The organism is Corallococcus sp. AB018 (assembly GCF_003986945.1).
GTDB lineage: Bacteria > Myxococcota > Myxococcia > Myxococcales > Myxococcaceae > Corallococcus > Corallococcus exiguus.
On record NZ_RAWR01000062.1, the window covers coordinates 1 to 44,443 of the forward strand.

Here is a 44,443-nt window from a genome sequence, read left to right on the forward strand (position 1 = left end):
TATAAGAGACAGGTCCCCCGCCACCTGACAGGAAAAAGTCCCCGTGCGATTCCTCCTGCTCTCCCTCCTGTGCCTGGTGCCCGGCCTCGCGCGCGCCCAGGCCGAGGAACTCGAGAACCCCGGCACCGTCTCCGCGGTGCAGGACCGGCTCTACCGCATGCACCACGAGCTCTCGCTCGGCGTGGGCGTGCTGCCCGCGGATGCCTTCTACAAGGGGCTCATCGGCACCGTCGGCTACACGTACCACTTCAGCGACAGCGTCGCGTGGCAGGTGGGCCGCGGCACGTACAGCTACAACGTGCAGACCAGCCTGCGCCGCCAGTTGGAGCGCGACTTCGATGCGGCCCCCACCGCCACCGCCTTCGAGGACCAGGTGCAGTGGATGGTGGGCTCCGACCTCATGTGGAGCCCGCTGTACGGCAAGACGTCCTTCCTCAACTCCAACGTCATCCACTTCGAGGTCTTCCTCCTGGCGGGTGGCACGGTGGTGAAGGTGGACCGCAGCGACGGCTTCCGTCCCGCCGTCAACCTGGGCCTGGGCGTGCGCATGTTCTCCAGCCAGAACGTGTCCTTCCGCCTGGACGTCACCAACAACACCGTCTTCGCGGGCGCGTCGCGCATCATCAACGTGCCCACCGTGCAGATTGGGACGGCCTTCAACTTCGGCGCCACGGAATGACGTCCCGCCCGCTCATCGTCGCCGCGCTCGCCAGCGCCGCGCTCCTCGTGTCCCCGACGGTCGCCCTCGCGGCACCGGACGCGGGCACGCTGCCCATGCCACCCGCGCCGGCCGCCACCGCGAAGGCCCCCGCCGCCCCCACGGACGCGGGCACCTCCGGTCCCACGGACGCGGGCACCGTTGCCGGCACGCCCGCTCCCGCCAAGGCCGCCGTCGCGGAGGCGCCTCCGCCCCCGCCGCAGAAGGTGCCGCCAGAGACCTTCGACAACGCGCTCAAGGCCTACTTCGACGGCAAGCCTCGCGACGCCGCGGGCCCGCTGTACGCGTGGCTCCAGGCAACGCCGCGCACGGACGACAACTACGCGTGGGGCCAGTACTTCCTCGCGCGGAGCCTCATCGACCTGGGCCTCACGCACGCGGGCGCGACGTACCTGGCGCGCATCGCGCGTGAGCGCTCCAACCCCAACGTGCTGCCTCGCGCGCTGGACGCGCTGAAGGGGCTGACGGACCGGCCGCACGACGAGGTGATGATCGACGAGCAGGTCTTCGGCGCGCTCGACCTGGGCTTCCTCCCGGACGAGACGGGCGCCTACGCGCACTACCAGCAGGGCCTGGTGGACCTGCGCGTGGGCAACGAGCGCTGGGCGAACACGCACTTCTCCAAGCTGCCGGAGACGAGCGCGGAGGCCAGCCGCGCGAAGTTCGCGCTGCTCGTCACCCGGCTCAAGCAGGTGAAGGATCCGCCGGAGGAGATGGTGAAGGACTTCCTCGGCCTGTCCCAGGACGAGAAGCTCACCCGCGAGGCGCGCAACGAGGCGGCGCTCGCGGTGGCCCGCCTGCGCTACGAGAAGAAGGACTTCCCCGGCGCGCTGGAAGCGTACGGCAAGGTGAAGCTGCCGGAGCTGGACCCCGGCCGCGCCAGCCTCTACCTGGAGGAGGCGTGGACCCGCTACAAGCTGGGCGAGCTGCGTGCGTCGCTGGGCATCCTCACCACGCTGGACGCGCCGTCCTTCCGCGATGAGTTCATGCCGGACAAGTACCTGCTGCGCGCGCTCATCTTCCGCGACCTGTGCCACTACCTGCCCGCCAAGCGCGCGGCGAAGGAGCTGACGCGCCGGTACGCGGACTCGCTGGAGTCCGTTCGCAACCGCGAGGACCTGAGCCAGGACGCCCGCCTGCGCCGCGCCGCCAACGCGCACGGAGGCACCCAGCGCGCCGCGAAGTTCGTGTCGCTGCTGGACCTGGAGGGCGAGCGCCTGGGCCGCTACGCCGGCAGCTTCGGCGACCGGCTCTTCGGACACCTGACGCGCGTCTACGACTTGTCCCACGCGGAGGCCGTGCGCGTGTACGACGCGCGGCTGCAGGACGCCGTGCGCCAGGAAGCGGACACGCTGCTGCGCGCCGCCGAACAGGTGCGCCTCATGGAGTACGAGGTCGGCCTCAAGCTGTACGAGCGCGTGAAGAAGGGCGCGCAGGTGGTGGCGGCGCAGGAGGAAGAGCTGCTGTCCCCCGCGCAGGTCGCCTTCAAGTTCGACAACGAATACTGGAACGACGAGCTCAAGTCCTACCGGGTCCGCATCGAGAGCCGTTGCATCGAGGAAACCCCATGACCGGCCCGTTCACCGGCCTCATCACCGCCGCGCTGCTCGCGGCCGCGGCCCCTGGCCCTGGCCGTGTTGGGCCCAACACCAACCCCATCGTGTCCAAGGCGAAGGAGCGCGAGGAGCTCGTCGCCAAGCTGAAGCGCGACATCTTCAAGGTGGACCGCGCCATCGGCGAGACCGAGAAGCTCATCTCCAAGAGCCGCAACGCCCCCTACCTGCCGGACCTGCAGTTCCGGCTGGCGGAGCTCTACGTCGAGAAGAGCCGCTACGTTTACTACCTCCAGGCGGAGACCCGGCCGGAGGGAGCCACGGGCGCCATCGTCTCCCCGGAGACGCGCCTGATGAAGCAGAAGGCGGTGCAGATGTACTACCGCCTGCTGCGCGAGTACCCGGACTTCAAGGACGGGGACCAGGTGACGTTCTACCTGGCGCACGAGCAGCGCGAACTGGGCCAGTTCGACGAGATGCTCAAGACGCTGGGGGACCTGACGCGCAAGTTCCCCAACAGCCCGCTGCGCCTGGAAGCCGAGCAGATTCTCGGTGACCACTTCTTCGACAAGGCGGAGCTCGTCGAGGCGGAGAAGCACTACCAGGCCATCCTGGAGCTGCCGCCGTCGCCGGTGCACGACCTGGCCCGCTACAAGATGGGTTGGATCCGCGTGAACCAGGCCAAGCACGCGGAGGCCGTCACGTTCTTCGAGGCGGCGGCCGCCAGCGCGCCCCTGCCCGGCGTGGACGTGAAGAAGGCGCTCAACGTCAAGCGCGAGGCGCTGCTGGACCTGGTCTACAGCTACACGGAGGCCAAGCCCCCCAAGGGCGCGCTCAACTACTTCGAGAAGCTCAGCGAAGGCCGCGCCACGTACGCGCTCGCGCTGGACAAGCTGGGCAACCGCTACTTCATCAAGCAGCAGTACGAGTGGGCCATCCCCACGCTGCGCAAGCTGATGGAAGTGCAGCCCGACCCTGAGATGGACCTGGAGCGGAGCCAGAAGCTGTACGACTCGCTCAAGGCCGCCAAGGGCAAGGTGATGCCGGAGCCGGAGGACATCCGCTTCCTCGTGCGCGCCGCGGTGCAGAGCAAGACGGACCCGGAGATGTCGGAGTCCGACCGCAAGAAGCAGCTCGCGGAGACGGAGGAGATGGCGCGCGACCTGTCCACGCAGGTGCACCTGGCCGCGCAGAAGGCGGACTCGCGGGACCTGTACCTGAAGGCCGCGGCCGCCTACCGCGAGTACCTGGGGCTGTTCCGGCCGGACCAGTACGTGCGGCCCATCATGAAGAACCGCGCGGACGCGCTCTTCGCCGCCAAGGAGTTCCCGGAGGCCGCGCGCCAGTTCGAGGAGCTGGCCCGCTACGAGGACAAGGCCAAGGACGGCAAGGCCGTGGACACCGCCATGTACGGCGCGCTCCTGGCCCACTTCTCCACGCTCAAGCCGGAGGAGGCGCAGAAGCGCAACGCCTTCGAAGTGGCGGACGCTCGGCAGGCGCTGAAGCTGTTGGGCGCGAACTACGTGTCGCGCTACCCGCAGAGCCCGCATGTGCTGGACGTGAAGTTCAACATCGCGCGCGCCTACTACGAGGACGGCGATTACCCGAAGGCGGCGGAGCTGTTCACCGCGTTCGCGCTGGCGCACCCGCAGTACAAGGACGCGCCGGTGGCGGGCAACCTGGCCCTGGACAGCCTGCGGCAGGTGAACGACTTCAAGAAGCTGGACGAGACGGGCCGCAAGTTCCTCGCGTCCTCGCTGCCGTCCAACTTCCGCGGTGAAGTGCAGAAGATCCTCACGCAGAGCAAGGCCGAAGCCCTGGACGAACTGGCCCTGCAGAGCGCGCAGGAGACGGGCGACGTCATCGAAGGCCTGATGAAGGTCGCGGACGAGAACAAGAACAGCGACATCGGTGAGAAGGCGCTCTACGGCGCGTTCACCGCCGCGCGCGAGAAGCGCGACCTGCCGCGCGAGCGCGAGCTGGGCGCGAAGCTGGTGCAGTCCTACCCCAAGAGCCAGTACCTGTCGGACGTGCTGCTGACGCTGGGCCGGCACGCGGCGGAGGCGGCGGCCTTCAACGAGGCGGCCGGCTGGTTCGAACAGGTGGGCCAGAAGCTGACGGGCGACCTGGCGTCGGTGGACGGCTGGATGGCCGGTGCCCGCCTGCGCATCGCGCTGGGTGAGTACAAGGAAGCGTCCCGCAACCTGGAGACGGCGTCGGAGGCCGCGGGCGCGCGCAAGGGCGAGGTGCTGTCGCTGCTCGCCGAGACGCGCCTGAAGCAGAAGGACTACTCGCGCGCGAAGACGGCGGCGGAGACGGCGCTCAAGCTGGACAAGAACAACGTGGCCGCCGCGGCGGTGCTCGCGGAGGTGCAGGCCACCACCGCGCCCACCGCTCCGCCGGACGCGCTCATCTCCACCCTCACCGCCGCGGTGCAGGGCCCCAACGGCCAGACGGAGGAAGCGGCAAAGGGACTCTGGTACCTGGGTGAGATTCTGTATCGCGGCTACAAGGACCTGCCCGCGGACAAGGTGGAGGAGAAGGTCGCCGCGCTCCAGGCCATGGAGGGCGTGTACACGCAGGCCGCGTCGCTCGGGTATCCGGAGTGGGCGGTGGCGTCGCTGTGGAAGATTGCCCTGGCGTACGGCCACATCGCGGATGTGGTGGACCAGACGCCGGTGCCCGGCGGGCTCTCCGCCGCGGAGACGAAGCAGTTCCAGGACGCGGTGAAGCAGCAGGTGGGACCGCTCAAGGCCCGCTCGGACGAAGCCTTCAAGGCGTGTCTGTCCCGCGCGGAGTCGCTGGAGGTCTTCAACGCGGCGGTGGTGGGTTGCCGCAGCCGCACGGACGTGGCCGCGCTGCCGGTGCCGCAGCCGGCCGCGCCCACGCAGCCCGCGGCGCTGGAGGACCTGCGCAAGAAGGCGGAGAAGGTGCTCACCGCGGAGGCGCTGGAGGCCCTGGGCATGGGCTACCTGGACGCGCACCAGTACGGCATGGCGCAGCTGACCTTCGGGCGCGTGACGGAGCTGCAGGACACGCGCGCGTCCGCGCACGCGGCGCTGGGCTGGGCCATGCTCAACCTGGGCGATGCCATGGGCGCCCGCGAGGCGTACGCCAAGGCGCTGGAGGCGGACCCCACCTACGACAAGGCCCGCCTCAACCTGGCCGCGCTGCGCTGCCGCTTCGGCGACACGGACGGCGCGCGCCGCGAGCTGGCCGTGCTCAAGGACATGGGCACGCTCAACGGTCCGGACGTGGACGCGGGATGGAAGGCATGCAAGTGAGCGCGCCCTTCCGCCGCATCGCCCCGGTGCTGTTCGCGCTCGTCGCCACCGCGTGTGGTGACGAGGGCGGCAAGCTGGAGGGCAGCGTGACGGAGCTCATCGACCTGCGCTACCAGCGCACGGAGGCGGCCCTGGCGGAGGGGACGCTGGCGGTGAGCTTCGTCAGCACGCAGGGCAGCGGGCAGGACGTGGTGTTGAAGGTGAGCGCGCGGGTGGCGGACATGCTGCCGGACAACGAGTACGCGGGCTCGCTGGACATCGACCTGGCGCAGGCGCTGGACGACGGCTCGCAGCGGGGCAGCGTGGACCGCAGCGTGCTGGACGAACCGGTGCGTCCGTTTCCGCCGCTCGTGCGCGGCAACCTCTTCGTGAAGTCCCTTCCGAAAAACACCGGGGACCGGGTGTCGGGCGAGTTCAGCGTCACGTTCACCAACGGCACCGACGTCTACTCCGGCCGGACCATCTTCAGCCGTTTCGAGGCCATCGCTCCATGAAGCGCCACCTGCTCCTCAGCCTGTCCCTCCTGACCGCCGCCTGCGGCCCGAGCTACGGCATGCGCGTGCCGGACGCGCTGGTGAAGAAGCTGCCGTACGAGACGCGCATCGAGCTGCTGGAGGCGGAGAACGACCTGGCGCTGGCCATCGACCGGGTGGACGAGGCGGACAACGAAGTCAACCGCGCGCGAGACAACATCCGCCGGGCCAAGTCCCGCCAGGAGGCCGCCGAGGACGAGGAGGACCGCGCGCAGGACGCGTCCTCCCGCGAGGTGGCGCAGCTGGCCATCGCGGAGTCGGAAGCCCGCGTGGAGTACCTGCGCGCGCACCAGCGCCTCAACGTGGGGCTGCGCGAGGTGGAGAAGCTGTCCCTGCGCTGCGCGTTCGCCCGCTTCGAGCTGGCGCGGCTGACGTCGGCGCGCAAGGCGAAGGTGCAGGGCAGTGAGCGTCTGGAGCCGAAGGACTTCGAGCAGCAGGTGTCCGAGTGCGAGGCCGCCGTGAAGGAAGAGCGCGCGAACCTCGGGGGGGACACGAAGGAAGCGCAGACGGCGAAGGAGGCGTGGGAGGCGAAGAAAGCCGCCCTGGCCAAGAAGACCTTCGACGCGCGCGCCAGCCCGTACGTGGAGAACCTGTGATGACGAAAGCCGGAGTCCTCCTCCTCCAGTTGTTGACGGCCCAGGCTCCCGCCCCGGAGGCACCTCCGCCGGAGAAGCCCGCCGCGCGCGCGGACAAGCTCCCGGACGACCCGGACGCGCTCTACAAGCTGGGCACGGCCTTCCTGTCGCAGAACCAGGCGCGCCGCGCGGTGGCGCCGCTGACGAAGCTGGTGGGGCTCACGCCGGACGGCGTGCCCGCGAAGGTCGCGCTGGCGCGGGCGCTGCGGCTGTCCGGTGACGTGCCCAAGGCCAAGGCGGTGCTGGACGCGGCGCTCGCGGCCTTCCCGGAGGAGGCCACGCTGCGCTCGGAGCGCGGCCTGCTGGCGCGCATCCAGGACGACACGGACGAGGCGATTACCCAGTACTCCGTGGCGACGGAGCTGGCGCCCAAGGACGCGGAGCTGCGCTTCAATCTGGGCGAGGTGCTCCAGCGCGCCAACCGCACGGATGACGCCATCGAGGCGTACCGCGAGGCGCTGAAGCTGGACGGCGCGCTCCAGGTGGCTCGGGTGAACCTGGGCAAGGCGCTGGCGGAGAAGGGGCTGGCCGCGGAGGCGAAGGAGACGCTGCGCGAGGCCATCCGCCAGAAGGACAGCGACGCGGAGGCCCACTACAACCTGGGCGTCGTGCTGATGCGGGAGAACGACGTCACGGGCGCGTTCTCCGAGTACCAGGCGGCGCTGAAGGCGGATCCGAAGCACGCGCGCGCGCAGAACAACCTGGGCGTGGTGCTGGACGGCCAGGGCAACGCGCGCAAGGCGGCGGAGGCGTTCCAGAAGGCCATCACGTTGGATCCGAAGTACGCGGAGGCGCACTTCAACCTGGGGCTCGCGTGCTTCCAGTTGGGGGAGAACGCCCGGGCGACGAAGGCCTTCGAGAAGGCGCTGCTGCTGGAGCCCCGCCGCGCGAGCGGCCCGTACACGCAGCTGGGCCAGCTGTACCTGGCGCAGGGCAAGAAGACGCAGGCGGTGGCCGCGTTCCAGAAGGCCATCGAGAAGAGCGCCGACGACGGCAAGAAGACGACGGAGTCCTACCAGGGCCTGGCGCGCGCGTACCTGGAGCTGGGCAAGGTGGACGACGCGGTGGCCACGCTGAAGACGGCGGTGGAGACCTTCCCGGACGAGCCCGGCGTGCGCGCGGGCTACGGCGACGCGCTCAAGGCCAAGGGCGACCTGGAGGGCGCCATCGCGCAGTACTCGGCCTGCGTGAAGCTCCAGCCCACGGTGGAGAACCGGCTGATGCTGGCGGAGGCGTACGCGAAGAAGCACGTGGGCGCCCAGGCGCGGCCCCTCTACGAGGCCGTGCTCCAGGAGGATCCGAAGCACCGCGCGGCGAAGCTGGGCCTGGCGGACCTGCTGCTCGCGATGGGCGACTACGCGGCGGCGGAGAAGCTGCTCACGCCCGCGCCAGGCGAAGAGGCGGAGACGGCGGCGCTGGCGCGGCTGGGCATCCTGCACTCGCGGCGCGGCCGGCCGGACCTGGCGGTGCCGGAGCTGGAGGCGGTGGTGGCGAAGGACCCCGCGCAGTTGGAGGCCCGCGCGGAGCTGGGCTTCCTGTACCTGCGCGGCGGCGACGAAACCAAGGCGCTCCAGGTGCTGAGCGACGTGCTGGCGGTGGAGCCGCGCAACTCGCTGGGCCTGCTGTACCTGGGGCACACGCTGTACCGGCAGGGCAAGTTGCCGGAGGCGGAGAAGGCCTTCCGGGGCGCGTCGCAGGTAGACGCGAGCGCGGGCGAGCCGCACTTCGCGCTCGCGCAGCTGCTGGAGGCCACCAACCGCAAGCCCGAGGCGAAGAAGGAGTACGAGGCCGCGGTGCAGTTGCAGCCGGACCACGCGGACGCGAAGACCGCGCTGCGGAAGCTGGCCGTGGACGTGCCGTAGTCGCGGCGGGAGCGCACCGCACGAACCTGTCCGACAGTCGGACAGGTTGGGGCCCGCGCTCTGGGAAGTGGGGCTACTCCCGGGCTCGCATGAGGCTGTCCGGTAGCGGAGGCCCCATGGGCGCGGGCCGCGGAGACTCCGTGAGCGTCCGGCCGAAGTGGTAGCGCGCCTCCGCGTGGACGCCGAAGGACTCGCCTCCGGCGCTCGCCAGCAGCACGAGGTCGTCATCGGGACGCCCATCCGCGGGCAGGCCCAGGGTCCAGGGCACTTCCCGCGTCTCCCCGTCCAGGACGATGGGCGACCTGGGGCCTTCCCGGAGAACCGTTCGCGGCGGCACGAGCAGGGAGACCTCCACGGGCGCGGTGAAGCCCGGGCTCCGGTCCAGCCGCGCGACGAGCCGCACCGTGTCCGCGCTGGCATCCACCACCCGCCAGGAGACGTGCAGCGGCGCCGGGATGCGCGCCGTGGCGGGGAGCACCGTGAGCCGTGACGCGGGGCTGTCCGTGGCCGTGGCGTCGTCCTCCGGGCCTCGCATGAGCACCGTGGACGAAGGGGTTGTCGCCGCATCCCTGACGTGTGGCTTCGCCGGGACAGGCCGCGAGCCCTGACGCACGCGCGACTTCACGTCCCACGTATCCCTTCCGTACGCGGGGAGCGCCACCGACCGCGCGGACGCGAGGAGCGTTGGAGAGGACGCGTGGACGGGCTTCTCCTGCGCCTGAGGAGGTGACTCGGAAGGCCTTGGTGGCTTCTTGCGCCGCACCCGGTCCACGCCGGACGCCATGCCCGCGGAAAGTGCTCCAACGAGCGCCAATGCCAGCACGGCCCCCGCCACGCGTTTGCGCATCAAGGGACGCAGGAGGTTCAGGGTCGTGGACCGTCGGCTTCGCGGCATCGGACGAGGGAGCTTCATGGACACAGGGGCTCGTGGCTCGGATACGGGAAGGCGGTGGCGGGTTCGGTGGCGGCGTCGACACGGGTGCTCGGGAAGCCCTGGCACATCAGCGCGTCCAGGAAGTCCGCGAGACACGGTGAGGACCTGCCCGTGTCCACGACGTCCGTGAGCGCGCCCTTCTCATCCCGCGTCCAGGTGTGTCGCGTGTAGCCGCGCGCCCAGGGCGCTCGGTTCATCGAGGGCGCGGCGAGCGCGTCGTAGAGGGGCTGACTCGACGGTGTACCGGCGGCCGTGCGGTAGAGGATGGCGGCCACCTCGTTCTCGTCCACGGGCTGGAGCAGGCCATCTTCGGCGCGGGGCCGCGTCCACGGGCTCACCGAGGAGGCTCGCGCGGACAGGTCCACCCAGAACAGCGTCCCGCCCTGCCGGTCGAAGTAGCGGGGACTGCGGCGCGCGTCCGCGCTGAACCACGTGGCCCAGCCCTCGCTCCATGCCTGTCCCGGGAAGGTGGGCACGCCCACGTAGTGCGACCCGCCCTCCTCCGGACTGGTGCCCCGGCTGGCCATCACCCAGTGCCCCAGCTCGTGCATCACCATCGCGTCCGACCACCACGCCGCATCCGAGTCCCCCGGCAGCCACACCTGCGCGTCCCAGCTTCGGCCCACCGCCGTCACCGGCCACGGCGCGAAGCACGCACCGCAGGACCAGGTCGTCCCGAAGCCCAGCCACGCCACCACGGGCAGGCCGTCGCGTCCGCCGTAGCGCTCGCGCATCTGGCGCCAGGCCGTGCCCAGCACGTCGAACACCGCCGCCGCGCCGGAGCCTTCAGACTCGGCGAGGGTGAACGCAGGTTGTTCGGACAGCTCGCGCGTCGTGCGCGACCAACTCCAGATGCGGGCCGCGTCCCCCGGCACCGCCTTCACCGACTGCGCGCCCGGCAGCCCGGGGTCCGCCACCGCGTAGGCCACCGCGCCGTCCCGTCCACGGCCAGCGGCGTACACGACCACGCGGTCGTCATCGCCCAAGGAGGACGACACCTTCAGCGTGAAGCGGCCGGCGTCATCCGTCACCTGCGAGTCGAGCACCTTCGTGCCCTGGAACGACACGATGAGGAACCCGCGAGCAGGCACCGGCTCCACGTCCAGCGTCCACGCGCGGAACTCCGCATCCGGGAAGCGGCGCGCGTAGAGCACCGTGCCGCTCAACGTGGGCCCGGGTCTGCCGCAGAAGCCCCGACCGGGCGTGGCTTCGCAGGCCACGTCACAGGCCCGCGTGGACCACCGGCCATTCGTGCACACCTGCAACGCCCGGGACTCCGTGCACCGCGAGACGCCGTCGACACATGCCGTACCTGAAACGCAGGCGACCTCCGGCGATTCGACGCAGGTCGTGTCCTCCGCGCAGTCCTCCCGGTGCACTGCGCCATCGACGCAGCGCTCCAGCACGCGAGGCCCCAGGCACCGTGACGGCGCGGGGAGCTGATCACACGCGAGCGCGGGCCGGACGGCCTCTTCAGGCAGGGACGTGACACAGGCCGCGCAGGCCGCGCCCTCGCAGTCCGCGGCACAGGGCGTCAGCTCCGCCCCCGGGTCGCAACCCGCGAGCGCCAGCGCCACGAGCGCCCAGCACCACACCCAGACCCCGCGTCCCACCAGGAGGAAACCTCGTTCGAGCCAGCGCCCCACACCGGGGCCGGATGCGAGCGTGAGGACAGCACGCACGACTCAACGTCAGGCAGAGCCAGGAGGACGACGGCCCCCCTGCCCGCTCGCCCTACCCGCCGCGCCACGCACAAAGCTGTTCGACTGTCGGACAGGTCCGGCCGACGAAACAACGAATCATACAAGGTGCATGTCCATGAATGAGGCGTCCAGCCGTCGCCGCTTCTTGTCCACGGCCGCATTGCTGGGCGTTGGAGCCACGGCAAGCCACGCTGTTGCCGCGGCCCCCAAGGCGGAGCCCAAGTCAAAGCCCGCGGAGGTGAACGCCACCGAGGACCTGATGCGCGAGCACGGCATCATCCGCCGCACGCTCCTGGTCTATGAGGAGATCGCTCGCCGCCTCGACCTTCGTGAAGAGAAGGCTCCCGTGGAGGTGCTCGCCCAGGCCACCCGCCTCATGCGTCGCTTTGGCGAGGCCTACCACGAGAAAACGGAGGAGACAGAGGTGTTCCCCCGGCTGGTGAAGGCGGGCCAGCAGAAGGAGCTCGTTCAGGTGCTCATCGAGCAACACGCCGCAGGGCGCAAGCTCACCGAGTCCATCCTCGCCGCGACCTCAGGCCGCGACGCACTCACGCAACCCCAGCCAAGAGCCGCGGCTGCGCGGCAGCTCAACCTGTTCATCCGCATGTACGGGCCGCACGCCGCGCGCGAGGACACGAACCTGTTCCCCGCCTTCCGCAACCTCTTCGACGAGAAGCAATTCAACGAACTCGGCGAGCGCTTTGAAGCGCAGGAACACCGGCTGCTGGGGAGCGATGGTTTCGAGAACGCGCTCAAGGAGGTGGCTCAGTTGGAGCGCGCGCTTGGGATCCACGACCTCGCCCGGTTCACGCCCTCGGAGAGGTAGGGGCCGTGCGCTCAAGGAACGCGGCCAACAGCGCCTTCCGCTCCTCTTCATTCAGCACCCCATCCAGCGCGGGGAACAAATACGTCTCCTCGCGCAACGAGTGGTGGTGCTCCAGATGCTTGAACGTGCTCTCCATGTCGAACACGCGCAAGACCGCGCGGCGGTAGTCCGGAGCGCTCGCGTCCAGCGCGTCCACGGCCTCCTGACACTTCGCCAGCAGCTCCCGCATGCGCTGGTGCTCGCCGGTGAAGAGTTCTGGCGCGGCGCCTCGGATCCTTCCGGCGCGCGGCAGCTCCGGCAAGAGCAGCGCCTCCTCCGCCTCCAGGTGCCGCGTCAGCTCTTCGCGGTAGCGCGCCAGCCGTTCACGCGCGGCGGGCAGGTCCATGCCCATCAGCGCTTCCTGGTGCAGGAGGAACAGCTCTTCCAGGTCGCGGTGGAGCGCTCCCAGGCTGACGAAGTCGGTGGGCGCGGCCATCAACGCCCTTCAGTGCACCTTGTCGTCGCGCACGTGGGCCTCGCGGGCCACTCGTGGACGCGGCGTCACCATGCGGGCCACTCCGGAGTAGAGCTGATCCTCCGTGTAGACCTTGCGCACGCGACGATGCGACGCGCGTGGGTGGTAGGCCGGGCCCGGGCGCTCCAGCCACTGCAGCACCCGCACCTCGCCCGAGTGCGCCAGGTCCGCGAGCAGCGCCTCCGGGCACAGCTTCAGGTAGCGGCGCACCAGCGGCCGCAGGCGGCGCCCGAACTCCGAGCCCAGCTTCGCGTGGCGGCGGCCCGCGTGCAGCGTGCCGTCGAAGCGAAGCGAGATGTGGAAGAGCTCGTGCATCAGCGTTTCCAACCGCGACTTCGCGGTGGAGCCCCGGAAGAAGAGCGGGCGCAGCGTGATGCAGTACAGGATGCGGCGGCCCCGGATGCGCACCTCCGGCTTGCGCCGCCCCGCCTTGTCGATGCTCTTGCCCCCCTTGAAGCACAGGGGCTTCACCGTGCCTCGCGACGCCCTGCGGGCCTCGCCCGCCACCACCAGGATGCGGCCCACCTTCACGTGGTTGAACTCGGGCATGCGCGCGGCGATGTCCCGGATGAGGGAGCGCAGGGTCCGGTTGAAGTTGGGACGTCGGGGAGCCACGGTTGGTGGACAGTCTAGCGGAAATCCCCTTGGGACTGGCCCCTGGCCTCCCCAGAATGTCCTTTGTGAATCGCTCGACCTGCCTGATGGCCCTTGTGTCCGCGCTGTTCGCCCTTAACTCCGGGTGTGCTTCCGCCCCCGTCCGCTCCGGGGGCCCCCCTGCCCTGACGGCCCAGGAGACCGCCGTCGTCTCCCAGGGGCTCACCGACGCCTCCGTGCGCTACACCGGACAAATCACCGGCACCGTCAACGGCGTCGTGGAGCGCGCCGACTATGAGCTCGTCGCCGACGGGCAGGTGGTGAAGACCGGCTCCACGAAGCTGGGGGTGCCGTTCGCGCCGGGAGCGCCCGCGGACTTCTCCATCGAGGAGAAATCCGCCTACGTGAAGAGCCCGGAGGACCTGGCCCGCCTGAGCGCCCAGGGCGGCACGGTGCTCATCGCGCTGCGCGGCACGCTGGTGGTGCGCTCCGGTGGCAGCGAGGACACCCTGCCCTTCGCCGCCAGCCGCGCCGTGCGCGTGCCCCGGCTGCCGGAGGTCATCGTGGAGAGCCTGGACGCGGCCCGCTACTCGCCGGAGGAGGTGCAGATCAACCTGCGGCTGGGCGTGCGCAACCCGAACCCGTTCCCACTGCGGCTGGACTCGCTGACCTACCAGGTCTCCATCGCGGACAAGCCCCTGGAGGAGGGCACCACCGCGCAGGCGGATTCGGTGGATGCGTCCGCCACGGGTGTGTACCCGGTGGAGGTGGCGGTGACGGCCCAGTCCTGGGGCCCGGGCGTCAAGGCGCTCATCGGGAAGGGCGTCCTGCCCTACAGCGTGAAGGGCGAGCTGAAGGGCCCCATGTTGCAGGTCCCCTACTTCCTCAAGGGTGACGTGAAGCTCAACGTGTCCCGCTAGACTGGCGCGCACGCGTGCCCATCTACCTGCTGAGTGACGACGAGCCGGAGCTGTTCCCCCCACCCGCCAAGGCGGACAAGAGCGGCCTGCTCGCGGTGGGCGGCGACCTGCGCCCGGAGCGGCTGGTGGCCGCGTACTCGCAGGGCATCTTCCCCTGGTACAGCGAGGGCCAGCCCATCCTGTGGCACTCGCCCGACCCGCGCTTCGTGCTGGAGCCAGAGAAGATTCACGTGGGCCGTTCGCTGCGCAAGGTGATGAACCGGGGCACGTACACGGTGCGATACGACACCGCGTTCCCGAAGGTCATCGACGCGTGTTCGCGCGTGCACCGGCCGGGGCAGGACGGCACGTGGATTACCGACGCGATGAAGCAGGCGTACATCCGACTTCACGAGTTGGGGCTGGCGCACTCGGTGGAGGCGTGGGACGGCGAGGTGCTGGTGGGCGGACTGTACGGCGTGTCGCTGGGCGCGGCGTACTTCGGGGAGAGCATGTTCGCGCTGGCGCCGGACGCGTCGAAGGTGGCGTTCGCCACGGCGGTGGAACGACTCAAGGGGTGGGGCTTCCAACTCATCGACTGTCAGGTGGAGACAGAGCACCTGGAGCGCTTCGGCGCGGAGTCGTGGCCGCGCAAGCGCTTCCTGACGGCGCTAGAGCGAGCGTTGAAGGAGCCCACGCAGCGAGGGGCGTGGACGGAGTAGACTTCACCGGATGGACGTCCACTACACCTGGATTGGCCCTCCTCCGACGGACCGCAACCGCGACATCACCGCGCCGAAGGCGCTGGCGACACGATGCGCGGGACAGAGCGTCAAAATCTATTTCTGGTGCCTGGACGCGCACGTCGCCACCTACGAGCGGGACTTCGCCGCGCACAAGAACGTCACCGTGCGAGGCATGCAGGCGTTCCTGACGAAGGCGGGCACGAGGGCGTATCGCTGGTACTACTGGTACCAGGAGTCGGACGACTGGGCCGTCGCGGCGATGACGGACATCCTCGACTGGGGCCTGGCGCTGGCGACGCCGCCCTCATACCGGGCCTTCGTGAAGGACGCGTGGTCGCTGTTCCTCATGTACACGTGGGGAGGCTACGTGCTGGACGCGGGTGTGGGGCCGCAAGGCGGAGGCACGTTCGCCCTGCCGGAGCCGCAGGCCTTCATGGCGCCGTCGCTGACGAGGGACGACGCGCTGATGATCCGCCGCTTCCAGCTGTCACGGCTCACCGGCTGGCAGGCGGAGGGCGACGTGACGTTCAACGAAAGCCGCGCGGATGAAGTCTGCGAGGCGATGAACTACGGCGCGGCGGACGACGGCGAAGGAGAGATGTGTCCCCAGTTGGAGGTCTGGATGCTGGGGAGCCCGCGCTACTCCAAGGGTGCCTGGGCCGCGCTCAAGCAGTACTGCGTGGTCTGGAAGGAGATGCAGCAGAACAACACGCTGGTGAGCACGACCGCGCCGCAGGTGTTCCGCTACCTCATCGCCGGCTCCGTCTACAACGGGCTGACGCGCACGCAGAAGGGCGGCGTCCAGGCTCCGCACGGCGCGCTCTGGTACTGCACGGACAACAAGAACGGCACGGTGGATGTGCCGGACCTGAAGCTGCGCAAGACGTACCACGGCTCCAGCGCTCAGTAGCCGGGCTGGAGTTCCAGGGGGAGCGCCGGGAAGGCCTCCATCCAGACCTTCCGGATGGCGGCCAGCAGGTTCCGGTCGGCTGCGGCAAAGCGACGATCTATTCCCAGAAGTGAAAATGAGCGAATACCGCTTTGTGATTCGCGCTCACCTTCCCATGAAGGTCTTAGCAGTTATCAGTGACGCGTAGGAGGCATGAACACCGTCGGCCACGCACACCTAAATAGCGCTCACCAGAGTCGGAAGATGCAGTCAGAAGCGGGAGTTCCTATCGCAACTGGCAATGAGGGTAAGGCACGCGCGCGACTACCTCAGGGTGAGCTTGGCCCGGGACGCTCAATGCACCAACCGTACCTCTACTTCTCTTATGCACCCCAGCCTATATTTTCGGTCAAGGTTAGGGAGGAACTCGACGTGCCGGACACCAGTTCTGATTCATCACTCGAGCAGCGCAACATCGGCCCCAACGACATCATACGGAACATGGAAGTGCCCAAGGAGCCCGGGCTTTACGTCCTCGGCTGCTTCGAGCGGAGGGTGACGCTGCTGTCCCAGCAGGTGCGCGCGCTTAACCTCGTCTACGCCCTCTGCGAGCAGAGCCTGCTGCAGCCAAAGGGAAGGGTATGCGTCATCGGCGGAGGCGCGGCAGGGATGACGGTAGCGGCAGCGGCGGCTAGGCGGGGTGGTAGCGTCGTGCTCCTGGAGAAAAAGAGTGAGTTGCTGCCCCTCTTCCGCGGCAACCACTCCCGCTTTCTCCACCCATACATTTATGACTGGCCCGAGGAACATCACGGGCGCCCCGAAGGGGTCAAGCCGGAAGAGGCCGGGCTGCCGTTGCTGTCGTGGGCGTCGCACCAAGCGGGCCAAGTCGCCCGCGAGTTAAAGCGGGCCTGGGATGCGCTGCCTGAGCGAGCGAACATTAAAGTCATCCCCAACACCCGTTCCATCCAGATTGGCATGCGCCAGGGGCGGTGGCGCTCCGTATCGTGGAATGCCCCTGGACCCAGGACGGAGGACTTTGACGTCGTGGTGCTCGCGGTGGGGTTCGGACAGGAGCGCGAAGAGAAGGGGATTGACTGGCAGTCGTACTGGCGGGACGACCATCTCCACCAGGAAGTGCTCGATGGGCGCAGGCGCCACCTCATCTCCGGCTGTGGAGATGGAGGACTGGTGGACCTCCTGCGCGTGAGGTTGAGCGACTTTCAACACGAGACAATCGTCGATGAGCTCTTGAGTAGCCCGTCGCTGGAGAAGGTGAAGCAGAGACTGGTGGAGATTGAGCAAGAGGCCCTTAATGCTCGTGAACGGGAGGGCGAGGCCAGTTCAAGCAGGTTACTGACGCAGCGGTACCTGGATCTTGATGTGCCAGACGACTTCAAGGATGCATTCCAGAAGAGACTGCGCTGGGACACGGAAGCTGTGCTCAACGGGCGGGAGGGGTGGGCACTGACGCTGCATGCCAGCATCCTCAACCGCTTTCTAGTGTCGCGCCTGCTGATCAACGACGTGGAGTACCGGCCGGGCGAGTTCGCGCACACGAGGAAGGAGGACGGTAGTTACGAGGTGCGGTTCAACTCCGGGATACCGGAGCACTTCCATCGAATCATCTGTCGTTGGGGCGCGCTTTCGGCGGCTGACTTAGGATTTCCTGAGTTCAAGGAGAAGTTCGATAGCCTGCGCAGCCGCAATGAACTGGATCAGACGCGCTGGCGCCTCTGGACAGGTGACTACTTCGGCCTAGCGCTTAGAGGTGAAGAGTCAGAGGGGAGCCGGACCAAATCGTCGGCGCGAGAATCGCCGACCTCTGGGGTACTTGCTGAGCCAGCGTCCTCAGTGCCCAAGGCATCCACCGCTCCATTTTTTGGGGCGCTGTCCTCTCGTGATTACGAAGACAACAGACAGCAAGAACAGGAGATATATGCAATCATTATCGACGAGTGGTCAAAAATGGCAGACATCGACCGATGGGAGGAACGGATGTCGGGTGTATTTCTTGAGGACCAACCAAGACTTCTTATTGATATAGCCACTTCACTGGAAACGCTGAGGATTTGGACATTCAAACGCATATGGCCCAAAAAACATCCTGATCTCGAGGAGGCCATTCTGAACTTCGGAGAGGTGTGTGGCGACTTTCTTGATAAATTTCATGAGCACTCGAGGATTCAGACGAGATATTATATAACTGAGAGATTTTACAAATTGGCGTGGCATCCAGAGGAGAAGTACCGCCGTCTGCTTGCCAGTTATCTTTTCCATGTGCATCTGATTGAAGACTTGGCCCTAGAACTGACTCGTGCCGCGAACTATGTTTGCGATAAAGCCAGGGAGATAATTGACCCTTCGTACCGGATGAAAGAAGGAGCCCTGCTTGTCTCATCTGGGCCGTATTCAGATCTTTCATTTAGAGTTCATCGACCTGAATACCGGTCGACGGAGCGCACGCTTCATCCTTATCCCGGGCTGAAAAAGTTTCTCACTGAGCGAGAGAAGCGCAACGAGCACTTTGGCAAGGGATTAGAGCCGGAAGAAGGATAAGTAAACAAAAGGGGTGGAAGGACTGAGCCACCTCCGACGGACCGCAACCGCGACATCACCGCGCCGAAGGCCCTGGCGGCACGATGCGCGGGACAGAGCGTCAAAATCTATTTCTGGTGCCTGGACGCGCACGTCGCCACCTACGAGCGGGACTTCGCCGCGCACAAGAACGTCACCGTGCGAGGCATGCAGGCGTTCCTGACGAAGGCGGGCACGAGGGCATATCGCTGGTACTACTGGTACCAGGAGTCGGACGACTGGGCCGTCGCGGCGATGACGGACATCCTCGACTGGGGCCTGGCGCTGGCGACGCCGCCCTCATACCGGGCCTTCGTGAAGGACGCGTGGTCGCTGTTCCTCATGTACACGTGGGGAGGCTACGTGCTGGACGCGGGTGTGGGGCCGCAAGGCGGAGGCACGTTCGCCCTGCCGGAACCGCAGGCCTTCATGGCGCCGTCGCTGACGAGGGACGACGCGCTGATGATCCGCCGCTTCCAGCTGTCACGGCTCACCGGCTGGCAGGCGGAGGGCGACGTGACGTTCAACGAAAGCCGCGCGGACGAGGTCTGCGAGGCGATGAACTACGGCGCGGCGGACGACGGCGAAGGAGAGATGTGTCCCCAGTTGGAGGTCTGGATGCTGGGCAGCCCGCGCTACTCCAAGGGTGCCTGGGCCGCGCTCAAGCAGTACTGCGTGGTCTGGAAGGAGATGCAGCAGAACAACACGCTGGTGAGCACGACCGCGCCGCAGGTGTTCCGCTACCTCATCGCCGGCTCCGTCTACAACGGGCTGACGCGCACGCAGAAGGGCGGCGTCCAGGCTCCGCACGGCGCGCTCTGGTACTGCACGGACAACAAGAACGGCACGGTGGATGTGCCGGACCTGAAGCTGCGCAAGACGTACCACGGCTCCAGCGCTCAGTAGCCGGGCTGCAGCTGAAGCTCGTATCGCACTTGGACACCCGACTTCGCGAGGATGACATCCATCAGCCTCGCGGCAGTCACGCGTGCTTCCGCGGCAGAGACAGCATCCACGCGGAAATACACCTCCTCGACCCCGCCATTCTGCGGGCCGACACAACCGCTATCGAGCACGACCTCGTCAAGCGCTTCAAAGACAGACTGCCGCTCCGCAGCGATCAGTGGGCGCGACAAGTCGGCGTAGACGGACCAATTCATCCACGGGCCTCCCCCAGCGGGATCTCCGGGAAGGCTCCGCTCCACACCTCGCGGATTGCTTCCACCACCTGGGGCCCGTTCCCGGTGGCGATCTGCTCCCAATAGGGGACGTGCGCGAACACGGCCTCATGGTTCGCGGTTACCTCTGCGTGGAAGTCCATCCCGTTGTACCCGTGGATCCCAATCAGGGTCTTCAGTTGGGTCCGCGCATTCTGCCCACGCAGGGAGAAGGCCTCTGGAATCCTGCCCGTGAAGTGAGGACCGAAGTCCGCGGCGATCACACGAATCCGTCCCTGGATGTGATCGTTGAACGCATCCAAGGCCTCGGCCAGAACCCAGAGTTCCTGGTGCATCCGGGCACCGACCTGCTGGACCTCGAATGAGGCCGCGTGGGCATCCTCCACGTCGAACGCCGTCACGTAGCCGGCGCCTTCGGGGCTCTTGGCGTTCCAGTCCCGGCTGATCTGCCGGGCATAGGGCTCGTTGAGCACCGGGTAGAAAATGGGCTGCTCCGGCAGGCGCGGTGGAAAACGCCGCATGCCCGACCGGTAGATCAACAACAACTCGGCAAGCCCGACGGGACGATAGAGGCGCATGACGAACCTTACGATGTGACGACTGACTTCTTCCTTCTGGACCACTTCACGCGAACGACACTGCCTCCAGGTCGTCTTCCGTCAGGGTCGCTTGAACGACGGGCCTGCCTTCGGCATCGATGAACTCGACCTCGAAGGCGCGCTTCGGGACCTCGAAGACCTCGATCACCGCGCCGACCATCCCCTTCGTCACGCGCTGCGCAGGAACGTCCCTGATGACGCGGACTGACTGGTGCATCGAGATCATGGCGTCACTTCACGACCCGCGTGGGGAGTTCGGAAAGAAACCACTCGGAGTGCTGGGTAGATCTGCAGGTCTTCCACGGGGAGAGCCTCTTCCTCGGCAATCCGAAACCGTGGACCGAGCCGGGCGACTTGGGTCTCCATCTCGTCGAGAAGCGACAGCACCTGATCGTTCACCAACTCTTCGAATTCCGTGAAGAGCGACACGAGGCTCGGTGCAGCGCCGCTGAGGTCGATCTCTCCCGACCAAAGGCTTCCCTCGGCTGACACGCTTACCCTGCCGATGAGGTTGCCTTGCGCGTCGACCAACTGCCCTTCGAGCCTGGAGCTTGCCATCGCTGAACACCTCAAACTGGCTACTCGTAGATTCTCGCCGCCTCCAACATATCGACGGTCAACTCCCTTCTGGACCGCCTCACGCGAAAAGCCCCTGGATGCTGACAGCAGCGTCCAGGGGCGTTGGCTTCACAGCCTGAGCGCGGTTACTTCTTGCACGGAGACAGCGTGCGCTTCGCGTGGATGAGGTCCTCTTCCGTGGGACTCCCGTACCGCACGGCCTTCGGCGCGGCCTTCAGCTTCTGGTAGTCGTACGCGTAGAGCACGCCCATCTCCCGGCTCAGGATGAAGCGAGGGCCGCTGAAGTCCCAGAGGCCTCCGAAGAGCTGGCCTCCCGGCTTGAGCGGCGTCAGCGCCGTGCTCTCCCGCCCTCGCACGAACAACATGGACAGGTCGTCCGTCGCCCAGTTGCACGGGTTGCTGCCGTTGCGGTGCAGATAGGACACCGTCAGGTCGAACGCGCCTTCGCCCTCTTCGCCCGTCACGCCGAAGTACTCCCACAGCCGCGCGCACTCCGGCGCCGCGCAGTCCTGCGGCGGGATGTGCTCCGCGTAGTCCGGGGGAATGCCGTCTGACTCCTTGCCCGTGTGGCTCCGGTTGGGCCGGCGCAGCACGCACCCCGTGGGCTCGTCCTTCTGCCGGAGCGCGACGGGCGTGCCCGCGAGCCGTCCGGGCGGCAGCACTTCACACTCCATCGCCAGCTCCGCCATCAGGTACGTCTGGCGGTCCTCGTCCGTCCCCATCCGCACCGCCCAGTACGCGATGGGCGTGCCCTTGCACGCCTTCGACTTCTCCTTGCCGAACACCCAGATGGGCGCCTTCGTCGTGTCCAGCGCGCCCAGCTTCTTCGACTGGTCCATGGGCACCGGCTTCACCCCGGAGCGGCTTCGCGCCCCCGCCTGGAAGAACTTGTCCTTCGAGGGCGGGATGATGGCCTGGTGCACCAGCCAGCCCAGCCGGTCGATGCCCACCTGTCCCATGGGCGTCATCGGCAGGAACTCCGGCTTCACCGGGCAGCCCCGGTCGATCTCCGGCAGGTCCACCACCACCGCCGAGCCGTCATCCTCATCCACCTGCGCCCACGCGGCCCCCGGCCCCACCGTCAGCGCCAGCACCAACGCGAACCCCGCGCACTTCACTCCGTTCGTCATTCCGTCGGACCTCCACCCACGGTCATACCGCAAGCGGATGCCCTCCGGCGCGCCCTCCGAAGTTCAGCGCGGCTTCTTGGGCGGAGCCTTGCGCTTCACCGGCGGAGGCGGCGCCGGTGGCACCCCGGCATCCCCCGGCACGTCCGACACCGTCGCGTCGAGCGCCTCCTGCTTCGCGGCGTCGTCCGGCTTCGGCGGCACCTCCACCTCCGTGCGGTCCTCCAACGGCACGCGGCCCACGGCGCGGTTGAACAACTCCCACAGCGCCTTGCGGTGCCCCTCGCGGTCCGTCTTCCCGGACAGCACCAGCCCCGCGCCGCTGTAGCGCACCGTCAGCCCCGGCGGCATGCCCGCCTCGAAGTCCTCCAGCTGCGCCTGGAGCTGCGGCACCGCGAACGTCAGCTCCAACTCCTTGGCCAGGTACGCGTGCGTCTTGAGGAATGTGCGCAGCGCCAGCCGGCACGCGGTGTCGTTCACCGTCGCCGTGAGGCTCCGCTCTACGCCTTCCGTGGCCTTCAGGTCCGGGCAGGCCTTCTTCGCCGCAGCGAATTCCGTTCCGGTGTTCTGCAGTTCGATGGGGCCCACCATCACCCGCCACACCGCGAAGCGGCCTTCCGCGTACAGCAGCACTCGCGCGATGCCGGCGGTGTGCGGCGTCAGCAGCAGCTCGCCGCTCTGGGCCAGCGCCTCCGCCGTCACCACGTTGGGCGCGTCGGACTCCGCCCAGTCCACGGCGGTGAGCTTCTGGAAGGTCTCCTTGCCGGGCTCCAGCGTCAGGGCCTGGTCCACCGGCCAGGCCAGGGCCGCCGAGGGCGCCGCCAGCGCGCCCAGCAGTCCGCCAATGACGTACATCCGACGTCCCCGCATGGTGCCTCCCGCCAGGGTGGTATGCCCCTCTAGCACGGGATAAGAACGGACCCCTATGCCTACCTGGACCCTCTGGGTCGCCTGCCTGGCCCTCTGCTTCATGAGGTCCCTGGTCGCCGCCGCGGAGTCCGCGCTCTATGGGACGTCCGACCTGCGCGCCCAGGAACTCGCGGAGGAGAGCAAGAGTGTCGCCGCGCGCCGGGTGCTCCGTCACAAGACGGACCGCGAGCCCGCCGCCACCGCCCTGCGCCTGGGCATGGTGCTGTCCGGCTTCCTCGCCGCCGCCATTGGCGCCTTCGTCCCGCCGCGCCTTCTGGACTTCAGCCGCTACGCCGAGGCCACCTGGGTGCCCATCGCCACGGTGTGCGCGGGCGCCCTCTTCGTGGGCGTGCTCGCCAGCCTCATGGAGGTGACGCTGCGCGGCCTGGCCAACGGCAACCCGGAGCGCTGGGCCCTGCGCCTGTCGGGCCTGGTGTCCCTGCTGGTGACGGTGCTCTACCCGCCCATGCGCATCATGCTGGGCCTGCTCAACCTGGGCGCCCGCACCATGGGCCGCACGCTGCGCTTCGAGCCGCCGCCCCCACCCCTGGAGGAGCTGGAGAAGCTGCTCGCCGCCCAGGCCGCGCGCAACGAGGTGGACAAGAGCGCCCCGCAGCTCATCCGCTCCATCTTCGAGCTGTCCGACAAGCGCTGCCGCGACGTGATGGTCAACCGCACGGACGTCATCTCCGTGGACGTCACCACCCCGCCGGATGAAGTGCTGCGCATCCTGGCGGAGGAGAACCACTCGCGCATCCCGGTCTACAAGGACGACGTGGACCACATCGTCGGCGTGCTGCACGCGCGCGACCTCATCCCGCTGCTCCAGCACCCGGAGCTCATCGTCCTGCAGGACGTCATCCGCCCCGCCCACTTCGTGCCGTGGATGAAGCCCGTGGGCGACCTGCTCCGCGACATGCAGAAGCGGAAGATCCACATGGCCATGGTCGTCGACGAGTACGGCGGCTTCATGGGCGTCGTCACCCTGGAGGACATCCTCCGCGAAATCGTGGGCGACATCGGCGACGAGTTCGAGGTGGAGGAGAAGCTCGTCGAGAAGATGGCCGACGGCAGCTCGCTGGTGGACGCCGCCATGGAGGTGGATCAGTTCACCAAGCTCTTCGGCTTCCCGCTGCCAGAGGGCGACTTCGACACGCTGGGCGGCTACCTGTCCTCGCTCGCGGGCCACCTGCCGGACGTGGGCGAGCGCTTCACCTACAACGGCTGGCAGTTCGTCGTGGCCACCAAGGAGGGCGCCCGCATCGACCGCGTGCGGATGTCCCGCCTCAAGAGCGTCGCGCCCGGCCTCCCGGACGGCCAGGGAGGCTCGCCGCGACAGGCCTCCGACTCCAGCTCGGCTCCGGACGCGAAGAGCTGAAAGCTCACTGCGCCGGGCTGGACTCCCCGCCCGGCACCCACGCGAGGTCCAGCGAGCGCGTGTCCCGGAAGGGCGCGCGCCGCTCGGAGCCTCCGAAGCGCAGCACCACGCCGCCCTCCACCCGCACCACGTGCGAGCCCGGCTCCGGACGGCCGCCGCCGCGCGCCACGGCCAACGGGAAGTAGACCTCCAGGGGGACTTCGCCCTTGCCGTCCAGGGGCACGCCCATCACCTGCTCGCCCGTGGCCACGCGCCGTCCATCCACGCGCAGGTCGAAGTCCACGCGGGTGAGCGTGGCCGCGTCCGAGGACGGGTTCCCCACCTGGAGCTTCAGCGTGAGCGCCCCGCTGCCGTCGCGCGTGAAGGCCACGTCCATCGCCTCCACCCGCACCGCCTCGTCGTAGGCGCGCGGCCGGAAGGGCACCACGCCCAGGCAGCCGGCCAGGCAGGAGATGCCGGCCAGGCCCAGCCCGAGCACCGCCCGGCGCGAGCGCATCAGCCGCCCAACAGAGGCTGCAGCGCCTCCACCGTCAGGGGCCAGCTCGCGCGGCGCGCCAGGACCTCCAGCGCCTTGATGAACTCCCCCGCGGACTGGAAGCGGCGGGCCCGGTCCGCGAACAGCGCCTTGCGCGCCACCCGCGCCGCGTAGTCCGGCAGGTCCGGAGACAGCGTGGACAAGAGCGGCACGCGCGCGTCGCGCACCTGGTGCATCAGCTGCGCCTCGTTGTCGCCGGTGAAGAGGCGGCGGCCGGCCCACAGCTCCCAGAGGATGACTCCCACGGCGTACAGGTCCGTGCGGGCGTCCACCGCCTGCCCCAGCACCTGCTCCGGGCTCATGTACGGCAGCGTGCCGCGCAGCGCGCCGGAGTCGCCGCGGATCATCCCCTCGACCTCCGCCACGCCGAAGTCGGTGAGCTTCACGTCGCCCTGGACGCCCAGGAGCACGTTGGCGGGGTTCACGTCGCGGTGGACGATGGTGGCGCCGTTCTCCCCCACCTTGGCGCGGTGGATGTAGTCCAGCGCCTTGAGGATGCACCACGCGATGTAGCAGGCGGACTCCGGCGGCATCGCGGCGCCCGCCTTGAGCAGCAGCTCCTGCATGTAGCCCAGCGTCCGGCCACTCACGAGTTCCTGCACCATGAGGTAGTCCGGCCCGGCGCGGAACAGCCGGAACGTCCGCACGATGTGCGCGTTGCGCAGGCGCACCGTCAGCTTCGCCTCGTCGACGAAGGCCTTCACATACGCGGGGTCGTTGCGGAAGGACGGGTGCAGCCGCTTGATGACCACTTCGTCGGGCTCGCCCGGGGAGCGCTGGGTCGTCTCACGGGGACGCGCCTGATACACCTCGGCCATGCCTCCGACCGCAAGCCGGCCGACCACTTCATAGCCACCCAGGTCCGGAGCTTCCGCCACGGGGCCAAGATTAACGCGGATCCGGGAGCGGCCCCACTATTCCGCCACCAGTGACGTGAAGAGGGCCTCGTACTTCCGGGCGGACGCGGTCCAGGAGAAGTCCTTCCCCATGCCCCGCACCTGGAAGTCCCCCAGCCGTGCGGGGTCCGCGTACAGGGAGAGCGCCCGGCGGATGGCGGCCAGGAGCGCCGAGCGGTGGAAGGACTCGAAGAGGATGCCGTTGCCGTCCAGCCCCCCCTCCACCGTGTCCACCAGTCCACCCGTGGCCCGGACGATGGGCACCGTGCCGTAGCGCAGTGAATACATCTGGTTCAGGCCGCACGGCTCGTAGCGGCTGGGCATGAGGAAGAAGTCCGACCCGGCTTCCACCAGATGTGACAACGCCGGGTCGAACCCGATGTGCACGCCCACCTGCTTCGGGTGGCGGGCCTGTAGCGCCCTCAGGCCCGCCTCCAGGGCCGGGTCGCCGTTGCCCACCGCCACGAACTTCAGGTCCCCCTGGAGCGCCGCGGGCAGCGTCTCCAGCAGCAGGTCCACGCCCTTCTGCCACGCCAGCCGGCTGACGATGCCGAACACCGGCGCGTTGCCCTCCGTGGGCAGGCCGAAGTGCTCCAGCAGGGCGCGCTTGCACATCGCCTTCCCCGTCATGTCCTCCGGGCCGTAGCGCGCGGGCAGGAAGGAGTCCGTGTGGGGGTTCCACTCGTGCGCGTCGATGCCGTTGATGATGCCGGTGAGCGCGTGCGAGCGGCGGCGCAGCAGGCCATCCAGCCCGTAGCCCTGCTCCGGCGTCTGGATTTCGCGCGCGTAGGTGGGCGACACGGTGGTGAGCGCTTCGGAGTAGACGAGCCCCGCCTTGAGGAAGTTGACGTGGTCGTAGAACTCCACGCCCTCCGGCGTGAAGAGGTCCCACGGCAGCCCCAGGTCCTCCATGGTCCGCTTGGGGAACTGCCCCTGGTAGGCCAGGTTGTGGATGGTGAAGACGCACTTCGCCTTCGCGAGCGGCGTGCCCTGGAAGCCGCGGCGCAGGGCCACCGGGACGAGGCCCGTCTGCCAGTCGTGCAGGTGGATGATGTCCGGGAAGAAGCGCAGGCGCTGCGCGGCCTGGAGCGCGCCCACGCACAGGTAGGCGAAGCGGCGGGGGTTGTCCGCGAACTCGCCGCCCGCGTCGCCGTAGAGGCCCTTGCGGCCGCCGTAGAAGGCTTCGTTCTCCAGGAAGAGGACCTCCAGGCGTTCGGAGAGGCGCGCGGACAGGATGGGGCCGCCTGATTCACCGAAGGGGAAGCGCAGCACCAGGGACTGGCCGGTGGGCAGCAAGTGTCCGGTGTTGCGCACGTCCTGGTAGCGGGGCGTGACGATCTTCACGTCGTGCCCCAGCCCGGCGAGCGCCGTGGGCAGGGCCCCGGCCACGTCGCCCAGTCCCCCCGTCTTCGAGAAGGGGGTGACCTCCGAGGCGATGAAGAGGATCTTCATGAGTCCCGCCATTGCGTGCGAGTCCCGACAGGGAGTCAACCGCGAACGTGCGCGCCGGGGCCGTGTTTCCTATGGTGCGCCGCGTGACGAATATCCCTCCCGACCCCATCCAGCGCTTCGCCGACCTCTTCGCCCAGGCGAAGGCCGCCATCCCCGTGGACCCGAACGCCATGGTGGTCGCGTCCGTGGACGACCAGGGCCGCCCCAGCTCACGCGTGGTGCTGCTCAAGGACTTCGATGCGCGGGGCTTCGTCTTCTTCACCAACTTCCACAGCCGCAAGGGCCGTCAGCTCCGTGCGCACCCGTACGCGGCGCTGTGCTTCTTCTGGCAGCCCCTGGAGCAGCAGGTGCGCATCGAGGGCCGGGTGGAACAGGTGACGGACGCGGAGGCGGACGCGTACTTCCAGAGCCGCGCGCGCGGCAGCCAGATTGGCGCGTGGGCCAGCCTCCAGAGTGAGGAGCTGCCCTCGCGCGAGCTGCTGGAGCAGCGCGTGGCGGAGGTGGAGGCGCGCTTCCAGGGCCGTGCGGTGGAGCGCCCGTCGCACTGGAGCGGCTTCCGCGTGGTGCCGGACCGCATCGAGTTCTGGCACGCCCGCCCCAGCCGGTTGCACGAGCGCAACGTGTACCTGCGCGACGGCGCGGGCTGGAAGACGCAGCTGCTGTTCCCTTGAAACAAGTCCTCAGGGCACGCGGTGCTCGCGGAAGGTGACGCGCAGCGTGTACGTGCCCGCCGGAGCCTCCACCCGCACGAAGTCCCGCGCGTGCGGCGTCTGCTGCGTCAGCGTGCCTCCCGTGGCCTGCTTCTCCCAGGCCACCAGCGCCAGGTCGTCCACCGCCGTCACGCCCTGGCCGGACTTCGGAGGCGCGGTGTTGAGCGTCAGGTCCAACGCCCAGGGCGCGTTCCACAGGTCCGGCTTCGGCGGATCCGCGGGGAAGTGCAGGTCCTCCGCCACCAGCGTCCAGTCGTGGGTGCCGCCGTCGTGGCGCAGCAGCGTCTGCTCGCCGAAGAGCGTGTAGGACTCCACGGGCAGGTACTGCACCTTGGCGGAGAAGGCACCACCGCCCCGCCCCTTCAGCCACGCCACCGCCGTGAGGTCGCGGTTGGGCGGCCCTTCGGCGAAACCCGGCGGGCGGAAGCGGTTGACCAGCTTCACCGCCGCGCTCCGTGAGTCGCTGGCCGCACGCCGCTGGCAGAGCGCCGCGGCGCCCCGGTGCGGACCGTCCTGGCATACGTAGCCGGCGTTCGGGCCCACGCTCCAGCGCGGCGCCTCGTTGGCTTCGTCGTCCACGTCGTGGTCCTCGAAGTCGCCGTGCAGGAGCACGTCCCGCCCGGCCTTGAGCTTCACGCCCGTCACGTCCGCGCCCGTGAGCTTCGCCACCGCCACGGACTCCCCTTCATGGCGCAGGGGCCGCAGGTCCACCGTGGCGCGGCCGTTCGCGTCCACCGTCACCGGCACGTCCACGGTGCGCTCGCTCACCGCCGCGTGCCGGTCCTCCGGAAGCAGCTCGCCCCAGGAGGGCTGGGGCACCAGTTCCACGCCGCCCTCGCGGGACAGCTCCGCCAGGTTGCGCAGGAAGCTCTCCGCCAGGTCGCCCCCGACGGGCCGGGGGCGGTAGTCCTCGATGTACACGGGCACCGCGCGGGCCCGGTCCACGCGCGTGCCGCGGGCCTCCACCTCCGCCATCAGGCCCACCATCGTCTCCATGCGGTCCTGGTCGAAGGCGAAGTTGCCCAGCGACTGCGCCATCAACACGCCCTCGTGGCGCGCGAAGCCCTGCGGGATGTGCGGGTGGTGCGCGATGACGAGCCCCGCGCCCGCGTCCACCAGGTCGCGCATCCGCTGCGCCGTCGGGGTGGAGGGCCGGACGCTGTACTCGACGCCGGTGTGCAGCACCGCCACCGGCACGCGTCCCTGCGCCTTCTCCGCGGCCAGCAGCACGGACGCCCGCGTCAGGTTCCTCGCGTCCGCCGCGCCGCCCTGGTTGGGGCCCGCGACGTACTGCTGATCATGCGCGCTGCCGGTGATGGAGCACATGGACACCAGGCTGTAGTTCGCGCCCGCGAGCGACTCGCGCGCCGGCATGAAGGCCTGGTCCTCGTTCTGGCCCGCGCCGCTGAAGGCCATGCCTGTCGCGGCCACGTGCGTGAGCGTGTCCTCCAACCCCGGCGCCAGGTAGTCGTAGACGTGGTTGTTGCCCAGGCTCACGTAGTCCACGCCCAACCACGGCAGCGCGGGCAGCGAGCCGGGCAGCGTGAAGAACGCGTAGGCCTTCTCGTCGTGGGGCGTCGCCGGATGGTCCGTCACCGGCGTCTCCAGGTTCACGGCCCGGAAGTCCGCCGCCTGGAAGTAGGGCCGCACGTGGGTGAAGACGGCCTTCGTGCCCGGCAGCGGATCCGACACGCGGATGAGCGCCGCCGGGTCGTCCGGCGGCATCTGGTTGCGCGGCGTGGTGTCGTCCGGGTCGAGGAAGCGCCGGCCCAGCGACACGTCGCCCGCGAAGAGCATCCGCACGCCGTCCTTCGGAGACAGGCGCACCGGCGGCAGCGTCACGCGCTTCTCCGTCAGGCTCCGGCGCAGCTCCACCGCGACCACCGCCGGGCGGAAGCCCTCCGCCTCCACCGTGAGCAACCGGTTGTGACGGGGCAGCACGGGGAAGCGGAAGTGGCCAGCCGCGTTCGTGCGCGCTTGCGCGTCCCCCACCTTCACCACGACGTCCGCCACTGGCGTGCCCGCCGTGGAGACCAGCGAGCCCTCCAGCGCGATGCCGGTGCAGGCGTAGTCATGGCGCGCGGTCCGCTCGGCTTCGGGCACGGTGGCGTCCGCCGCGGGCTCCGGCGCGCAGGCCGTCAGCACCGGATCCTCTTCTGGCGGTGGCGGCTCTTCCGCCGTCTCGTCGGGAGGCGGCTCCTCCTCCGGCGGTGGCTCGGGAGGCGGGGGTTCTTCCTTGGGCGGGTCGTCCGGAGGCGTCACGGGCGTCACCGGTTCATCCCCCGGCGTCACGGCCTCCTGTCCGCTCTTCGGCGTGGAGGCGCCCGGACCACACGCCACGAGACACGCCGCCACCCACACCGTGGGCCACCACCGCCGCCACGCCATCCCACCCCTCCGCCGCGGACTTCCTCGCGACGAGATGGAGACGACGGCAGGCAGGCGCCAGCGACGGACTCGTCCCCGGGGGCTGCCTGCCTGCCCCCGGGGGCCGGGGCGTGTTCACCCGACGACAGCGACCCTGTCCCTTCAGGCCACTACCAAGGCACTTCCGCGCCCTCGTAGTCGAAGAACCGGCCGGAGTGCTCCAGCGAGACGCTGTCGATGACCCTCAGCATCCCGCGCACGGACTCCTCCGCCGGCAGCGGCGCGTCCTGCCCGCCCATGTCCGTCTGCACCCAACCCGGATGCAACAGCACGCACGCCAGGCCTTCGCGGCGCAGGTCGTTGGACATGGAGCGCACGCCCATGTTCAGCGCGGCCTTGGACATGCGGTAGGCGTACGCGCCGCCCTCCGTGTTGCTGGAGAGCGACCCCATGCGGGAAGTGACGTGCGCCACCTTGCGCCCCGCTCCGTGCCGCAGCGCGGGCAGCAGCGCGGAGGTGATGCGCAGCGGCCCGAGCGCGTTCACCTCGATGGTGCGCGCCAGGTCCTCGTAGTCCAGCTCATTCAGCCCCACCCACTGGCCGGACACGCCCGCGTTGTTGATGAGCACGTCCACCGGCTCGCGGCAGATGCGCTCCGCGAAGGCCTGGACGCTTTCCGCGCGGGTGACATCCAGTGGATGAATCCTCAGGCGGCTGCCGGCCTCCAGCAGCAGCGGCTCCAGCCGGCGCGCCAGTTCCGGGGCACGCACCCCTGCATCCACCGTTTCTCCCCGCCGCAGCAGTTGCTGCACGAATTCGAAACCGATGCCACGGCTCGCTCCCGTGATGACATAGCGCATGCCTTTATTAACGCGCCGGGAGGCTCTCCTTGGCAAAGCTCTTGCCTTCGCACTAAGGCGCCCGGGGTTGCTCACCTCACGACAAGCTCGGGAGTAGGACGACATGACGGTCGCGGTCATTGGGGGAGGCATCACCGGACTGGCGCTGGCCTACCAATTGCGGGCTCGCGGTACTGCTGCCGTGGTGCTGGAGTCGACGTCACGCGTGGGTGGAAACGTGCAGACCCACGCCCGCGAGGGCTACCTGTTGGAGGCCGGACCCAACAGTTTCCTCGACCGGGAGCCCACGACGCGTGAACTGGCGGACGTGCTCGGAGTGTCATCCCGGATTCGTTCGGCGGATGCAGCGGCAAAAAACCGTTACATCTACACACGCGGAGCCCTGCGAGCCCTGCCCACGTCGCCTCCGGCGTTCCTGAAATCCGACATCCTTCCCCTTGCTTCCCGCCTGCGGGTGGTGGGGGAGCTGTTCAGCGGACGCAACCCCACGGGTGCGGACGAGTCCCTGGCCCGGCTGGGGCGGCGCCACCTGGGGCGCGAGGCGACGGCGGTGCTGCTGGACGCGATGCAGACGGGCACCTACGCGGGCGACCCGGAGCTGCTCAGCGCGGAGGCCACATTCCCGCAACTCGTGAAATTCGAGCAGGAGCACCGCAGCCTCATCCTGGGCGCCATCCGTGCGCAGCGCGCGGCGCGACAAGCGAAGGGCTCGGGCGCGGTGGAGACAGGCCCCCGGCTCACCGGACAGATGAGCACGTTCGACGGCGGCCTGGGCGTGCTGGTGGACGCGCTGGCGAAGGCGCTGGGCGACAGCGTGCGCACGGACGCGAAGGTGGAGGGACTGGAGCGCGCGGCGGATGGCTGGAAGGTGCGGTACCAGGAGCGGGGCCAGCCGGCGGAGCTGAGCGCGACGCACGTGGTGCTGGCGGTGCCCGCGCACGTGGCGGCTTCTCTCGTGCGCCCTTTGGACGCGGAGCTGGCGGAGAAGGCGGACGCCATCCCGTACGCGCCCATCGCCGTGGTGCACCTGGGCTTCGCGCCGGGGACGGTGCCGAAGCCGGACGGATTCGGGTTCCTGGTGCCAGCGGTGGAGGGCACCGCGATGCTGGGCACCATCCATGTCTCCACCACGTTCCCCTTCCGCGTGGAGGGCGGGCGCGTGCTGCTGACGTGCCTGATGGGCGGCGCTCGCCGGCCGGAGGTCGTCTCCCGGGATGAGGACGCGCTGGTGGCGCTGGCTCGCGAGGAGCTGAAGACGATGGCGGGGCTCACCGCGACGCCGGAGCTGACAGCGGTGTTCCGCTGGCCGCGCGGGATTCCCCAGTACACCGTGGGCCACCTGGAGCGCCTGGCGTCGATGGAGGAGCGGCTGAAGCGCTGGCCCGGCCTGCACCTCACCGGCAACGCGTACCGGGGCGTGGGCGTCAACGACTGCCTCAAGGAGGCTGCGCGGCTGGCGGACGCGCTGGGTGGGCCGGCGGCGGGAGCCACCCGGAGCGCCTGAGCGACCGCTCACCCGGAGACAGCGACGGCCGGGGGCAACCCTCCCCGGAAGGTCCCTGGGTCGATGCCAGAGTTCGTGGGCATGTTTCATGGACACTGGAGAAGCCCCCCATGTTCTCACTGCGCTCGCCGCTCTTGTTCGTGCTCGCCGTCCTCTTCTTCCCCGCGGTCCTCGCCGGGACGTTCGTCCTGGACCTCGTCCCCGCGCCCGTCCCCCAGCGCTAGGACGCGGGACGGTGTAGCCTTCCGCCTCCGCATGCAGGAGACGTCGCCGGAAGGCTCCATCGTTCGCGCCACGCTGCGCGCGCTCGTCGCGCCGTGGCGGTTGGCCCCCATCGTCCTGGTCTCCCTTCCGCTGCTCGCGGCCCAGGTGCGCTGGAGCGTGGATCCTCGCGCGTTCTGGATTGGCCTCCTGCTGTGCCTGATGTGCGTCGCGGTGGCGCCCGTGTCGTACCGGGTGCTGTTCCCGGAAGGGCTGGACCTGAGCCACGGCGGCATCCGCTTGCTGCTCTACGCGGCGGTGGGCAGCGGCGTGGTGCTGTCGGTGGGTTACGCCCTGCCGCGCGTCACACTGATGCAGGACATGTTCCTGTCGGAGCCGTACAACCTGGCCATCTGCGGCGGCCTGTTCCTCGTCGCGGGCTGGGGGTTGGGGCGGGACATCGGCTTCGAGGAGACGCTGGCCCGTGAGCGCGCCCGCGCCACCCGCTTCGCCTGGGAGGCGGAGCAGGCGCAGTTGCTGGCGCTGCGCAGCCACCTGGATCCGCACTTCCTCTTCAACACGCTGAACGCCATCGCGGAGTGGTGCCGCGAGGATGGCGCCGTCGCGGAGGCCGCGGTGCTGCGGCTATCCACGATGCTCCGCTCGGTGCTCGCGGGCGTGCGCAGCGTCACCTGGCCGCTGTCGCAGGAGCTGGAGCTGATGCGCACGCTCTTCGACCTGCACCTCTTGCGCGACCCGGACCTGTTCCAGCTGCGCATGGACGTGGCGGACGGGCTTTCGGACGTGCCCGTGCCGCCGCTGTTGCTCCTGCCCCTGGCGGAGAACGCGGTGAAGCACGGCCCGGCGGCCGGCCACCGGGGCCCGTTGAGCGTGGAGGTGGTCACGCGCGAGGGGGCGGTGGTGGTGTCCATCGACAACCCGGGCGCGTCCAAGGGCCCGCGAGAGGGCAGCGTGGGCCTGCCCACCGTGGAGCGGCGGCTGGCGCTGGCCTATGGCGGCCACGCGCTCCTGTCCCTGGAGAGCGCCGACGGGCGCACCCGTGTCACCGTCACCCTGCCCCGCCAGGGCCCCCAACCCGGAGTCCTCACGTGAGAGAGCCCCTGCGCGTCCTCATCGCCGACGATGAACTGCTGGCCCGCAAGCGCCTGTCCCGCCTGCTGGCCGCGCTGCCGGACGTGAGCGTCTGCGGCGAGGCGGTGGATGGGGACTCGGTGCTCGCGGCGGTGCGCGCGGGCGGCGTGGACGTGGTGCTGCTGGACATCCACATGCCGGGCCTGAGCGGGCTGGACGCGATGGCGCTGCTGCCGGAAGGCGGGCCCCACGTCATCTTCTGCACCGCCCACGCGGAGCACGCGGTGAACGCCTTCGAGCACGGCGCGGTGGACTACGTCCTCAAGCCCGTGGAGGCGGCGCGGCTGCAGAAGGCGCTGGAGCGCGCGCGGGCGCGGGTGAAGGCGCCCACCGCGACGGCGCCGACGGCAGCGGCGGAGAAGCCGACACTGACACGGCTGCCCATCCCGACGCGGCAGGGGCTGGTGCTGGTGTCGCCGGACGCCATCTCGCACGCGTCGCTGGAGGACGAGCTGGTGACGGTGTTCACCGCGCAGGGCGACTACCTCACCGACTTCACGCTCAACGAGCTGGCGGACAAGCTGCCTCCGGAGCACTTCCACCGGGTGCACCGCCGCGCGCTGCTCAACCTGTCCCACGTGACGCGGCTGGAGCCGCTGGAGACCGGCGGCTATCTGGCGCGTACGGCGCGGGGCCACTCGGTGGAGGTGAGCCGCCAGTCCGCGCGCGAGCTGCGCCGCATGCTGGGCCTGCGCAAGGGCGCGGAGGACGAGGGCTGAGCGCGACCGCCAGTCCTCACGCGAGCTGCGCCACATGCTGGGCCTGCGCAAGGGCGCGGAGGACGAGGGCCGAAGCCCAGCCTACGTGCGGCACCGCTTCCAGTCGGCGCGCACACCTTGCAGGCGCATCCCACGCGCAATCCGTCGCGGGCTGGCGTCAGCAACCGTGAGGCAGGCGCGGCGAGCGCACCCGCCTCGACGCCGAGCGCCTCAGTTCCAGACGAACAGCCGGTGCACCTGCGCCGCGTCGTCGCCCAGCGTGTCCGTCAGGGCCTGCTTCGCGGGGCCGGGCAGCTCCACACCGCCTCGCGCGCAGCGGGCCGCATCCTCCACGGCGAAGGCGGGCGCATTGCAGAACGCGTCCTGCCAGCGCGACATGAGCGAGGCGAAGAAGGTCTGCTCGTAGCCGCGCAGCTGGCCGTCCAGCCAGCCCTCCTTGTTGGGCCGCTGGAACACCTGCGGGCGCACGCCGCCGGGCTCGAAGGTGATGTTGTGCTCGTAGCCGGAGGCCTCCAGGGCGTTCTCCGCCTTCACCGCCAGCGGCGCGTGCCGCTCCTGGAGGATGCCCTGGGCCACCACCGCGAAGTGGTACTCCACGCCCCGCCGCTGCGCGTGGTAGTCGAAGGAGCGCGACACGTCGCGGTACTTCGTCACCTCGACCGTCGTCTTGTACTCCACCGTCTTCGTCTGGCGGACCAGGCGCTTCTTCATCACGCCCTTCTCTTCGTAGGACTCCTCCACCGAGTACGGCACCTCCGCCGTCGCGGTGCGGTCCTCGTGGTCCGTGTACGGCACGCGCTCCGTCCACGGCGCCGTCAGCTGCACGGGCTCGACGGTGCGCCGCTCGCTCAGGCTCCCGGCGATGGTCATCGGCGCGTGGCGCTGGGACGCCTCCGAGTACCAGGGCGAGGCCTCGAACGCGCCCGACAGCCGTGTCATCAGGTACTGCACGACGTCATTGCTGATGCCATCCACGGACACCTCCCACGTGGGCACGCCCAGCGCCTCCGGGAACATCCCCGCGCGGGGCGCCGACTGCTGGTAGTGCCCGCAGTAGCGCGACACCAGCTCCGTCCAGTGCTGCGCGCCGCCGGACAGCGACTGCTTCAGCTTCGCGCACGTCGCCACGCCGCCCTGCGCTACCGCCTCCTCCACGTCGCGGCGGATGGGCGCCATCTCCGGTTGGGCCAGGAGCGTGCGCTTGCGGTCCAGGTGCGACTCCGCCGTCAGCGCGTTGCCCAGCTTCGCCGGGTCGATGATGAGCTGGCGCAGGTGCCGGTGCGTGCCCGCCATCTCCTCCAGGAGCGAGCTCTCCATGCCGCCATCCAGCTTGGAGTTCCACTTCACCCTGTAGGTGAAGAACTGCTCCAGGTTCGCTTCCGCGTCCTCGTCCCGCCCCTCCACCCGCGCCTGACGCGCCTGGGTGAGCAGCTGCGACAGGCCGCGCCAGCGCAGGTCATCCAGCGACGCGCGATACTCGGGGTTGTTGGGCTCGTCATTGACGAGCTTCACGTAGACCTCGGCCGCCTCCACGAAGCGGCCCTTCTCCGCCAGGTCGTTGGCGTGGCCCCGGGTGGTCGAGCACGCGGTCAGTACCCCCGCGCACAGCAGCGCGGGGACGAGGAAGGACTTCCGGCGGGCGCCGGAGCGGAACGAAGCAAGGAGCGAGGCAATCACGGGAACGGCACCCTTCAGCGAGAGGCACGCGGCCCCGCAGGCTGACTCACAGCATGCCGCGATTATTCACCGCGACAGCCCCGTCCCGACAAGGCCCCCAGGCTCCGGGGTACGTCAGCGCTCCACCGGCCAGGTGTGCACCGGCAGCCCCTCCTCTGACAGCTCCAGGTAGCGCTCCAGCAGGGCCGCCAGCGCGTCCTGGCGGGGCATGTGGGCCTCCAGCCGCTCCAGCACCGCCCGCTGCCAGCGCGACCCGGTTCGCTGAAGCGCCACGCGCCGGGCGATGATGTCCAGCAAGCCGTCCGCCTCCGCGGTCTCCACCCCGGCCTCCAGCAGCCCGCGCCTCGCCACCGGCAACAGCTGCTTCACCAGCTCCGCCGCCGACATCACCCGAGGACTGGGCGCGGTCTCCGCCGGCCACAGCAGCGTCGCGCCCAGGCCGTAGTGAGCCGCCTGCTTGAAGTTGCGCCGGGCCTGCCAGAAGGGCAGCGCCGGGAGCAGCGCGTCCACCCGCTCCGCGAGCCCCAACGTCAGCCCCAGCAGGAACGCACCGTTGGCCACCATGTCCACCGGCGTGGGGCCCGACGGCAGCGCACGGAACTCGATGCGCACGTGGCCTTCTCCGTGCGGATCATAGATGGCCCGGTTCCATGACCAGACCGTCCCGTGGTGCAGCCGCAGCTCCTCCAGCTTCGGCAGTCCTCCGGCGGCCACCACCTCCAGCGGAGACTCCTGCCCCATCACCGGCAGGAGCGCCGGATGGAGCGCCACGGCCTCCGCGAACAGCTCGTGCAGGCCCTCGCGCACCCAGCCGTGTCCGAACGTCACGCGCGGGTGCAGGTGCGCGGCCTCGTCGCTGTCGCTCCGGTCGTCGGTGGCCTGTTGGAAGAGCGCCACGCGCGTCTCCTCCCACAGCCGCTTGCCCAGGAACAGCGGCGAGTTTCCGCACGCGGCCAGCACCGGCCCGGTGGCCAGCTGCGCGGCGTTGTACACGCGCGCGAAGTCCTCCGGGTCCACGCGCAGGTGGAACTGGAGCGACGTGTTCGCCCCCTCCAGCGTCACGTCCTCCCAGGTGAGGTTGAGCGTGTCGTCGCCAGCGATGGCCACCTGGAAGGGCCCGTCGCGCCGCTTGCGGATGGCCGCGGACAGCGCCCGGTAGCGCGCCTGTGGCGTGAGCGCGTTCTTCCCCAGGTCCGCCTGCCGCAGCGTGGGAAGGATTCCCACCGTCGCCACGCGCGCGCCCTCCGTCGCCGCCGCGCGCCTCAGCTCCGCCAACACCTCGTCCAGCTGGGCCTGGAGCCCGGTGAAAGGCCGCCCCGCGAGCAACGAGGGGCGCAGGTTCATCTCCATGTTGAAGCGGTTGAGCTCCAGCGTCAGCCGGTCGTCCTTCGACTTCGCCAGCACCTGCTGGTTCACCGGCAGCGGCGAACCCGCGCCGTCCACCAACGCCACCTCCAGCTCCGCGCCCATCGTCGCGGGTCCCACGCCGAAGCCGGGACGCCGGAGCACCTGTCGCAGCGCCTCCAGGCTCTCCGCGAGCCGCGCCACGAAGCGCGCGTGTTCCTCCGGCGTGAACTCCTCCTGCTGGATGGCCAGTCCCATAGGCCCTCCACGATTGGCACGACGCGGCGCACTGGCACGCGCGGTGTCAGCCGCTGGACGCCGCAACGCACCGGGAACCCCGCCCGCCTCCCACACTCGCTCCCTCGTCCGCCCCTCAGGCCGGCGGACCCGGGTGCGTCCGCGCCGGGTGTGTTATCCCAGGTCCCGTCATGCCGGACGCCACCGTCAACCTCTACGACCTGCCCCGCCCCGCGCTGGATGCGCGGCTCGCCGGCTGGGGCTTCAGCCCCCAGTACCGCGAGCGCGTGTGGACGGGCCTGTACCGCGACGGCGTCACCGCGACAGGCGACGTGCAGGGACTGCGCCCGGACCTCCAGGCCGTGCTCCAGGAGCGAGCGCACCTGGGCACGCTCGCCACGCATCACGAGAGCTTCAGCAGCGACGGGCTCACCCACAAGCTGCTCTTGCGCCTGCACGACGCGCAGACCATTGAGACGGTGCTGATGCGCTTCAAGGGCCGCGCCACCGTGTGCGTGAGCACGCAGGCCGGGTGCGCCATGGGCTGCGTCTTCTGCGCCACGGGCCAGATGGGGCTGTCACGCCACCTGACGCCGGGCGAAATCGTGGGCCAGGTGCTCCACGTCACGCGCGTCCTGCGCGCGCAGGGGGAAGCGCTGCGCAACATCGTGCTCATGGGCATGGGCGAGCCCCTGCACAACTACGAGCACACCATGGCCGCGGTGGACATCCTCGTGGACCCCAAGGGCCTGGCGCTGGCGCCGCGCTTCATCACCTTGTCCACCGTGGGCGTGGTGCCCGGCATCCTCCGGCTCGCGGACGAGGCGCGCCCTGTGCAGCTCGCGGTGAGCCTCCACGGCGCCACGGACGCGGAGCGCGCCGCGCTGGTGCCCGCGGGCCGCCGCTGGCCTCTCAACGAGCTGATGGACGCGTGCCGCTACTACGTGGCGAAGCGCAAGCGCCGCATCTTTTTCGAGTGGACGCTCATCTCCGGCCGCAACGACACCGCGGAGCACGCACACCATCTGGGGACGCTGCTGCACGGGATGGACGCGCACGTGAACGTCATCCCGCTCAACCCCACGGTGGGCTACGACGGCGGCCCCAGCGTCCCCGACGCGGTGCGTGCGTTCCAGGACGTGCTCACGTCGTACGGCGTGCCCAGCACGGTGCGCCAACGTCGCGGCATCGACATCGACGCGGGCTGCGGCCAGCTCAAGGCCGCCGTGGAGCGCAAGCCCCGCCGCTCCCTTCCCGTCGCGTCCTGAGCAACGTGCGGGGTCGCTCGGAACACCACCCGACCTGACGTGTCACCCCGGAGCGCTAGCGTCCGCTCCGTCCGCACGCGCGTAACGAGGTGTGTGCGGCACGTGGATGTTCGGGGGCCCTTGCATGGCATGGGCTCGTGGGCACATTCTTCAAGACGGCTTCCACGCAACCCCAACGGCTTCTCTGGCGGAGGTGGGCAATGCTTTCCATCCAGGAGCACGGCACGGTGGAAGAGGCGAGCAGCAACCTGCTCGACTTCATCCTGATCCCCGACAACTGGCTCGAGCAGGCGCCTCCGCAGCCCGAGGCCTCCGCCACATGGCCGGCATCGGATACCCAGTACCAGCGCCGCGTGGGTACGCTGCGCATCTGTGCGTCGGTGGACGTGGCACCGTCGCTGGACGTGGTGCTCCACATCGCGTTCCGCGCACCGGGGCTCACGCCGATCAAGGCGGCGGACCACCTGGAGAGCTTCCTCAAGCAGCGCCTGCCGCTGACGCCCAACAGCGAGTGGCAGGTGGAGGTGGACGAGCGCCGGTGGATCCACTTCTCGCGGCGCTACGCGGGCACGCACCTGCTGGCGTGACAGCTACGGCGCCAGCCGGTAGTGCCGCAGCGGCTGCGCCACGTTCTTCACCGGCGTTTCCGTGAGGGGGCCAAACTGGAGCTTGCGCACGAAGGGCTCCTGCGACTGCTTCAGCGCTTCGTGCACGCTCTCCATCACCAGCGTCTCGCGGAACCCCGCCAGCGACTGCAGCCGCGCGGCCTGGTTCATGCCACTGGAGAACGCGGTGTAGTTGCGGTTGGGACCAAAGAGGCCGCAGTTCGCTGTGGCCAGGTTCACGCCCACCGACACGCCCAGGCCCGGCAGATTCACCCGCTGGCACAGCGCGGCCACCTCCTCGCGTCCGCTCAGCTCCGCGGTGAAGGCCTGGATGTCCTGCGCGGCGCGCACGGCGGCCTCCGCGCGGCGCACGCGGTCCGTCTGGAAGAAGGGCGGACCGAAGAGGCCGATGACGCAGTCGCCCACCATCTTGTCGAAGACGCCGCCGTGCTGCCAGATGCAGTCCACGGCGCGCGCGCTCCACTCGTCCACGAAGCGGCCGATGCTGCGCGGGCTGTCGAAGCCCTGCTCGCAGATGCGGGTGAAGCCGTTGATGTCCGCGAACAGGATGCCCACCTCCTGCTCCTGCGCGCGCAGGTGCCGCGCGTAGTCCGGGTCCTCCAGCAGCGCGTCGATGGCCACCGTGGGGAAGAACTGCGACAGGTGGATGCGCTCGCGGTTGTAGTCCAGCAGGCGCTGGCTCAGCGTGGAGGCCAGCACGCGGATGAGGTCCATCGCGTACGCGGAGAAGCCCTCGTTGCTCCAGACGACAATCTTGCCCAGGGGCTCGCTGCGCGTGGCCGCGGAGATGAGCACCGCCTCCGTGGAGCGCCCGTCGAACAGGCGCTTGAGCACGCCCGCGTCCCCGTGCAGCAACCGCGTGCCGTGCTGGTGCAGCAGCGTCTCCAGCTGCGAGCCGGGCTGATCTCCGCTCTCGTACTCCAGCTGCCCGTGCCGGTACGAACGGTAGTGCAGCACGTGCGGCTGCACGGCGTCGCGGTACAGGAGGAGGAAGCCCGGCAACCGCACCCGCTGCGCCAGCGTGCGCACCGCGTGGTCCATGCCCGCCTCGAAGACGGGGTTGGCCAGGTGCTCGTTGCACTGGAGGATGAGCTGGTGCTTCTCCGACGCGGTGTGGACCAGCATCAGCACCGTGTCCAGCTCCTCCGCCACCACGTCCAGCGCGCGCGCGCGCTTCGCGGTGATGCCCGCGTCACCGGGCGGCCCCGCGAAGAGCACACCCATCGTCCCCACCGGTGAGCCCGCCACGTCCAGCGTCTGGGTGAGCAGCGTGCCCGTGTCGAGGACGCTCAGGCCCACGGGCCCCGCCAGAAGACTCCCGGCGAAGACGCCGCCCCAGTCGCCCGCGCTCCAGGTCTGCTCCACCAGTTCCTCGTCGCGCGTGGTGACGGCGATGGCGCGCGCGCCCAGGTGCGAAAGCAGCGTGGGGAAGCAGCGCCGGAAGCACTGGGTGAGCGTCTCGCGCTCCCGCAGGCTCTCCTCCAGGAGGTCGTCCGTGACGCGTCCCAGCTGGCGCAGGTAGCGGTACTCGTCCAGGGACAACTCAACGGGTGGGGACGTGGGCGCCGGGGTCATGTGCGCCCCTTGTACCGCCGCCCGGGGGGACTGTCACAAGGCCGGCACGTGCTTCGTTCCGCCCACGACGACGCCGTCCTGGACCTCGATGAGCCAGTACCCCTCCTTCCCCGCCTGGGTGGAGGAGCCCGCGCCGAACAGGTGGGGCCGGTCGTCGGTGGCCGGGTGGTGGTAGCGCTGGTGGATGTGCCCATGGAGCACCGCGAAGCGCGGGCCCGGCAGGAGCTTCAGGAGCGCGTCCGCGTCACGCAGGCCGTGGTGCCAGCCGTCCGCGTGGTTCGCGGCACCGCGAGGCGCGTGGTGCACCACCACCAGGATGGCGCGGCCGTCCAACCGGGCGTCCTTCAGCAGGGCCGCCAGGCCTTCGAGCTGGGCGGGGCCCACGGTGCCGTAGGACAGGCCGGGCGTGGGCAGCGGGCGCGCGGAGCACAGGCCCACCACCGCGGCGCCCTCCCCCACCAGCCTCACGAAGGGGAACGCGCCCTCGCGGCGGTACTCCGGCAGGTCGCTCTCCAGCAGGTCCCCGAAGTGCCGCGCGAAGCGGCCATCACGCGCGGCGCCGGGGGTGAAGACGTCGTGGTTGCCGGGGATGACGGTGCAGCGCGCGGGCGTGGGGGCCAGGGGCGCGAGCGCGGCGCGGGCGGCGCGGAACTCGCCTTCCAGGGCGTAGGCGGTGAGGTCGCCGGAGAGGATGAAGTGGTCCACGCCGTGCGTGCCCGCCTCGCGGGCGATGGTGGACAGCGTGGCCTGCGCGTTCCGGTAGGCCTTCGCCCGGCCTCCCGCCGTCAGCTCGACGAGCGCAATCCAGCGGCGCCAGCCCAGCTTGCGCAGCGGCAGGGCGAAATAGTCCTCGGTGATGTGGACGTCGGAGCAGTGCAGGAAGCGCATGGAGGGAGTCACATCCCAGGAACGGAAGGAAGCGGCGGGGCATTCTCTCCCAGCGCGCGGTGCGGGCGGGGAAGTTATGGTTGCCGCCACGATGCGAGGACGCTTCGCCCCCAGCCCCACCGGCCGCATGCACCTGGGCAACATGAGAAGCGCGCTCCTGGGCTGGCTCCAGGCCCGGGCCGCGGGCGGCGCGTTCCTGCTGCGCATCGAGGACCTGGACCGCGCGAGATGTCGCCCCCAGTTCCTCCAGGACCTCTACGAGGACCTGCGCTGGCTGGGCCTGGACTGGGACGAAAAACCGCTCATCCAGAGCGAGCGCGACAGCGTCTACCGCGAGGCCCAGGAGAAACTCGGGCGCGAGGGGCTCATCTACCCGTGCTTCTGCACGCGCGCGGAGATCGCCCGCGCGGCGAGCGCTCCCCACGGCCTGTCCGACGAAGGCCCACGCTACCCCGGCACCTGCGCGCACCTCACCGCCGAGCAGGTTTCGGAACGTGCCCGCACGCGCGCCCCCGCGTACCGCTTCCGCGCGCGCGAAGGCGAAGTGCGCTTCGTGGACGAGCTCATGGGCCCGTACGCCCAGGATGTGCAGGCGCTGGTGGGGGACTTCGTGGTGCGCCGCAACGACGGCGTGGCCAGCTACCAGCTCGCGGTGGTGGTGGACGACGCGGCCAGCCGCATCACCCACGTGCTGCGCGGGGACGACCTGTTGCCCTCCACGCCCCGGCAGCTCCAGCTCTACGCCGCGCTGGGCCTGCCCGCGCCCGCGTTCCTCCACGTGCCGCTGGTGATGGGCGAGGACGGCAAGCGGCTGGCGAAGCGCGACGGGGCGTTCGCGCTCGCGGAGCTGCGGGCGCGCGGCCGACCTCCCGAGCACGTCCTGGGTCTGCTCGCCGCATGGAGCGGCCTGGGCGACGGCAGCCCGGTGACCCTGCCCGCGCTCGTCGCGCGCTACCGCACGGACGCGCTCCCTCGCGAGCCGGTGGTGGCGCGCGAGGCACTGCTCCTCGACGCGCTCGGCCTGCGCTGAGGCCACCCGGCCTTCCGCCCCACCCTTCGGGGCGGGGCGGCCGTGAAGCAGTGAAACGAAGTGGCTTCCCCGGTGCACACCTTCAGCCCAGACACGTACGTCCGGACCGTGCCCAGGCGCGGCTTCGGCGACTCACGGGAAGCGAGGGTGGAGTCCAATGGCAGCCATTGTTGAAAGCGAACGAGCCGGCATCATCCCAGCGGTGCCAGGCAGTGCGTACAAGCTGAGCTGGGGCGCCATCTTCGGTGGCACCTTCGTCGCGCTGGGCGTCTGGATATTGCTCTACACGCTGGGGCTGGCGCTGGGCCTGTCGTCGGTGAACCCCGCCGACGCGGGGAGCGCGAAGTCCGCGGGCATCTTCACCGGCATCTGGAGCGTGCTCGTGCCGCTGGTGGCGCTCTTCGTGGGCGGCGTGGTGGCCGCGCGCAGCGCGGGCATCGTGGACAAGGCGGGAGGCGCCATGCACGGCGCGGTGCTCTGGGGCCTGACGACGCTCATGGGCGTCCTCGTGCTGGGCATGGTGCTGTCGAGCGTGCTGGGCGCGGTGTTCAACGTGGGCAAGGCCGCGGTGGGCGCGGGTGGCACCGCCGCCGTGGGGGCGGTGACGGGCGGCGGTGAAGCGGCGAAGGCGTTCGGCCTGGACGCCAACGACGCGCTCGCGCCGGTGAACCAGCGCCTGCGGCAGGAGGGCAAGCCCACCATCACCGCGAACCAGCTGGAGGCAGCGACCAAGGACATCGTCACCGAGGGCGTGCGCCAGGGCCGCATGGACCGTGAGCTCCTGGTGAGCAACATCGCGCAGAACACCAAGCTGTCGCGCCAGGACGCGGAAGGCGTGGCCGACCGCGTGGAGCAGCAGGTGGACCAGGCCAAGACCAAGGCCAGTGAGCTGGGCCAGCAGGCCCAGCAGGGCGCGCTGAAGGTGGCGGACCGCTCCGGCCGCGTCTTCTGGGGCATCTTCGCGGGGCTGCTGCTGGGGCTCGTCGCGGCGGTGCTCGGCGCCACGCTGGGCGTCAGCCGCAAGCAGCGCATCCGCGCGGAAGGGGCGGTGGTGGTGCCCCCGACGACGCCCACGACGCCCGGCCCGCGGCGCGAGGTGTATCCGTAGCCTCGGGCGCTCGCGTGCATCCCCGCTTCACGGCCCTTCGTGAGGCGGGTATGACACGCGGGCTCCCGGCCCATGGCGTCCTCTCACCGCACCGTTGTCCATTGGCTCCTCATCCCCGGCCTGAGCCTGGGGCTGTTCCTGCTGTTCACGCTGGGAGCCGCGTGGGTGACGCGCTTCACGGACGCACCGGAGCTGCCTGAACCCGCCGCGCCGCCGCCGGCCCTTCCGCCGCGCGCGACCGCACCGGTGCCCGCCGAGCC

40 protein-coding genes and 1 pseudogene are annotated in these 44,443 nt (G+C 69.7%); 22 read left to right on the forward strand and 19 right to left on the reverse strand.

What is annotated here, in order from left to right:
- The first annotated feature begins 43 nt into the window (after positions 1 to 43).
- From D7Y11_RS15215 to D7Y11_RS15240, 6 genes are read left to right on the forward strand one after another with little or no spacing between them, the layout of a single operon-like run.
- Positions 44 to 679: an outer membrane beta-barrel domain-containing protein gene (locus D7Y11_RS15215; RefSeq protein WP_120576595.1), complete on the forward strand. Its 636-nt coding sequence runs from the start codon at positions 44 to 46 to the stop codon at positions 677 to 679.
- The gene (locus tag D7Y11_RS15220; protein WP_126934065.1) at positions 676 to 2,289 is read left to right on the forward strand and encodes a hypothetical protein; all 1,614 of its coding nucleotides are present in this window, start codon (positions 676 to 678) and stop codon (positions 2,287 to 2,289) included. Before D7Y11_RS15215 ends, D7Y11_RS15220 begins: the two co-directional genes overlap by 4 nt.
- The gene (locus tag D7Y11_RS15225; protein ID WP_120576593.1) at positions 2,286 to 5,555 is read left to right on the forward strand and encodes a tetratricopeptide repeat protein; all 3,270 of its coding nucleotides are present in this window, start codon (positions 2,286 to 2,288) and stop codon (positions 5,553 to 5,555) included. Before D7Y11_RS15220 ends, D7Y11_RS15225 begins: the two co-directional genes overlap by 4 nt.
- Positions 5,546 to 6,049 (forward strand): hypothetical protein, encoded by a 504-nt coding sequence (locus tag D7Y11_RS15230; RefSeq protein WP_233605011.1) that lies wholly within the window; start codon positions 5,546 to 5,548, stop codon positions 6,047 to 6,049. The genes D7Y11_RS15225 and D7Y11_RS15230 overlap by 10 nt, the downstream gene beginning before the upstream one ends.
- Positions 6,046 to 6,684 (forward strand): hypothetical protein, encoded by a 639-nt coding sequence (locus D7Y11_RS15235; RefSeq protein WP_120576591.1) that lies wholly within the window; start codon positions 6,046 to 6,048, stop codon positions 6,682 to 6,684. The genes D7Y11_RS15230 and D7Y11_RS15235 overlap by 4 nt, the downstream gene beginning before the upstream one ends.
- Positions 6,684 to 8,585: a tetratricopeptide repeat protein gene (locus D7Y11_RS15240; protein WP_120576590.1), complete on the forward strand. Its 1,902-nt coding sequence runs from the start codon at positions 6,684 to 6,686 to the stop codon at positions 8,583 to 8,585. The genes D7Y11_RS15235 and D7Y11_RS15240 overlap by 1 nt, the downstream gene beginning before the upstream one ends.
- 73 nt (positions 8,586 to 8,658) lie before the next feature.
- Here the strand turns inward: D7Y11_RS15240 and D7Y11_RS15245 are convergent, their stop codons facing one another.
- Positions 8,659 to 9,498, reverse strand: coding sequence for a hypothetical protein (locus D7Y11_RS15245; protein ID WP_126934066.1), 840 nt, complete (start codon positions 9,496 to 9,498; stop codon positions 8,659 to 8,661).
- On the reverse strand, positions 9,495 to 11,201 hold the full coding sequence (locus tag D7Y11_RS15250; protein WP_233596947.1) for a hypothetical protein: 1,707 nt from the start codon (positions 11,199 to 11,201) through the stop codon (positions 9,495 to 9,497). Before D7Y11_RS15250 ends, D7Y11_RS15245 begins: the two co-directional genes overlap by 4 nt.
- Before the next feature lie 136 nt (positions 11,202 to 11,337).
- Between D7Y11_RS15250 and D7Y11_RS15255 the strand changes: the two genes are divergently transcribed.
- On the forward strand, positions 11,338 to 12,048 hold the full coding sequence (locus D7Y11_RS15255) for a hemerythrin domain-containing protein (protein WP_158641950.1): 711 nt from the start codon (positions 11,338 to 11,340) through the stop codon (positions 12,046 to 12,048).
- Here the strand turns inward: D7Y11_RS15255 and D7Y11_RS15260 are convergent.
- Positions 12,029 to 12,523, reverse strand: coding sequence for a hemerythrin domain-containing protein (locus tag D7Y11_RS15260; RefSeq protein WP_121753470.1), 495 nt, complete (start codon positions 12,521 to 12,523; stop codon positions 12,029 to 12,031). The genes D7Y11_RS15255 and D7Y11_RS15260 overlap by 20 nt on opposite strands.
- 9 nt (positions 12,524 to 12,532) lie before the next feature.
- Positions 12,533 to 13,177 carry a hypothetical protein gene (locus tag D7Y11_RS15265; protein WP_126934068.1) on the reverse strand — a complete coding sequence of 215 codons (645 nt, stop codon included), beginning with the start codon at positions 13,175 to 13,177 and terminating at the stop codon, positions 12,533 to 12,535.
- 56 nt (positions 13,178 to 13,233) lie between these two features.
- Between D7Y11_RS15265 and D7Y11_RS15270 the strand changes: the two genes are divergently transcribed.
- The 5 genes from D7Y11_RS15270 (at position 13,234) to D7Y11_RS15290 (ending at position 19,170) form a co-directional block, all read left to right on the forward strand.
- On the forward strand, positions 13,234 to 14,076 hold the full coding sequence (locus D7Y11_RS15270) for an LEA type 2 family protein (RefSeq protein WP_199753737.1): 843 nt from the start codon (positions 13,234 to 13,236) through the stop codon (positions 14,074 to 14,076).
- 14 nt (positions 14,077 to 14,090) lie between these two features.
- Positions 14,091 to 14,777, forward strand: coding sequence for a leucyl/phenylalanyl-tRNA--protein transferase (gene aat / locus D7Y11_RS15275; protein WP_120576583.1), 687 nt, complete (start codon positions 14,091 to 14,093; stop codon positions 14,775 to 14,777).
- A gap of 10 nt (positions 14,778 to 14,787) precedes the next feature.
- Entirely contained in the window at positions 14,788 to 15,711 is a 924-nt protein-coding gene (locus D7Y11_RS15280; protein WP_121753472.1) for a hypothetical protein, read from the forward strand.
- A gap of 336 nt (positions 15,712 to 16,047) precedes the next feature.
- Entirely contained in the window at positions 16,048 to 18,246 is a 2,199-nt protein-coding gene (locus D7Y11_RS15285) for an FAD-dependent oxidoreductase (protein ID WP_158641951.1), read from the forward strand.
- A 177-nt stretch (positions 18,247 to 18,423) separates the two neighbouring features.
- Positions 18,424 to 19,170 carry a hypothetical protein gene (locus D7Y11_RS15290; RefSeq protein WP_126934071.1) on the forward strand — a complete coding sequence of 249 codons (747 nt, stop codon included), beginning with the start codon at positions 18,424 to 18,426 and terminating at the stop codon, positions 19,168 to 19,170.
- Here D7Y11_RS15290 and D7Y11_RS15295 read toward each other — a convergent pair.
- The 6 genes from D7Y11_RS15295 to D7Y11_RS15320 form a co-directional block, all read right to left on the reverse strand.
- Positions 19,164 to 19,424, reverse strand: a complete 261-nt coding sequence (locus tag D7Y11_RS15295; RefSeq protein ID WP_120576581.1) for a hypothetical protein — start codon at positions 19,422 to 19,424, stop codon at positions 19,164 to 19,166. The two genes, D7Y11_RS15290 and D7Y11_RS15295, sit on opposite strands and share 7 nt — an antisense overlap.
- A complete protein-coding gene (locus tag D7Y11_RS15300) occupies positions 19,421 to 20,020 on the reverse strand; it encodes a hypothetical protein (protein WP_120576580.1) in 600 nt (199 codons plus the stop codon). The genes D7Y11_RS15295 and D7Y11_RS15300 overlap by 4 nt, the downstream gene beginning before the upstream one ends.
- A 46-nt stretch (positions 20,021 to 20,066) precedes the next feature.
- Positions 20,067 to 20,267 (reverse strand): DUF4926 domain-containing protein, encoded by a 201-nt coding sequence (locus D7Y11_RS15305; RefSeq protein WP_121753475.1) that lies wholly within the window; start codon positions 20,265 to 20,267, stop codon positions 20,067 to 20,069.
- The gene (locus D7Y11_RS15310) at positions 20,264 to 20,599 is read right to left on the reverse strand and encodes a hypothetical protein (protein ID WP_121753476.1); all 336 of its coding nucleotides are present in this window, start codon (positions 20,597 to 20,599) and stop codon (positions 20,264 to 20,266) included. The genes D7Y11_RS15305 and D7Y11_RS15310 overlap by 4 nt, the downstream gene beginning before the upstream one ends.
- A gap of 146 nt (positions 20,600 to 20,745) precedes the next feature.
- Positions 20,746 to 21,750, reverse strand: coding sequence for a hypothetical protein (locus tag D7Y11_RS15315; protein ID WP_120576579.1), 1,005 nt, complete (start codon positions 21,748 to 21,750; stop codon positions 20,746 to 20,748).
- Positions 21,751 to 21,813: 63 nt separating this feature from the next.
- Positions 21,814 to 22,617 (reverse strand): hypothetical protein, encoded by an 804-nt coding sequence (locus tag D7Y11_RS15320; protein WP_126934072.1) that lies wholly within the window; start codon positions 22,615 to 22,617, stop codon positions 21,814 to 21,816.
- Between the two features lie 55 nt (positions 22,618 to 22,672).
- Here D7Y11_RS15320 and D7Y11_RS15325 point away from each other — a divergent pair, with 55 nt between their 5' ends.
- Complete coding sequence (locus D7Y11_RS15325; protein WP_120576577.1) at positions 22,673 to 24,034, forward strand: hemolysin family protein; 1,362 nt, start codon at positions 22,673 to 22,675, stop codon at positions 24,032 to 24,034.
- A gap of 4 nt (positions 24,035 to 24,038) precedes the next feature.
- Here D7Y11_RS15325 and D7Y11_RS15330 read toward each other — a convergent pair whose 3' ends face one another.
- From D7Y11_RS15330 to glgA, 3 genes are read right to left on the reverse strand one after another with little or no spacing between them, the layout of a single operon-like run.
- Positions 24,039 to 24,530, reverse strand: a complete 492-nt coding sequence (locus D7Y11_RS15330) for a hypothetical protein (protein WP_120576576.1) — start codon at positions 24,528 to 24,530, stop codon at positions 24,039 to 24,041.
- Entirely contained in the window at positions 24,530 to 25,447 is a 918-nt protein-coding gene (locus tag D7Y11_RS15335) for a serine/threonine-protein kinase (RefSeq protein ID WP_120576575.1), read from the reverse strand. The genes D7Y11_RS15330 and D7Y11_RS15335 overlap by 1 nt, the downstream gene beginning before the upstream one ends.
- A 36-nt stretch (positions 25,448 to 25,483) precedes the next feature.
- Positions 25,484 to 26,917 carry a glycogen synthase GlgA gene (glgA, locus tag D7Y11_RS15340; protein ID WP_126934073.1) on the reverse strand — a complete coding sequence of 478 codons (1,434 nt, stop codon included), beginning with the start codon at positions 26,915 to 26,917 and terminating at the stop codon, positions 25,484 to 25,486.
- A gap of 71 nt (positions 26,918 to 26,988) precedes the next feature.
- Here glgA and pdxH point away from each other — a divergent pair, with 71 nt between their 5' ends.
- Positions 26,989 to 27,588 carry a pyridoxamine 5'-phosphate oxidase gene (gene pdxH, locus D7Y11_RS15345; protein ID WP_120576574.1) on the forward strand — a complete coding sequence of 200 codons (600 nt, stop codon included), beginning with the start codon at positions 26,989 to 26,991 and terminating at the stop codon, positions 27,586 to 27,588.
- Between the two features lie 9 nt (positions 27,589 to 27,597).
- Here the strand turns inward: pdxH and D7Y11_RS15350 are convergent, their stop codons facing one another.
- Positions 27,598 to 30,015 carry a CapA family protein gene (locus D7Y11_RS15350; RefSeq protein WP_158641952.1) on the reverse strand — a complete coding sequence of 806 codons (2,418 nt, stop codon included), beginning with the start codon at positions 30,013 to 30,015 and terminating at the stop codon, positions 27,598 to 27,600.
- A gap of 149 nt (positions 30,016 to 30,164) precedes the next feature.
- Entirely contained in the window at positions 30,165 to 30,854 is a 690-nt protein-coding gene (locus tag D7Y11_RS15360) for an SDR family oxidoreductase (protein ID WP_120576571.1), read from the reverse strand.
- A gap of 103 nt (positions 30,855 to 30,957) precedes the next feature.
- Between D7Y11_RS15360 and hemG the strand changes: the two genes are divergently transcribed.
- From hemG to D7Y11_RS15375, 3 genes are all read left to right on the forward strand, one after another.
- Positions 30,958 to 32,358, forward strand: coding sequence for a protoporphyrinogen oxidase (gene hemG, locus D7Y11_RS15365; protein WP_120576570.1), 1,401 nt, complete (start codon positions 30,958 to 30,960; stop codon positions 32,356 to 32,358).
- A 255-nt stretch (positions 32,359 to 32,613) separates the two neighbouring features.
- Entirely contained in the window at positions 32,614 to 33,672 is a 1,059-nt protein-coding gene (locus tag D7Y11_RS15370; RefSeq protein ID WP_120576569.1) for a sensor histidine kinase, read from the forward strand.
- Positions 33,669 to 34,430: a LytTR family DNA-binding domain-containing protein gene (locus D7Y11_RS15375; protein WP_120576568.1), complete on the forward strand. Its 762-nt coding sequence runs from the start codon at positions 33,669 to 33,671 to the stop codon at positions 34,428 to 34,430. The genes D7Y11_RS15370 and D7Y11_RS15375 overlap by 4 nt, the downstream gene beginning before the upstream one ends.
- A gap of 210 nt (positions 34,431 to 34,640) precedes the next feature.
- Here the strand turns inward: D7Y11_RS15375 and D7Y11_RS15380 are convergent, their stop codons facing one another.
- Both D7Y11_RS15380 and D7Y11_RS15385 read right to left on the reverse strand, forming a co-directional pair.
- Positions 34,641 to 36,107: a hypothetical protein gene (locus D7Y11_RS15380; RefSeq protein WP_126934076.1), complete on the reverse strand. Its 1,467-nt coding sequence runs from the start codon at positions 36,105 to 36,107 to the stop codon at positions 34,641 to 34,643.
- A 114-nt stretch (positions 36,108 to 36,221) separates the two neighbouring features.
- Positions 36,222 to 37,709: a glutamate--cysteine ligase gene (locus D7Y11_RS15385; RefSeq protein ID WP_126934077.1), complete on the reverse strand. Its 1,488-nt coding sequence runs from the start codon at positions 37,707 to 37,709 to the stop codon at positions 36,222 to 36,224.
- 170 nt (positions 37,710 to 37,879) lie between these two features.
- On the opposite strand from D7Y11_RS15385, the gene rlmN reads away from it, so the two are divergent.
- Both rlmN and D7Y11_RS15395 read left to right on the forward strand, forming a co-directional pair.
- Positions 37,880 to 38,956, forward strand: coding sequence for a 23S rRNA (adenine(2503)-C(2))-methyltransferase RlmN (gene rlmN, locus D7Y11_RS15390; RefSeq protein ID WP_121753485.1), 1,077 nt, complete (start codon positions 37,880 to 37,882; stop codon positions 38,954 to 38,956).
- 200 nt (positions 38,957 to 39,156) lie between these two features.
- Positions 39,157 to 39,543 (forward strand): hypothetical protein, encoded by a 387-nt coding sequence (locus D7Y11_RS15395; protein ID WP_120576564.1) that lies wholly within the window; start codon positions 39,157 to 39,159, stop codon positions 39,541 to 39,543.
- Between the two features lie 3 nt (positions 39,544 to 39,546).
- Here D7Y11_RS15395 and D7Y11_RS15400 read toward each other — a convergent pair whose 3' ends face one another.
- Positions 39,547 to 41,157, reverse strand: a complete 1,611-nt coding sequence (locus D7Y11_RS15400; RefSeq protein ID WP_126934078.1) for an adenylate/guanylate cyclase domain-containing protein — start codon at positions 41,155 to 41,157, stop codon at positions 39,547 to 39,549.
- A gap of 33 nt (positions 41,158 to 41,190) precedes the next feature.
- Positions 41,191 to 42,045 carry a metallophosphoesterase gene (locus tag D7Y11_RS15405; RefSeq protein ID WP_120576562.1) on the reverse strand — a complete coding sequence of 285 codons (855 nt, stop codon included), beginning with the start codon at positions 42,043 to 42,045 and terminating at the stop codon, positions 41,191 to 41,193.
- A gap of 91 nt (positions 42,046 to 42,136) precedes the next feature.
- Here D7Y11_RS15405 and gluQRS point away from each other — a divergent pair, with 91 nt between their 5' ends.
- The 3 genes and pseudogenes from gluQRS to D7Y11_RS15420 form a co-directional block, all read left to right on the forward strand.
- Positions 42,137 to 43,075, forward strand: coding sequence for a tRNA glutamyl-Q(34) synthetase GluQRS (gluQRS, locus tag D7Y11_RS15410; RefSeq protein ID WP_233605012.1), 939 nt, complete (start codon positions 42,137 to 42,139; stop codon positions 43,073 to 43,075).
- Positions 43,076 to 43,232: 157 nt separating this feature from the next.
- Positions 43,233 to 44,183: a hypothetical protein gene (locus D7Y11_RS15415; protein ID WP_120576560.1), complete on the forward strand. Its 951-nt coding sequence runs from the start codon at positions 43,233 to 43,235 to the stop codon at positions 44,181 to 44,183.
- 72 nt (positions 44,184 to 44,255) lie between these two features.
- A pseudogene (locus D7Y11_RS15420) lies at positions 44,256 to 44,443 on the forward strand (hypothetical protein); the annotation flags it as partial.

Coding starts and splice junctions, on each gene's coding strand:
- D7Y11_RS15220 (WP_126934065.1), top strand. CDS start 676: ATGACGTCCCGCCCGCTCATCGTCGCCGCGCTCGCCAGCGCCGCGCTC.
- D7Y11_RS15225 (WP_120576593.1), top strand. CDS start 2,286: ATGACCGGCCCGTTCACCGGCCTCATCACCGCCGCGCTGCTCGCGGCC.
- D7Y11_RS15230 (WP_233605011.1), top strand. CDS start 5,546: ATGCAAGTGAGCGCGCCCTTCCGCCGCATCGCCCCGGTGCTGTTCGCG.
- D7Y11_RS15235 (WP_120576591.1), top strand. CDS start 6,046: ATGAAGCGCCACCTGCTCCTCAGCCTGTCCCTCCTGACCGCCGCCTGC.
- D7Y11_RS15240 (WP_120576590.1), top strand. CDS start 6,684: ATGACGAAAGCCGGAGTCCTCCTCCTCCAGTTGTTGACGGCCCAGGCT.
- D7Y11_RS15245 (WP_126934066.1), bottom strand. CDS start 9,498: ATGAAGCTCCCTCGTCCGATGCCGCGAAGCCGACGGTCCACGACCCTG.
- D7Y11_RS15255 (WP_158641950.1), top strand. CDS start 11,338: ATGAATGAGGCGTCCAGCCGTCGCCGCTTCTTGTCCACGGCCGCATTG.
- D7Y11_RS15260 (WP_121753470.1), bottom strand. CDS start 12,523: ATGGCCGCGCCCACCGACTTCGTCAGCCTGGGAGCGCTCCACCGCGAC.
- D7Y11_RS15270 (WP_199753737.1), top strand. CDS start 13,234: ATGTCCTTTGTGAATCGCTCGACCTGCCTGATGGCCCTTGTGTCCGCG.
- D7Y11_RS15280 (WP_121753472.1), top strand. CDS start 14,788: ATGGACGTCCACTACACCTGGATTGGCCCTCCTCCGACGGACCGCAAC.
- D7Y11_RS15285 (WP_158641951.1), top strand. CDS start 16,048: ATGCACCAACCGTACCTCTACTTCTCTTATGCACCCCAGCCTATATTT.
- D7Y11_RS15295 (WP_120576581.1), bottom strand. CDS start 19,424: ATGAATTGGTCCGTCTACGCCGACTTGTCGCGCCCACTGATCGCTGCG.
- D7Y11_RS15300 (WP_120576580.1), bottom strand. CDS start 20,020: ATGCGCCTCTATCGTCCCGTCGGGCTTGCCGAGTTGTTGTTGATCTAC.
- D7Y11_RS15305 (WP_121753475.1), bottom strand. CDS start 20,267: ATGATCTCGATGCACCAGTCAGTCCGCGTCATCAGGGACGTTCCTGCG.
- D7Y11_RS15310 (WP_121753476.1), bottom strand. CDS start 20,599: ATGGCAAGCTCCAGGCTCGAAGGGCAGTTGGTCGACGCGCAAGGCAAC.
- D7Y11_RS15315 (WP_120576579.1), bottom strand. CDS start 21,750: ATGACGAACGGAGTGAAGTGCGCGGGGTTCGCGTTGGTGCTGGCGCTG.
- D7Y11_RS15320 (WP_126934072.1), bottom strand. CDS start 22,617: ATGCGGGGACGTCGGATGTACGTCATTGGCGGACTGCTGGGCGCGCTG.
- D7Y11_RS15325 (WP_120576577.1), top strand. CDS start 22,673: ATGCCTACCTGGACCCTCTGGGTCGCCTGCCTGGCCCTCTGCTTCATG.
- D7Y11_RS15330 (WP_120576576.1), bottom strand. CDS start 24,530: ATGCGCTCGCGCCGGGCGGTGCTCGGGCTGGGCCTGGCCGGCATCTCC.
- glgA (WP_126934073.1), bottom strand. CDS start 26,917: ATGAAGATCCTCTTCATCGCCTCGGAGGTCACCCCCTTCTCGAAGACG.
- pdxH (WP_120576574.1), top strand. CDS start 26,989: ATGGTGCGCCGCGTGACGAATATCCCTCCCGACCCCATCCAGCGCTTC.
- D7Y11_RS15350 (WP_158641952.1), bottom strand. CDS start 30,015: ATGGCGTGGCGGCGGTGGTGGCCCACGGTGTGGGTGGCGGCGTGTCTC.
- D7Y11_RS15360 (WP_120576571.1), bottom strand. CDS start 30,854: ATGCGCTATGTCATCACGGGAGCGAGCCGTGGCATCGGTTTCGAATTC.
- hemG (WP_120576570.1), top strand. CDS start 30,958: ATGACGGTCGCGGTCATTGGGGGAGGCATCACCGGACTGGCGCTGGCC.
- D7Y11_RS15370 (WP_120576569.1), top strand. CDS start 32,614: ATGCAGGAGACGTCGCCGGAAGGCTCCATCGTTCGCGCCACGCTGCGC.
- D7Y11_RS15385 (WP_126934077.1), bottom strand. CDS start 37,709: ATGGGACTGGCCATCCAGCAGGAGGAGTTCACGCCGGAGGAACACGCG.
- rlmN (WP_121753485.1), top strand. CDS start 37,880: ATGCCGGACGCCACCGTCAACCTCTACGACCTGCCCCGCCCCGCGCTG.
- D7Y11_RS15395 (WP_120576564.1), top strand. CDS start 39,157: ATGCTTTCCATCCAGGAGCACGGCACGGTGGAAGAGGCGAGCAGCAAC.
- D7Y11_RS15400 (WP_126934078.1), bottom strand. CDS start 41,157: ATGACCCCGGCGCCCACGTCCCCACCCGTTGAGTTGTCCCTGGACGAG.
- D7Y11_RS15405 (WP_120576562.1), bottom strand. CDS start 42,045: ATGCGCTTCCTGCACTGCTCCGACGTCCACATCACCGAGGACTATTTC.
- gluQRS (WP_233605012.1), top strand. CDS start 42,137: ATGCGAGGACGCTTCGCCCCCAGCCCCACCGGCCGCATGCACCTGGGC.
- D7Y11_RS15415 (WP_120576560.1), top strand. CDS start 43,233: ATGGCAGCCATTGTTGAAAGCGAACGAGCCGGCATCATCCCAGCGGTG.